This window comes from Legionella spiritensis, assembly GCF_900186965.1.
GTDB lineage: Bacteria > Pseudomonadota > Gammaproteobacteria > Legionellales > Legionellaceae > Legionella_C > Legionella_C spiritensis.
In genome coordinates this window covers 3,290,735-3,348,070 of record NZ_LT906457.1, presented here as the reverse complement: position 1 = coordinate 3,348,070, position 57,336 = coordinate 3,290,735, and the positions used below count along the sequence as shown (strand labels likewise).

Sequence of the window (57,336 nt, the reverse complement as noted above, 5' to 3'; positions counted from 1 at the left end):
AAAAACTCCCCTATCCTACAATACAAAGGCTGACATCGAGAAAAAGCAATATATTTATATGTGCCACCATTATAGTGCCACCATCACTTGAATCGAGCAAGTTAAAACCAGCTAAAGAACAACTTTAATGGACCTGGAGCAGATTCAGAACAAACAGGATATCCAAAACACCAAATGATCAAACATAAACCCGCTGATATTTTAATTCCGTTTTAGTTATATATACCCCGACTTTCAACGTTTTGCACCCGGATATCTAAACCTGGTGTTTTGCGCTTGTTGCATGGGAGTACTGGTAGTTACATCTATCGCAGGCGATATTTGTTACTGGTTCACTTCAGATAAATCCAGGAAAACAAAACCCGCAGCATAAACGCAATTATACGCACCAAATTACAAAAAAACAGAGTTATTCACAGTATCTGTCAAAAAATAAAAACGTGTAGGTTGCCAATTGGGTAACCCATCCTGAAAAAAATGAACCAGTCGCTCACCGTTGCAGCCCAAAAATCTCATGACGTCACGACCTGGGGAACAAGACGGGGATAACCGTATAATTTACACGTGGATAACAGGAAGATAAATAACAACCATTTTGTCAAACACACTTTATCAAGAAGATATACCCTAAAAAAAACAGCAGTTATCAACAAGTTAAAAATCGATATAACACTTTGATTTATTAAACGAAATAAAACTTACAAACACAAATGCGACGACTAATAAAAAAAACAAGGTATATTTAAATAATACTTTTTTATAATAACGTTCCCACAAAAAATAAAGAAAAAACAAATTTCTGACAAACAGGAATTCCCGGGGGAAATATGGCAATATACATCCAGGTTTCATGATCCAATACGGTATGAGGAAAGCAGGTGAGCATCCGGGGGAACGTTTTCCCGCATTACGTCTTCGCCTTCATAACGGGCTACTGCTACCAATTTTTGGATAAGATACGTGCGCGAAAACAGGGAATTGCAGACAGATAGGAGTTTTCATGAGCTACTTGACATCAACAGCAGAGTGGCGAGCTTTGGAGAACCATACCCGAACGCTAAATGGTGTTCGCATTGAGCAGCTCTTACAGTCTCATACACAGAGAAAGAAACATTACAGACACGCTATCGGTGCTGTTACCGTTGATATGTCTAAAAATTACTTTACTCCGGAAACCATGCGTTTGCTTTATCAATTAGCGGAACAAAGCCAGATTCAGCAAACTGTAAAAAGCTTGTTTTGCGGAGAGAAACTGAACTTTACGGAAGATCGTGCCGTTTTACATCCCGCTTTGAGAAGTCCTGCCATGTTTTCTGCCGAACCACACGGCAAAACGATTGCCGAGGATGTTTATAAAACCCTGTCCCGTATGGAACAAATGACTTTGTCCCTGCAAAACGGTCGTTTTAACGACATATCGGTAAAACATATTGTTAATATTGGCATAGGCGGATCTGATCTTGGTCCTCGCATGGTATTGGCGGCGTTAGCCCCCTACCGCAATCAAGCCATAACAGTCGATTTTATTTCCAATCTGGATGCCTGGGATACGAACGTTACCTTGTCCAGACTTGATCCTGAGCATACGTTATTTATTATTTCATCGAAATCCTTCAAGACTTATGAAACGTTGCTGAATGCGGAACAGGCCATGAAGTGGCTTGGAAGCAAAGAACGAGGCAAACAACAGTGCATTGCCGTTACCGCAAATCATGAAGCGGCACGCAACTTCGGTATTGCAGAACAAAACATTCTGCCGATATGGGAATGGGTAGGTGGGCGTTATTCCGTTTGGTCAGCTATTGGATTACCTATTGCCTTAGGCACCGGATTCGATACGTTTCAGCAGTTTTTATATGGCGCGTCTCTGGTGGATGAGCATATGCTTCATGCCGATCCGGACAAAAACCTGCCTCTTTGTCTGGCGTTGCTGGATTGCTGGACTATAAATTTTCTCGGTGCCGACACTCGTGCCATTATTCCTTATTCCGAACGTTTCCATTATTTTATCCCCTATATTCAACAGCTGGTTATGGAAAGTAATGGCAAATCAACGGATATTGACGGCAATAAAATAAATTACAGTACGGGGCCTATTATCTGGGGAGGTATCGGGTGTAACAGTCAGCATGCTTTCCACCAATTGCTGATGCAGGGAACACAACTGGTTCATGTCGATTTTATAGGGGTAAAAAAAGCGTTGGATGACGAGCAGCAACATCAACAAAACCTGCTGAATAATCAATTGATTGCCCAATCCGAGGCTTTACTTAAAGGAAATATGGACAGACAATCCTGTAACCACCGCGGCATTCCCGGCAATATCCCCCACAATCTGATTATGCTTGAACAATTAACCCCGGCAGCTTTGGGTACCTTGCTGGCCATTTATGAGTATCGCACCATTCTGACGGCTTTACTTTGGCGAATTAACCCGTTCGATCAATTTGGCGTGGAACTGGGTAAGGAAATAGCCGTTGCCCGGTCCGGTTCCGCAATCATGGATGATAGCGGCTCTCTTAAAAACGAAGCAATGGTTTGACAGACTATGTAAAGTTTTCTATCATTGCCAGCCTCAAAATTTAATTTTTTAACAGGTTCCTCATGAAACGCACATTTCAACCCAGTAATTTAAAACGTAAACGCGATCATGGTTTTCGTCAACGTATGTCAACCCGGGGTGGCCGTCTGGTTTTAAAGCGTCGCCGTGCGAAAGGACGTAAGCGTTTATCCGCCTAAGTGTATCGTTTTGGCAAGAATCGTCGGCTCTTGAATAAAAAAGAGTTCGACGCTGTTTTTAATCAACCTGGCAAAACAGTAACCCCGGAGCTTGTTGTTTTACACAAAGCTAATAACCTGGGGTATGCCCGGTTGGGAATGGCCTTGTCAAAAAAGATGATTCCCAAAGCTTGTGAACGAAACCGGTTGAAACGCCTCATACGTGAGAGTTTTCGCACCGGTAAACTGCCGGCCGTAGATATTATTGTTTTAGCTCGATACGGCGTGGCTGAAGCGGGTAACCGAAAAATCACATCCAGACTAGGTTTAACATGGGACAAATTAATCGCATTATACGCCGGATAATTACCCTGCCGATTATTATTTATCAACTGTTTGTTCGTCCGGTTATGAGACCTTGTTGTCGGTTTTACCCAAGTTGTTCACAGTACGCTTTAATTGCTATCAAACATTACGGTGTACTCAAAGGTTTCAGATTAGCCTGTTGCCGCCTTTTGCGCTGTCATCCCTGGTCTGATGGTGGTTATGATCCGGTATTACCTAACGAAGAGAAACATTAATGGAAATACGACGAGTAATTTTATACGCAGCTCTGGCGCTGGTTGTTTATTCACTTTGGATGAACTGGCAAAAAGACTATCCGCCGACTCCCATGCCTGTCAGTGATCAGACGGTTTCTCCGGATCCCAAAGAGAGCAACCTGCTTCCTGATGTGAGACCCGGTTCCGGTCAGGACAAAACACCGGCTTCCAAAGATATTGCCTCAGCAACGAAAACCCGGACAAACGATTTTATAACGGTCAAAACCGATGTGTTGAACGTGCGTATTAACATGCAGCAAGGTGATCTGGTTCATGCTTCGCTACGGGATTATCCGGTCAGCGTGGAAGAAAAGGACAAACCCTTTGTTTTGTTAAACGACGACAGCCAGCAGCGCTATGTTGCTAACAGCAGTTTGGTTGTCAGTACGGACAACAGGGCCAGGAATCTGGATTTGAATTTTTCCAGTAGCCAGCAAAGCTATCAGATGGAAAATGACCGGAAAACCCTGACGGTTGTTTTGAGTGGTCAAAGCAGTTCCGGTCTTGAGGTCAAGAAAATATTTGAATTTACGAAGGGCAGTTACCTGATTAATGTCCGGTATGAGATTCTTAATACCGGTGAAGAACCATGGCAAGGATATATGAATACCCAATTGCTGCGTGGTTCGCCTGATGAAGATAAATCCAGTCTCTTTCACATAGGGACCTATGTCGGTGCGTCTTACTCAAGTCCCGGCCAGCATAAATACCAGAAAGTCACGTTTAAGGATATGGCCAAGGCTAACCTGAATGTCAATGCCAAAGGTGGCTGGGTTGCCATGCAGCAACATTATTTTTTAAGCGCCTGGGTGCCTCAATCGGATGAAACCAATGTTATTTACAGCCGCGCTGCGAATAATAATTATACGATTGGGGTGGTTAGCTCGCCGATAACCGTTGAGCCGGGGAAAAGCCGGGAAATTGGCAGCCGTCTGTATGTCGGTCCTGAGATAACCAGTGTTTTGAAAGACATCGCTCCCGGGCTGGATTTAACCGTGGATTACGGCTGGTTATGGTTTTTATCCTCGCTGTTGTTCTCGCTGATGAAAGCGATAAACAGCGTTGTTGGTAACTGGGGATGGTCTATTGTGCTGGTTACGGTACTTATCAAACTGGCATTCTATCGCCTGTCAGCGAGCAGTTACCGCTCCATGGCCGGTATGCGTAAATTACAACCCAAACTACAAGCCCTGCGCGAACGTTATGGCGACGATAAAGCGGCCATGAGCAAGGCGACCATGGAGTTGTATCGCCAGGAAAAAGTAAATCCGCTGGGAGGCTGTTTACCTATCCTGGTTCAGATCCCGGTATTTATCGCGCTTTACTGGGTACTTCTGGAAAGTGTCGAGCTGCGACAGGCGCCATTTATTTTCTGGATCAATGATCTGGCGGCTTCTGATCCCTATCATGTGTTACCCATCATCATGGGAATTACCATGTTGGTTCAGCAGCGCTTGAATCCTGCGCCGCCTGATCCCATGCAAGCCAAAATCATGATGTTTCTTCCGGTCCTGTTTACCGTCTTGTTCTGGAATTTCCCGTCCGGATTGGTGTTGTACTGGATTGTGAATAATACCCTATCCATTTTGCAGCAGTGGTATGTCACCCGTAAATACGGCGAAGACAAGCCTGTTCGCAAAAAACTGGCTGCTGCCAAATAAACCATGTCCGAAGAAACCATCGTTGCTATCGCTACTCCGCCAGGTCGAGGCGGAGTAGGAATTGTGCGTCTTTCAGGCTCCGAATCTTGCGCTATTGCCCTTAAACTCACCAAAAAAACACAGTTAAGACCCAGGGAAGCTGCCTATACGTTGTTCTTCACTGAGGAGGGAGAAACAATAGATCAAGGTCTTCTCTTGTATTTTAAAGCGCCCCATTCCTTTACCGGTGAAGATGTGGTGGAGTTGCAGGTCCATGGATCTCCCATTGTTTTGGACAGGCTGGTTAGTCTGGCGGTTGATTTCGGAGCGCGATTGGCAAGACCCGGTGAGTTTTCTGAACGAGCGTTTCTGAATGACAAAATGGATTTGACTCAGGCAGAAGCCATCGCTGATTTAATTCATGCCAGTTCCATGACGGCCGCTCGACTGGCTGTTCGATCCCTGCAAGGTGATTTTTCCCGAAAAATTAACGAGCTTAACGAAAAACTTGTTTATTTGCGGATGTATGTGGAGGCCGCCATCGATTTTCCGGAAGAGGAAATCGATTTTCTTGCCGACGGTAAAATCGCCAGGATGCTTACGGAAATCCTTGCTGATTTACATGCTGTTCGTAGCCAGGCTACTCAAGGCGCCATGATGAGGGAAGGGTTGCATATTGTTATTGCCGGTCGGCCGAATGCCGGAAAATCAACCTTGATTAACGCGCTTGCCAAACGGGAAGTGGCTATTGTGACCGACATCGCGGGAACAACACGTGATGTGATGCGTGAATATATTTTACTCGATGATTTACCGGTACATATCGTGGATACGGCCGGATTGCGTGCCAGTGAAGACAAGGTAGAAATGGAAGGCATTAAACGAGCCTGGCAGGAAGTCAGCAGAGCGGATTGTGTGTTAATGGTCATTGATCTTCATCAACAACATGACGCGACCCAACTCAGTCAGGCTATTGTGGATAAATTGCCGCCAGGGGTACCTGTCATCAAGGTATTTAATAAAATTGACGCGCTCGGCATGTCGCCAGATCAGGATGATCAGGCTGTTTATCTGTCTGCAAAATCCGGTGAAGGGATAGATTTGTTGAAAAAACAGATCAAAGACGCTGTCGGGTTTCAATCCTCGGAAGGACAATTTTTAGCCAGGCGCCGTCATCTTGCCGCTCTGGATCAGGCAAAGGAATTGTTACTCAATGGCCAGCATCAGTTAAATACGGCTCGAGCCGGAGAATTACTGGCGGAAGACTTACGGCTTGCTCATCAATCCCTTTGTGAAATTACCGGCGAATTCACCTCGGATGATTTGCTAGGCAAGATATTTTCGAGTTTTTGTATAGGCAAATAACGGCCGACAGAGCATGTTTTCAATACACTGTAATCAGGAGTTCCTGTCATGTTAGCGAGTGAGACCCTGCTACAACCCTTTTTTCTGGGAGATATTCGTTTAAAAAATCGAATTGTGATGGCGCCCATGACTCGAAATATGGCTAATGATGATCTGAGCCCCACGGAGCAAATGGCGGAGTACTATGCCCGCAGAGCCGACGCCGGATTAATTATTACCGAAGGTACCATCATTGCTCCGGATGGCCGGGGTTATAGTAACGTTCCCGGCATTTTCACCGATGCGCACATTGATAAATGGCATCAGGTAACGGATGCGGTGCATCGCAGGGATGGCCGGATATTTTTACAAATATGGCATGTCGGTCGGGTTTCTCACCCGCATTTTTTAGACGGGGAATTGCCTGTATCGGCATCAGTGACGACTATGACCGGAAAAGTGAGCCGCGCTAACCATCTTACCTATGGTCAATCACGGGAAGCTTCTCGTTCGGATATCAAACGTTTGGTAGCCGATTACGCCAACGCTTGCAAAAATGCGATAAAGGCCGGTTTTGACGGCGTGGAAATCCATGGTGCCAATGGTTATTTAATTGACCAGTTTTTGCATTACGACACGAATCATCGTCATGATGAATACGGCGCCTCTTCGCAAAATATGGCGCGCTTTGCGCTTGAAGTTGTAGCAGCCTGCTGCGAGGAAATAGGCAGTAACCGGGTTGGGATCCGATTGTCTCCCGGTGCTTACCTGAATCAAATAACAGGTGACAGACGTGACGCGGACGTCTTTCAATTTTTGTTAACGCAACTAAATGAAACCGGACTCGCCTATGTGCATACCGGTAATTTTAATGATGCGCTGACTTTTAAAGAGTTGGCGGATAAAACCATGACGGCCTTTATACGGGAATATTACCGTGGGGTAGTCATAGCCAGCGGCAGTTATGACCTGAAACAGGCCGGTCAGGGTATAAAAAACCACCAGTTTGATTTAATTGCCATGGGAAGGCCGTTTATTGCTAATCCTGATTTGATTACGCGCATTAAAAATCAGTCTGAATTAATCCCTTATCAGCCCGGTATGCTTGAAACGCTGTATTAAATACGAATTATCAACCAGCAAAAGCGCCGCTCCATATAGTAATAATTGCCTCCGAAAAGACAATGGATAATCTATTTTTTAAATTTTCTTGCGCGCTGGGAAAAATAAACACATAATGGATTTTTTAAGGGCTTCCTGTAATGAGATAGACAATTATAAACGTTGCTGAGTTAAATCATGACCTATTCCACGCAATACCGTACTTTTCTTGATAACAAAAACAGTTTTTTCCAAAACGCGAATGAATTTTACAAAGGTGAATCTGTAACCAAATCTGTGCGGCACAATGCGTTTAATCAGTCTTATAATTTTATTGCTGATCATAAAAAGCTAATTGAAGACGAATTTAATCATTTATTTGCTTCACTTACGAGCGGTAAGGAGACGTATGGCGAGGAATTCTGGTTGTATTGTTATTACCTCAGCATTCTTTTACAGACCTATCATATCGGGCATGGATCAGCTAGATTTAATGAGGAAGAAAAACGGTACGGAAAGTTACGCCGGCAGATATGGAACCATTATCACCAGATAGAGTCCTCATCGGAGCCTCCCCCCAGAAAAAAAACGTTCATAAAAGCGCTCGGTGAGGAACTGGGTGACGATATCTCTGAAATCGCTTCCACACCTAAAAGGCTATCCAAAATACGGCAGAAGGTCGGATTGTATAATGTCTGGCGTTTGTATTGGGCATTCAGCCGCATGATGCTGACCAATACCCTGCTCGAGCTTAAAGATGGTCCAGTGCTGGCTAAACTGGAGCGATTTCTTGGTAAACATATCGATGTGGATGCCATCGTCGCGGCTTTTGAAGCACCCGGCGAGATCATGCGAACTTTAAGCGTCGCTTTCTTCGGTTCCCGCTTCCTTATGAATTTGTCCATGGTATACAAACACACGTTTATGCCCTCGGAACTGGAAAAAACACGGTTAAGAAGCAAGCGTTTGTCCGATGAACTCTGGGAGCGCCATCCCGGATTTATTAACGATTTTGTGTGGACGGTGATTAACGGTTTGACCAATTATAATGAAATCTTTCATATTTCGGCGCCCGCGGCCGGATGGATAGTTGCCGGATTTCTGTTTTTTGATGTCTGTGTCTTATTGTGGCGACGGCATTTGGAAGAACAAAAATACCTGGCAAAAAAAGCGCAATATCGCGAAGAGTTGAGTTTTTACCAGGAAAAATTAAAAGAACCTGATCTTGACGAGGATGAAAGAAAACGCTATCTGCAACACATTGCCTTATTGCATAGCCAGTTGACGGAACTGGAAATCGGTTGGCAGGCAACGGATTCTGCATTTTGGTTCAATGTTTCAGCGGCGCTATTGCTGATGGTCGGATTTTCTGCCGCCATGATGTTCAATGCCCCTGCCTTGATCATTGTCAGCTATGCGATTTGCGTATTGGCTATCGGTATGTATCTGTCGGATGGCGCCTATAAGCAATATAAGGAAAAAAGTCTGCGTCTGCGCCAGGCCGATATTGACAATATCAGTAATGTCCAGGCATTGCAGGAATACAAGGCGGCACGTAACGAGCTGATTTACACGATGATTAAAAATACGGTCATGCCGAGCTTAATCATTGCAACGTTCGCTGTCTGCTGGCCGGCGGCTATCGTTCTGACTGCGTTGTATCTTGGCTATGAACTGTGGAGCTCCTGCAGCAAGCGGCGTAACCCATCCCCTGATCCGAGCCTTCCAGAGATAGAAAGACGGGAAGTTGACCGATTGGAGCACGTGGAATACGAAGAGGTGGACGAGAGAAGGTTGCAGCTTGGTTATATCTAACCTGACAGCGCAGGTTGACCAAAAGCTTCGTGCACTTATCTTCTATCGGCTGCAAATTGCGATTAATTTGCGCAAAATGCTGTTTGAATTCGTCAACCAGATCCCGGTAGCCCGTCATGCGGGGTAACAACACTCGGGTACCCGCCTGTTCACCTGCCGGGATATTCGAGTATGCAACCCGCAATACGGCCGCAGGTCTCCTTACGGGTTACCGGTACCTTGTCTAGACTTCCGGATACATGGCGGCAATTGCGGCTATGTCCTTGTCACTTAAACGCTTCCTTTGTCCTATTTCGACCCCTTCTTGCAACGGAACGATGGTTTGCTTGCCGTTTTTGGAAAACGCGTAAGGGCTGTAATGCATGATGGATTGATAGTCGTATTCGCCATAATCCTTGCCGTCGGTCAGATGTTGATTAAAATTATGTTTATGATTTTCTTCAATATTTTCCCATACAATCTGAATATACTGACTTCTATCCGCGCGCGATTGCTCATGCCACAAGCCCAGGGCATGGCCAATCTCGTGAACGGTATTCATGGTATTGCAACGCGGAGCCAGATGAAGTTCCTGCCGTCCTCCCTGCCGCCCTACGAAAGAGGAACAGGTTGTGCCGGCGGCGGGAATGAAAGAAATATAATCGCGGTATTCATAGCGGTTTTTAGAGGTCAGCTCGACAAATTCCAGCGAGGAATGTTGTTGCCAGAGTGCTATTGCCTGTAGAACGGCGAGCTTGTTTATCAAGGGTAAATCTTCGGCCATTTCAAAAGGAACAATGCCATTTGGCCAGCGGCCGCCACCAACTTTAGGTAAAATGACGGCACCTTGATGCTGTAGGTTATCCAGCGAGGTCAGAAGAATATCGCCTTCCACCACGGCAAAATTGTTCTTTTTTTCATAGGTCAGGGTACGAATGCCTGAAGCAGGGTCTTGTACCACAATCTGTCCCAACTCGGCCGCAATGACACCGTTCGTTGCCAATATAAAAAACAAGCCACGCAAAAAATATGACATGATTAATTCCTTTTAAAAATATCGTTGTCAACAAATAATAGTTTCCTGTAGCCCATCATGAAAGCGAAGCCGAAATGCGGGACAACGCTCACCCGGGTAATGACCTGTTCTCCTTGTCCATCATTGGAACAGGAACCTGCAATACGGCCAGAGGTCTTCTTACGGGCTACTGCTCTGGTTCGGTGAAACCTGTTGTTCACAAAGTCTAATATACAGAATGTATCATTTTTTAAAAGGGTGACAATAGCCCATACATGATGGGCTATTGTATGCGGATCAAACAGTGAGTTGTCCCTTATCCGTTGCAAAAGTGGTTTCCCGAAAGGCGAGGGCGCGTTTATCCATAACCGCATGCCATAAGGGTGGAATGACAGCCAGAATGATCATGCCCAGGTAACCGGAAGGAAGCTGCGGACTTTCCTCGCAGTGACGTAAAATCTGGTAAGGCCTGGCGCCGTGGGCGTGGTGATCGGAATGACGCTGCAGGTGAAATAACAACATATTGCTTAACCAGTGGTTGGCGTTCCAGGAATGCATGGGGGATACTTTTTCATATCGCCCGTTGGCCAGTTTCTTTCGCTGAAGGCCGTAATGTTCGACGTAATTGATGGTTTCCAGCAGAAAAATGGCCAACGCCGATTGCAGCAGGAAAAAGGCAAGCGCTGCTGTCCCGCCGTACCAGAAGCACCCGGCGGCAATCAACAGAGGGGCGGTAAAAATCCACCAGAATTGATTATGAAAACTGGTCGTGGAATATCCTTTTTGTTGTAACCGCCGCTGCTCAAGATGCAGGGCTGACTTGAAGGAGCCTATGATGGTTTTGGGCAGATAACGATAGAGGCTGTCTCCCAGTTGCGCAGAAGCCGCGTCTTCGGGAGTGGCTACCCGAACGTGGTGGCCACGAACGTGTTCGATAATAAAATGGCCATAACACACCATCGATAGTAAGGCTTTGCTCAGAAACTGCTGCAAAGGAGTGTTCTTGTGCATCAATTCATGCGAGAGATTAATGCCTACCCCTCCGGTTACCAGGCCGACGGACAAAGTGAATCCTAACCATTCGTACCAAAGCAGATCATAATGAGTGATGATATAAACGGAAAAAATCAGCAATCCTGCCTGGATTGGAACATAGAACAGGGTAATGAGTTTGAAATAACGATCCTGCAACAGTTTTGCTTCTTCCGAAGGGGAAGGATTGCCGGTGTCTTTTATCCAGTAATCCATGAACGGAACTACGGAAAACAATACTATGTAGGATAGGAAATTATACATGCCTCCTGCTAAAAAACCCGCTATTGGTAAAAAAACCAGGGAATAGGCAATTAAAAAACTCAGTTTTTTCTTTGTAGTCATCTTAAACACCTTTTAAAATAATTGTTGCTATGCCTAAATATAGAACAATAAGGTGTTCGAAAGCATGGTTTAAAAGGTCATTGTATCGTTATTTTCGGACAATCCTGTTATTTACAGGACAAGATACCGGTACTGTTCCTGTTCCATGTCATTTTGCAAGGTGGTGTTGAACATTATGCTCTATTTTTGTGTCATCCCCGCGAAGGCGGGGATCCATTTTTATAATGGCTCGGCGCCACCAGATAGTTGGATTCCCGCCTTCGCGGGAATGACACCACCTTGCAAAATGACATGGAACAGTACTAGGTTCCGTGAACAAAATTTCTAACGCATCCATATCAGCGCTCCGGCAAAGTGAATAAACCCTAAGAATGCTGAAATGGTTTTATCGAAACGTGAAAAAACCCTGCGGAAATGCTTTATTTTTGAGAAAAAAGTTTCGATTAAGAACCGCTCTTTATAGACCTCGTTATCAATTTTTCTTGGACATTTTACATGCTTTCTCGATGGGATCACCGGACAACAATTATGACTCTTCAGGGAGCTAATGAATGGCTGTGAATCATATCCTTTATCAGCAAGTACTAATGTATTGCGCTGTTCTTTTAGCAATTCAGCCGCTTGAGTAATGTCGTTTCTGTGTCCGCCTGTTAGAGTAAATCGAATAGGGTTACCTAACCCATCAACCACAGCATGTATTTTGGTAGTAAAGCCCCCTTTACTACGGCCCAGTGCCTGAGCTTCGTTTCCTTGTTTGCTATAGCCTGATGCGCAAGCATGAGCACGCACAATCGTTGCATCGATCATAACGGCCTGATCATCAATATCACTGACTGAACACATTAATTCAGACCAAATGCCTCGATCAGACCAAGCTTTATATCGTCTGTGAACCTGGCGCCAATGCCCATAATAATCAGGAAGAAGACGCCATTGACATCCCGTCCGCAATATATACCAAATCCCTTCTATAAATCGGCGCAATCTCTTTTCTTCTTGTGTATGAAGACCTTTTATTCCTCGCAAAAAAGAATAGAGTCGGTTCCATACTTGCTCTGATATGTTATTATTCATTTTGGCAGTTTTTTAGTGATTTTTCGACGGCAAATCGTATTTCACTATAGAAACTGCCTTTTTTTCAACTAATTAGAAATTTTGTTCACGGAACCTAGGGCGTGTCCTGAATTTTCAATGCGAGTTTATAAAGCTCGTTTTTGTGTGTTTTTGTCAACGCGCTGGCCAATTTGACCGCTTGTTTCAGAGGGAGATCCTGCAATAATACAGTAAGCAGGTGAGAATCGTGTTCCATGGTAGCGGGTACGGAGTGAGGCGGTAGAATGACCACAAATTCCCCTTTACCATGATTTTTATCGGCAAGTAACCACGCCTTGATCTGTTGGGCGGTACCGCTAATAAAATTTTCAAAAGCCTTGGTTAATTCCTTGGCGAGTACCAGTTGAAAATCCGGGCCATAAACGCTGTCAATGTCATCCATGCAATCAAGAATACGGTGGGTGGATTCGTAAAAAATAATCGTTAATTCATTGTCATACAGGGCACGCAGTTTATTGATGCGGGCTTGTTGTTTTGCAGGAAGAAATCCGGCGAAAATAAATTGATCACAGGGTACACCGGCGGCGCTAAGGGCTGTGGTCAACGCACAGGGGCCGGGAACGGGTATTACGGGAATAGCCATTTGCCGGGCTTTGCGTACCAGTTCAAAACCAGGATCACTGATAAGAGGTGTGCCGGCATCGCTGATGAGCGCGAAGGATTGTCCTTTGAGTAGTGCGTCAATAATTGAGGCGGTGGTTTCGGCTTCATTATAGGCATGATGAGACAGCAAAGGCGTATCACAGCCCAGTGCCTGCAAAAGCCTGGCCGAATGTCTGGTGTCTTCCGCAAGGATGACATCAACCGACTTCAGGGTTTTCATGGCCCGAAGGCTGATATCGTCAAGATTGCCGATGGGTGTGGCGACGACATAAAGAGTACCGCCAGGGTGTGTAGACATATGTTTTTATGAAGTGAATATTGAGATGATTTGCTCAAATTCTAGCTTTTACAAAGAGAATAGCAAGCTTTTATTTAGTGAGTTCAACCTGAACAGGACACCAGTCAGCCGCATTCGCAGCCAGAAAAAATCAGGTACACACAACCTAAAGGTTGCCGAATAATTATCCATAGTTTATCCTATTGCGTTCCTGCGTTCTGGACATTTCTCCATGTTGCCAAATTCATTCATTACAAAATTTACTCTTATTATTGCAACCGTGATGGCCGTAAGTTGCACAAAAATGTCTGAACACCATACAACGGCCGTACGTAAAGCGGCGACACCCTATACCATGCCGACGGCGGCATATCTTGCCATGGCAAAAAATCAAATCGGAGAAGAACAGCAAAATATGCTGATTATGGCGGCCGGTCGAGCCTTGTATGATGGGCAATGGCGGGAAGCCTTATCTATTCTGGCACAAACTCGTGATTTATCGCCCGTACAAAAAAATGAAAAAAATATTCTTATGGCCAGGATAGACTTGCTGCGTGAACAGCCTCGCGCAGCTATTGCCAGATTATCAGCCGTTCGAAACAGGGAAAATTTACCGGAATTTTATCAGGTACTTTATCATGAACAATTGGCCAGTGCTTATGAAGCCTCCGGTAATGCGTCTTACGCCGTGGCAGAACGAATCAAACTGGAGCGCTTATTGCCCGATGAAGCGAGTCGTATCAATAACCGGCGTGTGCTGTGGCTTACCTTGACCCGATTGCCTGATGCGGAACTCAATACCATGGGGGTTGAGGCGAGTGATGGTTCCGAACTGCAGGGATGGATGAAGCTGGCTTTGGTTGCCAGACGCCAATCCGGCCAACCTGACGCCATGTTGACGCAAGTCGCTCAATGGCAAGAAGAATTCCCCGGCCATCCCGCTAACAAATTATTACCTTCGTCCCTGTCTGCGGTAAAACCGTATTTATACCCAAAACCCAGGCATATGGCACTGCTGTTGCCTGTAACCGGACCACTGGCGGGGCCAGGTGGTGCTGTCCGTGATGGTTTTATGGCGGCTTATAACGCCAGTAATCCCAATAGCCAGACCAGTGTTCGCATTTACAATACGGCCGCCGGCGATGTCACTCGGCTTTATCAACAGGCGCTGGAAGACGGTGCCGATTATGTTGTTGGACCCTTGGCCAAGAATGATGTGGCCATTGTTGCCAGTATGTCTCACCCGGTTCCAACGTTGCTATTGAATGATAACGAGGTGAGAACCGGTAGCAACGCGTATCGTTTTAGCTTGTCGCCTGCCAATGAAGCCAGACAGGTAGCGGCAAAAGCCGGTAAAAAAGGATTAAAGCACGTTTTGATTATTGCTCCGTCCGGCAGTTGGGGTGATGAAATTGTTGCCGCGTTTACGGATCAATGGCAGGCAGGTGGAGGCATGGTCATTGATCGCCTGGCCTTTGATGATCACACAGATCTCAATACGGCGGTTCGTGAACTGCTTCATGTTTCGGAAAGTGAAGCGAAGGAAAAGCAATTTAGAAGAGGCGCTGAACCGGATGGTGTCTTTGTACCGAAGCGCCGTCAGGATTTTGATATGATCTTTTTGCTGGCCTATCCGTCCAAGGCACGACAGATCATGCCTTTGCTGAAGTATTACTTCGCCGGCGATGTCCCGGTTTACGCTACGTCAGCGGTTTATGCCGGCAATACAAACACCATGCGTGACAGGGATTTGGATGGCATTATTTTTTGTGATATGCCCTGGGTGTTCAATCATCAGCTGGCGAACAAAAACTGGCCGGAACAATTGAACAGTTATAACCGGTTATACGCCCTGGGCATGGATAGTTACGCATTGACTACCCAGTTAAACCAGTTAATTCTTTTTCCGGCGATGGGTATTAATGATAAAAGCGGCGTTCTTTATCTGAATCGGGCTCAACAGGTAGCCCGGATACTCGCCTGGGGAAAATTCAAGGGTGGTGTCGCTGAATTAACCAGCGAGACAATCTAGGCTCCGATAAACCAGCAGCACAGGCCAAACAGGGATGGAATATAGTTGATGTCAAAGGGAATCGGCGATGAGGCTGAACGGGGAGCGTTCCGTTACCTCATAAAACAGGGTTTGAAGCCGGTAATCAATAATTACCGCTGCCGCTGGGGTGAAATAGATATTATTATGCGTGATGGAGAATACCTGGTGTTTATTGAAGTGCGAGCCCGGCAATCCATGGCTTTCGGCGGGGCACTGGCCAGTGTCACTAAAGCCAAGCGGCAAAAACTGATTCGCACGGCACAACATTATCAGTGGTCGCAGAATATATATGGAAAGAGTCCGGCGCGCTTTGATCTGGTTGTCCTGCAAGGATTTCCGGGAAAACCTGAATGGATAAAGAACGCCTTTGATTTGGATTATTGAACGTTTGAGGATATCGTATCATGTCACAAATGGAAGATAGAGTCAGGCAACTCTTCGGAGTCAGTATCGAGTCTAAAATTGCGGTTGCTGACCTATTGTCGCCGCTTATTGCCAAATCAGCCATGCGTCTGGTCAATTGCCTGCTCAACAACGGCAAAATACTTCTGTGCGGAAATGGTGGATCGGCAGCGAATTGCCTGCATTTTTCAGCGGCGATGATTAATCGCTTTGAAGTGGAAAGGCCGCCGTTGCCGGTTATCGCATTAACCAGTGACATGGCGTCCATGACGTCTATTGCGGGCGACAGTTATTATGAACAGGTGTTTGCCAGGCAAATCCAGGCTTTAGGACAGGAAGGCGATGTTCTGGTCGTGTTGTCCACATCCGGAAATAGCAACAGTATTCTGCACGCCGTGAATGCCGCCAATGATCGAGGGATGGATACCATCGCGCTGAACGGAAGAGATGGCGGGTTGCTTGCCAACCATCTCGGGCCGGAAGATATTGAATTACGAGTAATGGCCGATAATGAAGCAAGAATACAGGAAACCCATCTGTTCATTCTGCATTGCTTTTGTGATTTGATCGATCAATCTTTGTTTGGACAAATGTTGGGGTAGATTATGAAATATCGTTCACTGTTTATTCTTTTGAGCTGCATGTTACTGGCAAGCTGTGTTGCAGCGGTAGTTGCCGGCGCGGCAGCCGGACTGGTCGTCTATGACAATCGCAGTTTTACCATGCTGGAAAGTGACGCGCGTATTTTCCATAAAATCCACACGGCGATAGTGACCGATCCCCGTTTTCAGGAATCTCGTATAATAGTCAGTAGTTATAACCAGGTAGTGCTGCTGGTGGGACAGACTCCCACCGCATCGCTGCGGGTTCTCGCTGAAAAAATAGCGCAAAAAACGCCCAAAGTACGCCGGGTTTATGATGAGGTTACCATTGGTGATCCCATACCATTAAGCCAGCGATCCCAGGATTCCTGGATAACAAGCCAGGTACGAAGCCAAATGCTGACCAAATCCGGCCTGGAGTCCGGCTCTATTCGTATTGTGACGGAAAATGGCGTGGTTTATTTAATGGGTATCGTGACTTCCGAACAGGCCAGTTTAGCCGTTGATGTCGCCAGACAGGTTAACGGGGTACAGAAAGTGGTAAAAGTATTCCAGTATATTCATTAATATGAAAAAACAGGGATGTGTGATTTTTTTGCTGGTTGTGTTCACGGGTCTGCTGTCAGGGTGTATAAGCAGTGTCTGGACCGGTGCAACCATGATTTACGACAGACACGATGTCTATAAAAAGCTGGATAATTACAGTTTGGATGGCAATGCCCATCACGCCCTTTTTAAGGACAAGGTTTTTAAACAGCCGGGATGTTCACTTGATCTGGCTATTTTTAATAATGATATTTTAATCGCAGGCCATGTTCCAAGTGCGGCACTCCGTAGTTTGGCGGAATCCCGCCTGCGTCGATTAACGGGTTATCGACGGATTTATAATCAGGTCGCGGTAAAAAAGGAAGGGAGTCATACCATTCAGGACAGCTGGATAACCATGAAAATACGCAGTCAGATATTTGCGGATGCCGAGATTGACCCCAGCGAATTTAAAATCATAACGTCTGACCGGATAGTTTATGTTATGGGTGATATAACCCCTGATCAGGCTCGCCGTGTGCTGCATATTGCCCGTAATACCAGTGGTGTCCTCCGGGTTGTTAAATTAATCAACTATTACCACTTGAGCAAGAAGGAACATATTTAACCCTGAAATACAGAGGCCTGTGTTTCAATCACAGGCCAGCCTGTACCCGTTCCAATCCAGGAAGTGGTTAACCTGGAGGTTACCTGTAACTTTATCAATGGTAGCGACCTTTATCCAGTCGTTTCCGGATTTTTCTTAATCTTAATTCACGCATTAATCCGCTCGAGGCTTGAATATTTTCATTATCCATACCGTTTAGTGTTTTAGTGGGATGAGATCGATAGTGTTTTCGATAGGAAATGTGATTTTTATTGTGCTTATGATGAAGACCGTCACCGTAACGGGAAAGCATTTTTTCACGCGTTCCGGCAGCGGTACCTTGTTGCTTTTCAGACATAATTCATCCTTAACTGTGAGATAATATTGGAGTGAATTGTATAAACTCTCATCTAAAATATAGCCAATATGATCAATTTTTGCCATACAAATTCCTCGTAAAACGCACAAAATAGATTCACTGACGTTGCTTATCCAGATTGTTTACTTTATAATCCGCGCGGTAAAAGTAAGGTGAGTAGTGAAAGGCAAGCGTACGATGGGGATTATTAAATCGTTGCTGGTTATGCAGCTGGTTACGACCGCCGCTATCGCGCTGGTTCTTTTCCTATGCAACGGTAACCGCTCGGCTATCTCGGCTGTACTGGGCGGGATCGTGGCCATATTACCGTCGGCTCTGTTTGCCAGAAAGCTGTTTCAATATCAGGGAGCAAGAGCGGCACGGAAGATAGTCAGGAGTTTCTATTTCGGTGAAGCCTTGAAACTACTGCTGTCCATGGCTCTGTTTACGCTGGTTTTTGTATTTTATGAGGTTAAACCGTTAGCGTTTTTTGTAACGTATATAGTAGTGGTTATGAGCATTTGGTTCGCGCCGCTATTTTTTGCTAATAAACACAATAGGCCTAAAAGTGACTGAAATGGTATCAAGCACAAATTACATCAAGCATCATCTGACATACTTATCGTATGATCTTCAGTCCATGAGTCTGGGTGCCAAGGGTTTCTGGACGGTGAACCTCGATACTGTGTTTTTTTCGCTGGTCACCGGCGCCATTGTTTTGCTTTTCATGTATCTGGGAGCGAGAAGAGTCACGACCGGAGTGCCGGGAAAATTACAGAACTTTGCAGAAATGATGCTTGAGTTTGCCGATAATCAGGTCAAGGATTGTTTTCATGGCCGAAATCCGTTAATCGGCCCGTTGGCATTAACCATTTTCATGTGGGTTTTCCTGATGAATTTCATGGATATCCTGCCGGTTGATATTTTACCTATGGCAGCCAAGTCTCTTGGTATTCCATACCTGAAAATAGTCCCGACCAACGATTTAAATCTGACGTTTGCCTTGTCCGTGTCCGTATTTTTCCTCATTGTGTTCTACAGCATAAAAATCAAGGGTATCAAAGGCTTTGTCAAAGAGTTGACTTTAAAACCGTTTAATCATCCCGGCTTTATTCCTTTTAACCTTTTGCTTGAACTGGTGGGATTGATTGCCAAACCCATCTCGCTTTCTCTTCGTTTATTCGGAAACCTGTATGCCGGCGAACTGATTTTTATATTGATTGCACTGTTGACTTTAAACGCGACCTCCGCGTCCGTTATTGGTACGGCGACTTTAAGTGTCGGACAATTTTTGCTGGCTTTGGCCTGGTCGATTTTTCACATTCTGGTGATAACATTGCAAGCGTTTATCTTTATGGTTTTGACTATTGTGTATCTAAGTCTGGCCCATGAAGATCATTAACCTGCGTATTTAATATTTAATTTAAACTCTGTCCATTAAGGGGATTTTTATGCAAGCAGCAAATTTAATCGCACAAGTTCAAGGTATGACTGTTATCGCGGTAGCGTTACTGATTGGACTGGGTGCACTTGGAACCGCCATCGGATTCGGTCTGTTAGGCGGCAAGTTTCTGGAAGGTTCGGCACGTCAGCCTGAAATGGTGCCTATGTTACAGGTAAAAATGTTTATTGTTGCCGGCTTGCTTGATGCTGTAGCTATGATTGGTGTGGGTATCGCCCTGTTTTTCACCTTTGCCAACCCCTTCCTCAGCAACCTGGGTTCTTGATAACACCGAACTGGGGCGCGAAGGCGCCCTGAACTTGTTACAAGGGAGACGATTTTGGATATTAATTTGACACTTGTAGTGCAAGTGCTGGTATTTGCAGCATTTGTCTGGTTTACCATGAGATTTGTCTGGCCTCCTCTGTCCAAGGCACTGGAAGAGCGTCAGGATAAAATAGCGGATGGTTTGTCTGCAGCCGAGCGTGGCCGCAAGGAACTGGAGCTGGCGCAACATCGTGTAAAAGACGAGATGAAGCATGCCAAGGCACAGGCTACCGAAATTATTGAAAAAGCTAATCGTCGCGCGGCTCAATTAATTGAGGAAGCCAAGGAAGACGCGAAGCGCGAGGCGCAAAAGCAGGCAAAACTGGCGCATGAGCAGCTTTTGCACGAAGTCAATCGCGCCAAGGACACCTTGCGGCAACAGCTTGCCCAGCTTGCCATAGCGGGTGCTGAAAAAATTCTGATGCGCGAGATTGATGAAAAGGCAAACACCGCCTTGCTGGATAACCTGATTAAAGAGATTTGATATGTCTGAAACCATTACAGTGGCCAGGCCTTATGCGAAAGCCATCTTCGAGTATGCGCTGGACAAAGGTAAATTGAGTGAATGGTCTGAAATTCTGATGGGTCTGTCTCATTTTATTTTCGATCAGCAGGTGGTTCGTTTTATCAATAACCCCGTGACAACGGTGGCGCAGAAAATCGCGTTGATGACCGATCCCTTGAAAAAAATAGCTGGTACCGAACAGGAAGCATTGACCAATTTTATATCAGAGCTTGCTCACAACAAACGCCTGATGGCTTTGCCGGACATACAAATTCTGTTTGAAGCCATGAGAGCGGAACAGGAAAAGACCATCACCGTCCATGTAACCAGTTATTCAAAGCTCGACTCAACGCAGGAGCGGCAGTTCATTGATGCCTTGAGTCAGCGTTTAAAATGTCAGGTAACGCTGAAAACGGTTGTTGATCCCCATTTACTGGGTGGCGCGATCATCCAGGCCGGTGATTTGGTTATTGATGGATCGGTTCGCGGGAAATTAAACAAACTCGGCGCCGATTTGGCTGCGTAACAGAGAGGATAGAATTCATGTCAGAACATATTGCTTTAAAACCATCTGAAATTAGCGAATTAATCAGGCAAAAAATAGAACAGTTTAAAGTGGTTTCCGAAGCCAGAAATGAAGGTACCATTGTAAGTTTGAAAGATGGTATTGTGCGTATGCACGGTCTTGAAGATGTGATGCAAGGTGAAATGATTGAATTTCCCGGCGGTGTCTTCAGTCTGGCTTTGAATCTGGAGCGCGACTCTGTCGGTGCTGTGGTTCTGGGCGATTATGCCGGATTATCCGAAGGCGACAAGGGAAAATGTACCGGACGAATTCTTGAAGTGCCTGTCGGTGATGCGCTTCTTGGTCGAGTGGTCGACGCGCTGGGTAATCCTATTGACGGCAAAGGTCCGGTCAAGGCAACCAAAATGTCGCCGATTGAGAAAGTGGCTCCCGGCGTAATCGCACGCCAATCCGTTGATCAACCGGTACAAACCGGTTTAAAAGCCGTTGACGCGATGATTCCCGTAGGGCGCGGTCAGCGTGAATTAATTATCGGCGACAGACAGACCGGAAAAACAGCCATCGCTATTGACGCCATCATTAACCAGAAAGGTACCGGCGTTAAATGTATTTATGTTGCCGTTGGCCAAAAAGCGTCTTCGGTGGCCTCTATCGTTAGAAAACTGGAAGAGCATGGTGCCATGGAGCATACCATCGTGGTTGTCGCCGGTGCCTCCGATTCTGCCGCGTTGCAATTTATCGCACCCTATGCCGGATGTACCATGGGTGAATACTTCATGGAAAAAGGTGAAGACGCGCTTATCGTTTATGACGATTTAACCAAACAGGCCTGGGCTTATCGACAAATATCGCTGTTGCTGCGCCGTCCACCGGGTCGTGAAGCGTATCCTGGTGATGTATTCTATCTGCACTCCCGTCTGCTCGAACGCGCGTCGCGGATTAATGCGCAAGAAGTTGAAAAACTGACGGAAGGTAAAGTCAAAGGCAAGACCGGTTCGCTGACGGCGTTACCGATTATTGAAACGCAGGCCGGTGACGTATCGGCATTCGTACCAACCAACGTGATTTCAATTACCGACGGACAGATATTTCTTGATGTGGATTTGTTCAATTCCGGTGTGCGTCCGGCTATTAATTCAGGTTTGTCCGTATCTCGGGTTGGCGGTGCCGCGCAGACGAAAATCATGAAAAAACTTGGTGGCGGAACCCGCCTGGCCCTGGCTCAGTTTCGTGAGCTGGAAGCGTTTTCGCAATTCGCATCCGACCTTGATGATGCGACACGCAAGCAGCTGGAACGTGGTCAGCGCATTACCGAGTTGATGAAGCAGAAGCAATATGCGCCGATGTCGGTCGCGGAAATGGCTTTATCCCTGTTTATCGTGGAAAAAGGATATCTGGATGATATTCCTGTTGCTGAAGTCACAGCCTTTGAAAAAGCAATTCAGGAACATATGCGTGCGGCTTATGCCAGTTTGATGGACAAAATCAATGACTCCGGTGATTACAACAACGATATTGAAAATCAATTGAAAGCGGCTGTTGAAGATTTTAAAGGAACCGGAAGCTGGTAAGGATCCGCCGGTTTATGCCGGCGGCCAAATGATTAAGCGGGATGTCGGCAGCAGGCGTCCTGACGATGAAAGGCGAAGTAAAATATGGCTGGTGCAAAAGAGATCCGTAGTAAAATTGCGAGTATTAAAAATACGCAAAAAATAACACGGGCCATGGAAATGGTTGCCGCTAGTAAAATGCGTAAAACGCAGGATAGAATGAAGGCATCCAAACCATACGCCACGAAAATTTATGAAGTGGTGGAACACCTGGCTCGGGCAAATTCCGAATATCATCATCCCTTTATGACCACTCGCGAGATTAAGCGGATAGGACTTATTGTCGTGACAACCGACCGCGGCTTGTGTGGCGGATTAAACGCCAATTTGTTGCGTGAAAGCATCCGTACCGTGCATCAGTGGCAAGAGCAAGGCAAGGAAGTGGATTTATGTGTTCTTGGACGCAAGGGACAGGCTTTTTTCAAACGTTTCGGCGGCCGGGTTGTCGCTTCGGCCGATCAATTGGGAGACAAGCCCGGGATCAGTGATTTGATTGGTGTCGTCAAGGTGATGCTGGATGCTTTTTATCATGGTGAAATTGACGCGCTGCATATCGTATATAATGAGTTTGTTAATACCATGACACAGCGGCCGAACATAAAACAGTTATTGCCGCTTCCCGTCTCCGATAAGGACAGTAAAGAACTTGGCCATCATTGGGATTACATTTACGAACCGGATGCCAAGGAATTACTGGACGGTCTGCTTGAAAGGTATATTGAATTACAGGTGTACCAGGCCGTTGTGGAAAATATTGCCTGCGAGCAAGCGGCAAAAATGATTGCGATGAAAAGCGCAACGGATAACGCCGGTGATTTAATCAAGGAATTTCAATTGGCATATAACAAAGCCCGACAGGCTGCCATTACGCAGGAGTTGGCAGAAATTGTCGGTGGCGCATCCGCTTTATAAGAGGGTATATCATGAGTGTAGGTACAGTAGTTGAAGTAATTGGTGCGGTAGTTGATGTGGAGTTTCCGCGAGAAAATGTTCCAAAAATAAATGACGCGTTGAATCTTGTCGACGGCAATCTGGTCTTTGAAGTACAGCAGCAACTTGGTGACGGCGTGGTACGTACTATCGCCATGGGCAGTACGGACGGTCTGAAGCGAGGCGTGCAGGCCAAAAATACCGGCAAACCCATTCAGGTGCCGGTCGGCAAAAAAACACTGGGTCGTATCATGGATGTTTTGGGTCGCCCGGTTGATGAGAAAGGCGATATTGACGCCGAGGAGTTGTGGTCTATTCACCGTCAGGCTCCCAGTTATGAGGAACAAGCCGGCAGCCAGGAATTGCTGGAAACCGGAATCAAGGTCATTGACCTTCTCTGTCCGTTTGCCAAGGGCGGCAAGGTCGGTTTATTCGGCGGCGCCGGCGTTGGTAAAACCGTTAACATGATGGAGTTGATTCGTAACATCGCCATTGAGCACAGCGGTTATTCCGTATTTGCCGGTGTAGGTGAACGTACCCGTGAAGGTAACGACTTCTATCACGAGATGAAAGAATCCAACGTTCTCGATAAAGTATCGCTGGTTTATGGTCAGATGAACGAACCGCCGGGTAACCGTTTGCGCGTAGCCTTGACTGGACTGACTATGGCGGAGAAATTCCGCGATGAGGGACGTGATGTGTTATTGTTTATTGATAACATTTACCGTTATACCCTGGCAGGAGTCGAAGTGTCCGCATTGCTTGGCCGTATGCCTTCCGCAGTGGGATATCAGCCGACACTGGCCGAGGAAATGGGTATGTTGCAAGAGCGTATTACCTCAACAAAAACCGGTTCCATCACCTCCATCCAGGCGGTTTATGTTCCTGCGGATGACTTGACGGATCCGTCTCCCGCGACAACCTTTGCTCACCTTGATGCTACTGTGGTTCTGTCACGACAGATCGCCGAGCTTGGTATTTACCCGGCGGTAGATCCGCTTGACTCCACATCACGACAACTGGATCCTTTAATCGTCGGTCAGGAGCATTATGATACGGCACGCCGCGTTCAGCAAACCTTGCAGCGCTACAAGGAATTGAAAGACATCATTGCCATTCTTGGTATGGATGAGTTGTCGGAAGAAGACAAACGCATTGTTTCACGCGCAAGGAAAATTCAGCGATTCCTGTCGCAGCCGTTTTTCGTGGCCGAAGTATTTACCGGAGCACCCGGAAAATACGTTTCCCTGAAAGATACAATAAAGGGATTCCAGGGTATTCTGGCCGGCGAATACGACGACTTGCCCGAGCAGGCATTTTATATGGTTGGTAGCATTGAAGAAGCTGTTGCCAAGGCTAAAACCTTATGAGGCAAGATGGTAAGATGATTACTACGCATTTAGACATCGTCAGCGCAGAAAGGGAAATATTTTCAGGCACTGCGGAAATGGTTATAGCCACGGCGGAACTCGGTGAAGTCGGTATAGTGCCGGGACATGCCCCTATGTTGACTGTTCTCAAACCCGGTGAAATCCGGGTTATCCTGCCTGGCGGTGAACAGGAAGTGTACTATGTTTCAGGCGGCATGCTTGAGGTGCAGCCCCACTGCGTTACTGTGCTGGCTGATGCGGTGGAGCGTGCGGATAGTCTGGATGAAGCGGCGGCTCTCGCGGCCAAGGCCAGAGCGGAAGAAGCAATAGCCAACAAGGGCGCGGAGTTGGATTACTCCATGGCCGCCGCTGAACTGGCACGCGCGGTCGCCCAGATTCGAGCGATCCAGAAACTCAGAAAAATCAAGAAGTAGTACCATTCCCTTTTGCATTTTTTATTGGGTTGCCTATGGGCAACCCAGTCTGCAAATAAATTTCCATCCATTTTTCTAACTGATAAGTTATTAATAAAAGCCTTTTTGCTCTCTTCAAAAGCAAAAAAGAGTTAAAGTTTTATAGTTTGGTTAAAAAATTATCGTATAATATATAAATATGTACGATATTCAGAAGAATGTTATGTCCAATGATAAAAAACGACTTGCCGCTTTATTGAAAGCAAGACAACAGTGGCAAAAAGATGAACAGGCGCGACGTGAATATGAAGAAACGCAACATCGGGAATATGTACAACAGGGCCATTTTCTCCACGCTACGGAAAGTCTGGTAGAGGACTTTAAAAACTGGTGTGAAGAAAACGATGCCAAAGAGTTGGCTGGAAAACTTATGGATATTCAGCAAGAAGACAATAAATTTTTTGAAGAAAATGTGAGCAGCGGTAAACCCGCTATTCAAATCAGCCACAAATATTTCAACCGGTTGTCGCTGTTAAACCAGATTATTTCCAAAGAGGATTCTTTGGAGTTATTCAAAACATATTTGTCCGGGCATAATGTAGATTATGACAGCTTTCTCTCCGACACAAAGACGCTCAAGGATGTCTTGCTGGATGTCGCCCAAGCCTTTAATGACCAAAAGCATGAATCCAGTTTCTCCAATCAATAGCTCATGTCCTTTGCGGAGTCCTTGATCCCATGCAAGCCAAATTACTCAAGTGGTGTTGATTAATGAATAAATCCGGCGACAACCCTCTGCATGAACTCATTGCCATTGAAAAGGACGCCAGGGCGTTTGGCTTTGAGTGGCCCGATGCTTATATGATCATTGAGCAGGCCGTGAGTGAATGTGATGAAATAAAATCCGCTTTGCTGGATGAGGAACCACGATCCCGGGTTGAAGAAGAGATAGGCGATCTGCTGCATACTGCGGTTTCCATGTGCCTGTTCTCGGGTTTTGATCCGGAGGACACCCTGGCCAGAATTGTCAAAAAATTCAGCGCGAGAATGCAGGCTTTAAAGGCTGTCGCCGCCTGCAATGGTTATAACTCTCTAAAGGGACTGCCCATCGAACTCGTACTGGAACTATGGCGGGAAGCAAAGATGCGAGCATCTGAAAAACAGGGAAGGCCTGGCATTTTTTGAAAATCCTCCGTTGATTCTTTCCCTATTCGTTTTATTCAAGCTATGATGGTTGCAAACTAGTTTGCAAATTAGTAGCCATGTTTCTTTATGATGATCGTAATATATTGTTATTTAAAAAAATAATAGTGATTTTCTGGTGTTTATGGTGGTTCATCGCTTTGTGGACCGACGTGGTCGGAGCTCTGGCGCATGCGGGGTTTCTGGTAAAAAGCTGGGCGCCGGATACCAATTACCCTTTTCTGGTAGACTCTTTAAAAATGTATTCCGCGCCGGCCTGGGTTCCTGTGGTTTGCATAACCGGAATCATTCTGTGGTCCTTGTTCTCGGCACTGGCTTTTCTTTGGGCTTGCATGGGCATTAAACAATCGGCTCCAAACCGGATGAGACGGATTGACGCGGCGTTTATTATTTCACTCAGTTTCTGGCTGGCTTTTTTTCTTGCCGATCAATTGGTTGTGAAATTTGATTTGGAAGAAAATCATATGGTACAAGGTGGTTTTGAACTGCTGACCTATCTGGCCCTGTACATATTGCCCAATCACGACGGGGAGATAGGACGAGTCTCATGACTTTTCAGCATCGCGCTACAAAATATTGAAACATTACAAATGGTTAACAACGTTATCCCTGTATTCATACACAGAGTTATCCACAGGATGTTAAAGACATTGATTTAAAAAAATTATTTTTAAATCAATGAGATGCAGTTTTTTGCTGGCAAGGCAAACGGGTTGCGATAAAATTATTCACAATTAACCGGGCTTGCTTGTTCATAACAACCCCTGTTGTTTGTTAAAATACGTTATTGCATGTTAAAACGCATTATTAATGAGTGCCATGAACGATACCATAGAGCGGAAACCGATTACGGAATTTACTGAAAAGGCGTACCTTGATTATTCCATGTACGTCATCCTTGACCGCGCGCTGCCGCATCTGGCAGACGGATTGAAACCCGTACAGCGCCGGATTATTTACGCCATGTCCGAACTGGGGCTCAAGGCGACGGCAAAATATAAAAAATCCGCCAGAACGGTCGGGGACGTGCTGGGTAAATTTCATCCTCACGGAGACTCGGCGTGTTATGAGGCGATGGTGCTTATGGCACAGCCCTTTTCTTACCGCTATCCGTTTGTAGACGGTCAGGGAAACTGGGGATCCAGCGATGATCCCAAATCGTTCGCGGCCATGCGTTATACGGAAGCCAGGTTGTCTTCCTATGCCGAACTGCTGTTATCGGAACTGCAGCAAGGTACCGTGGACTGGGTGGATAATTTTGACGGTACGCTTCAGGAGCCTTCCCTGCTTCCCGCGCGTCTGCCTAATGTTCTGCTCAATGGCGCGACCGGAATAGCCGTTGGCATGTCTTCTGATATTCTGTCCCATAATTTGCGGGAAGTAGCTGATGCCTGTATCCATTTGCTGGAGCATCCCGATGCGGATTTGGATGCCGTATGTTCGCATATTCACGGCCCTGATTTCCCGACGGATGCGGAAATCATCACGCCTGCAAATCAGATCCGCGCACTTTATGAAAGCGGTACGGGATCGATCAGGCTGCGAGCCGTTTTTAACCAGGAAAAAAGCAACATTGTTATCACGGCACTGCCTTATCAGGTATCCGGCGCTAAAATCATGGAGCAAATCGCCGCTCAGATGCAGCAAAAGAAACTGCCCATGGTTGAGGATTTGCGAGACGAATCCGACCATGAACACCCTACCCGCCTGGTGATTGTTCCACGCTCCAACCGTGTTGATGCGCAAGGATTGATGTCGCATCTGTTTGCGACCACGGATCTTGAAAAAAGCTATCGGGTTAATTTCAATATGATAGGGCTGGATGGCAAGCCTCGGGTCAAAGGATTATTGACGTTACTTAATGAATGGCTGGTTTTTCGTTTAGCCACCGTAAAAAGGCGCCTGCAATTCCGTCTGGATAAGGTGCTGGAACGGCTTCATATTCTGGAAGGGCTTATCATCGCCTATTTGAATATTGACGAAGTGATTGCCATTATTCGCGAGCATGAGCATCCCAAACAGGCTTTAATAGAGCGCTTCCAGTTAAGCGAGACGCAGGCAGAGGCTATTCTGGAAATGAAACTTCGCCATCTTGCCAGACTGGAAGAAATCAAATTACGTACGGAACATGATGAACTTGGCAAGGAAAGAGACGCCTTGCAGGCCATTCTTGCCAGTGAGGCGCGGCTTAAAACGCTGGTTAAAAATGAAATCAAGGCCGATCGGGAGCGGTTTGGCGATGAGCGCCGCTCGCCATTAATTGAACGGGACGACGCCCAGGCTCTCAGGGAAGAGGATATCCTGCCTAATGAACCCATCACTGTGGTACTGTCCCAGAAAGGCTGGATAAGGGCAGCCAAGGGGCATGATGTCAACGGACGGGAGTTAAGTTATAAGGCCGGCGACGAATTCAAGGCACAGACAAACGCTCGCAGTAATCAGCAAGTGGTGTTTTTTGATGGCGAAGGCAAGGTTTATTCCCTGCCTGGCCACGTGCTGCCTTCGGCACGAGGGCAGGGTGAGCCGTTGACGGGCAAGTTAAATCCTGCTGACGGAGTGATGTTTGAAACAACCATAAGCGGCGATCCGGAGGAATGGGTTGTTCTGGCAACGGATGCCGGTTATGGATTTATAACAAGACTTAACGATCTGTATGTAAAAAACCGTAATGGGAAAGCCTGTGTCAAACTGTCGGAAGGAAGCCGGTTATTATCACCGCGAATACTGACAGACGTAGAATCGCAATGGATAGCCTGTGTCACGAATATTGGTCGCCTGCTCGTTTTCAATGCCCGGGATTTACCGGTTCTTGGCCGCGGAAAAGGCAACAGAATGATCAATATTCCTGCGTCCAAAATCCAGTCACGCGAAGAGTATGTGATGGATATACAGGTTCTTCACGCACAGGATGCGTTAACCGTTTATGCCGGCAAGCGCCATTACACCTTGAAACCCGCTGATTTAACTCATTACATGGGCGAGCGTGGCCGGCGAGGAAACCGGTTGCCGCGCGGTTTGCAGAATGTCACCTCAACGCAGGTCTCCGGGAGCTAAACGGTTTTTATGAAATTATCGGCAAGGCAATTGCGCTGGCTATTGAATGCCTGGCCGCCCTTCTGGGGAGCCGGCATTAAAGTGGAGCACATCAGTGCGGATTTTTCCCTGATTCGCGTGTCACTGGCCTTTCGCTGGTACAATAAAAATTACATGCGGGTGCAATATGGCGGCAGCTTGTATTCCATGACGGATCCGTTTTTTGTATTGATTTTAATAAAAAAACTGGGGCCGGACTATATCGCCTGGGATAAACACGCGGAAATCAAATATATAAAACCGGGCAAGAGCCGGGTGTATGCCGAGTTTACCATTACAGAACAACAAATTACGGATATTAAAAACGCTGCGGAGCACCATGAAAAAACCCTGCCGGTTTTTCACACCACGATTTATGATCAACATAAGGAGGCCGTTGCCAGTGTGAAAAAAACGGTTTATGTGAAACGGATCCGTTAACAGAATTCTCCGTGCCCCATTTTGTTATAAATGAACGGTAGCCCGTAAGGAGGCCTGCGGCCGTATTGCGGGTCAACAAGCTCCGGTGACATCATTTAATAATTGCGATAATTCCTGTTGCTGCTGTTCGCCTAGATCGGTCAGTGGCAGGGTGGCTAAACCTGCGGCGCGATAAAGCGCCTTTGTTGACGAGTTGGATATCGCTTGCAGGTGCAATGCAATGGTGGCCGCGTCGCCTCTGGCCAAGGGGCCTGTCAGTGCTTCCTTTACCTCATTGCTCCGAGTAATATTTTCAAGGCAGCCTTGCATCAGATTGCTGATCATACGTTTGGCCTGGCTCGGGTTTACGCCGCTTTTTTTCAATAACTCCGTTGCTTCTGCCGCCAATGTGATCAGGTAGTTGGATGCGATGGTCGCGGCGACATGGTAGCTTGCTTTATACGTTGAATCGATGGTCATGACATGGGCGCCAAGGGAATCAAAAAGCGGGATCAGACGTTGACATGCGACGGCATCGCCTTCCACAACGCAGTCGCATTGGTTAAAGCGGTTACCAAAATGAGGATTGCCGCTAAATGCCCGTAGAGGATGGACGCTTGCGGTATGGCATCCCTGATCAGCTAATGGGCGCAATACGTCGGCGTTTAACGCGCCGCTGCAATGCACGACCACACTGCCGGGGAGCAGTCGTTTTTCCCGGGCCAGCCTTTCCGCAATAATGACAATTTTATCATCCGGAACCGTTATAAACGTCAATGATGCCGGCGCAAGAGCGGCCGGTGTGGCAATCGCTTCACCGGCTCCGATCAATTCGACGACTCGTTGTGCCTTCTCAAGGTGCCGATTACAGATCTGTTGCAATGCCGCCAGATCTTGGCTGACCAGGGCACAGGCGATGCTTGTCCCGAGGCGGCCTGCGCCGATTACGCTGAATGTTAGTTTCATTAATGGCTACCTTATCGATCGGATAAAACAAATTCCGGAGATGATCGATCGTTTGGACGTTGTCGGATAATGTACCGTAATCGATGGTTAATTTGAACAAAAAATAATCGTTTGGCATGGTTTCTATCATAATGCAAAAATTGGCGTGGGTAATATCTTTATTATGAAGCAGGCAAATTTGTTTTAACTCAATGAATTACGCAAAAAAACAGCAATAAGCCGTGCTTTATTTCATCATTTTGATTGTTTTTTTGGATGAATTGTTGCACGATTGAGATCGGTCAAAAAATCAGGATGATACTATGAAAAAACGGATTGTTTCATTGTTGGTCATGTCTTTGGCGGCAGAATGGGGTTATGCGGCTTCACAAACGATGGTCTGGGGAGACAGCAAAACGTATTCCGCGCGTTTAAAAGGCGTTGCCGGTGCATCGGGCAAGACAGCGAGTGATTACCAGCTTCGCTTAAAGGGGAACCCGGGTGTTAATACATCAAATCATGGCCGTTATCAAATCATGTATAAAGGTGTTCCTGTCTGGGGTCATCAGCTGGTCTTTCACGGCAAATCCGGCAAGGCACCGGCTGTTACCGGGATTGATGTCAAAGGCATTGAGAACGACTTAAGCAGTATGGACGGCAAACTGACCGCCAAACAAGCCGAAGACAAGGTGCTGGCGACGGTGAAAGGCAAGATAAAATTCAAAACCACCGAGAAAGTGATCTACATAGACAACGAGCAAAAGGCGCATCTCAGTTATCACCTGGCTTTCTACACACATCAGGATAAAAAACCGATTTCAGCACCTAATTATCTCATCGATGCAAACAGCGGCGAGGTATTAAAACAGTGGAATGCGGCTCGTCAGGAGCGAATTGGTCAAGGTCTTGGCGGCAATTCATTCCCTCTGCCCTATCGTTCCGGCATGTTTCAGCATGGCGATGCTATTCCCGGGGTACCTTCGCTGGGCAAATTTGATGTGACGGTTAAAGACGGATTCTGTCATGTGGAAAATGATGCGGTGCGTGTGGTGAATCTGTTTAACCTGCCATTGGGTTACGAAGCGTTCCCCATCGGTGTGGAAGAAGAGAGCCAATACAAATTGGGCGCGTTTGTCTATCCTTGCGACGCACTGAGTTTTTACCTTAATTACACCGACGGTAGCGCAGGTCCGGTGAATTATTCGTTTTCGCCGGTGAACGATACCATGTATTTTGCCCAGCAAACGCTCGATATGTATGAACAGGTCTATGGCGTGAGCAAGCCGCTTGGTGATGATTTGCCGGTGCGTGCTTACACGCATTTGGGCGCGATGGACAACGCGTTTGCTATTCCTACCATTCGCTATAATGGGGAATTACTGGCTCATCAGCAAATTATTATCGGTAACGGCAACTATTTCCTGACAGCCCCCGCACAGGCGGTGATAGGCCATGAACTGTCGCATAATTTTACCGAACTTAATTCCGGACTGTTTTATGACGGTCAATCCGGCGGCATCAATGAATCCTTTTCAGATATGGCGGCAATTGCCTTGCAGGATTTTCTGCGTCGTGACTATCCCTGGTACTGGGATGGCGAGGACTGGACCATAGGCCGGGAAGCTGTTCTGGGCGGCGAACCGCTCCGTTATATGGATGATCCGACCAAAGACGGTATTTCCATCGCCCACGCGGATGATTATTCCGATGAACTCGATGTGCATGAGACCAGCGGCGTGTTTAATAAAGCGTTTTATCTTCTGGCGCACAAACCGGGTTGGTCCATTCAGCAAGCCTTTCAGGTCATGATCGACGCCAATCAAAATTACTGGTCACCCATTGCCTATTATGATTTTGCCGCCTGCGGGGTTATTCAGGCCGCGAAAGATCGGGATCTGGACGAAACGGCCGTCATTGAAGCGTTTGATGAAGTAGGCGTGCATTGCCCTGTGTAACGCAGGCCAACCGCACAATGGACCCGAAGTGCCTGACGGCGCGTCTTCTTCGGGTCATTATCCTTCTTGCTTCCTTCATTGTGGATTGGAATGTGTCCGAAGTTTTTTAGTCCGGATCGCATTTTGTATGGCCTTGATTTATTTGTAATAGTTGTTAAATTTTGCGCTTGCAGTTATAGCTCTGCGTTTCGTTCTCGCAGAGAAAACGTTGGGTGATTTGAGTATGCTTTATTTTATACAGGGAAGCGCAAGGGACGTATTTCAGGATTTTAAATGCGAATCTCTGATTGCGACATCAAAAGTATCGGAAACCCTGATTCAAAGAGATTTGCCAAGAACCTGTCTATTAGGCGGCAGGGAGGCCATGCGGCGCCATTTTGCGATATGGTCGAAGATATATCCTACTCCGAACTATTATTGTCAGGGGGATATGTCAGGAGGAAACCTGTTTAAAATCTATGGCGAATTCCCGTTTCAAAAGAAAGGCGAAAGTTATGAACACGCTTCCTTGAATCATGTCAATATAACGTTTGCTTACGTTGACGAACACCAGCGTTTATGTGGATTAAATATTTGTTACCGCCGGGATGACCCCTCAAAATGGATGGTGGGTCTCGTTAAAGATACCCATCTTCCTCCTGATGAACGTACGGTAGCGGTTTTAACCGGCGTCAGCCCGGACGCTTTTCTGGTGGAGAGGAAAAAGCGAACCGCAAGGATTGGCAAGATGCGTATGTCAGAGAGCATTCTGGCAAACACGTTGTTGCCTGCGGCCGACTCCCCCCTCATCGCGGCGATTATTAAGGAAATTATTACTCCAAAAGGAACCATCAATCATCATAGTGATGTATTGAATTTGTGTACGGAATCGGTTGGTGATCCGGAAAAAGACGGGTTTCCCGAGAATCAGACGTTATTGGCGCGCCTTGTAACCTCGCCGGGTTCGATCATTAACGATCCACTTTTGCAGAAAATCGCATTATCCCATACGAATCCGGCTCCGCATCAGATCCTCTCCTGCCTGGATAATACCGGCTCTTTATGCAACACCTTGCAAAGCGTTTACAAGCGCATGGAAGATTATGGTTTCCAGTCCCGGATTATAGACCTGGCTTTTTTTCTGGATAAAGAGAGGCAGTTTGATAAATTTGCCCTGTTTTCCGAGGATAACTGGTCTTTCCCTGAGGATAATTTTGCGCAAACCGTAGTTTGTCAATTGGTATTGAATCAACCGGAAATAACCATCGAGGAGTTGCAGTCTTTAATTTTATTACTCAAGGACTCTTTTCATTTAAAGCAATTTGTTAACCCGTATGAACTGGCTGATTATTTGTTGCGAAAAAAAGAAAATGATACGGTGGAGCCATTGGCAACACTGACCGTCCTCAGCGACTATTTTAAGGATTTGCTGCAGAAATTTAAGCGGATCGCACAGGTGCGCGGGAAACCATTACCGCCTGATATTCTGCAAGATGCGGGTATGCGTTATCTTACCGAACCCGATTCGGATATCCCGGCGTTGTTAACCCTTTGTGAAAACGTCGAGCAAACCAAAGCCGCTCTAGTTTTACTGGAGCAGGGCTATCGTGACACCAATCTGGCTTTAATCGTTGCCAATCCCTTTCTGGTTGCCGCTATTAACAAATTAGCTGATCTGAAGTTGTGCCTTTTGATTGATAGTTTGTTTGACGATCCTTTTAAGTTACCGGTTCTTGCCGGCCTTTATCAATGGCCGCAACCCTTGGATCAAACCGCTTGCCTGCTGCTTTGGATCCAGGGTCGATTGCAAGCGGATGAGTTTGAGCGGTTGCGCCATACGTTGCAGGAATATCCTTATTTATCCCGTCTTCTGGTTAATTTGCATAATAAAGGGTATTCCCCTGATTTCCTGGAAAAGGTGAGTCAAAACCCCGTTCTGCATCAAGGGTTGCGAGTGCTGGATTCCTGCGATATCGCGTTTATCGAGGAACACATTACAGCGGAGGCTGGCGTGTTGCTGGCTTTGATTGCCCAGGATATCAAAGGCAATGAGTTTCAATCACCCGTAAAAAAATATTTGGCCACCCTGCTGCCCCTGCTGATGGATTATTTTAACGGTGAGACGGAATTAAGCGAATTATCAGTTGGCGTCGAAACATTGGATCTCAACGATGAGAACGATACGGCTTTGTGCTGTGAAACCATAAAAACCACCGTTGTAAATTATCTGCGAATGATTGCCGAGGCCAAAAGCATAGGGTTTTTGGCGTTGGAAACGGTATTTGCCGCACCGGCAACCTGTCGATTCCTGGCCAAAGCCATCAGTAAGCTTGCGGAACACAATGATTCTTCGGCTCTCGATCATGACTTGAAGCTTGTAACTGACATCAAACGTCAACTATTTCACGAGTTTGCTTCCGGAGCCATTGATGCGGGCATACTGGATGACGTGGTGCTGGATAATGCGGTACGTGCGTTGCAAACGGCTTATCTTGATAACCGGGAGGCAGCAAAACACCAGACGCCTTATTTCAGGATTTTTGTGACGTCTCAGGCCTTGGCTTCGGCCGTCCTGCTGTTATCACAACATGGCCTGTCAACACGGGAATTGTTACAGCGAGACGCCGAATCGCAACGGCAAGGGTTGCAGGCTATCCAATATTTAAAGGACATGGCACAGGATAATGAGGACACGGTGCGATTAGCGCTGGCTATGGATGACAAGGGCCATGATTTTCGTCGAATGCTTTCATTTATTAAACGATTACCCAAGGCACATCAGGCCGATGCCGTTCATTGGGCTTGTAGTTTCATTGTGACAAGAAAGACGTGCGGTTTATTAAAAGTTATGAATTTCGATGACTCGACTGATCCGGTCATTGCAAGGGAGGTACTTACGAGAATATCGCTTGTCAATCGACTGAGGGTACTGGATCTGGATAATGCGAACGAAATGATTGATTTGTTACTAAGCAACACCGCACAAGGGCGGTTTGTACTTGATCTGATATTGAGGATAGAAAAAGAGTGTCAGGCGATGAGAAGGCGATTGCGGAAGGACGCTCCTCTGAAGTACGACGGCTTTGTGGAGCCGGAGCGACTGTATCGCCGCAATATTTATAATCTGGTACGCGAGACCCTGCAAGCCAAAACAAGGCCTTCCGGAGAGGAGCTGGCAAAACGAATCGATGATATTGCCAAACCGTTGCTTACCGTGGCGAGTCAGGACAGGCATCCCTGGATTAGAAAGTCCATGATGATTATCAGCAATGCCTTAAGTCTTTTACTGACCATAGGTATCGCGAACGCCGTCAGGAAATACAATACCGGTGATTTCTGGTTTTTTTCCAGAACCACCACCAGTGATGCCGTTCTTGCCCTTGACAGGAGCATTCAGACAAGCATGAGGTGGCAGGCCAGCATGTCCTGATCTGTTAACTGAAAATACAATCCATGTGTTGTCCATTCAGTCTTGATAGTAAAAATACTATTGAACTGAACCTTGATTTCTGCTTAATATGAATATTCTGTAGGAGACAGAATATTAAGGAAGAGCCATGCCTCTGCCCAAGAAGGCGTTACGTTTCGGCCAATTAACACATAAAACGGCGGGATCGGCGGTACCCAAATCGGGACATGACGTTGTAAAAGTTGTGTTTACCGATGGCGACGGCAAGGAAAGACTTGGGTTTTACAAACCATGCGATGAGACTTATCCACCCCTGCTCGCCAAGTATTCTGTGGCGGTGAGTATTGGCATGCGTACAACCTTTGGTAACGCCGCGGCAGAAGAGCGTCTTGTTTTCAATGACAAGGATGAAATTATTGGAACGGTATCCCTTGTTCTTCCCGGCTTTAAACCCTTGCTTTCCAACTCGGATTCCTTGCCGCTCGATGAGCAGGAAAAAAATCTGGTTTGTCCTGATGTAAGTAAATTATTAGCGTCGAATATGGCTCATCTCCTGATATTGTACTGGCGATGGAAAAACGACGATGTTCATCCGGGAAACATCGGCGCTTGCTCCGGTGAAAAAGTGGATTACGATATATTTTTCAGACCGGACTGGGAGGAATTTGTCGGATTTGCCTACAGCGTGTTTTTCGGATTTGATTATGATATGTGTCTCTACCCTATCACCTCTATCATAAAAGGGTCTCGCTGGATCCATGGGATTCTGGTGCCTGTTCCTGAAAAATCCATGACCTTAAAGGCAAAGAATCTGGATAATTTTCCCATTCTCAATGGGCGCACGCATTGGCCAACGCACGTTATCCCTGAAAATTTGAATCTTTACAAAACCCATAAAGCCCATGAAGCATTTCAAGCCCTGGCGGGTAATCCTTGCTTTGAAACGGCTAACGGTCGTGTGTATTTCCAGGAACAGATGTTCCAGTCTTTGTTGCACGAACTAATCACCTATGACCCTGATATGATACGGGCCCGAATGGAAGAGTATTTCGGGGATATCCCACTGGATTATCTATCCCTTCCACCTGAAAAAAGCGGACGGCTGGAGGAGGTGCATGGTGAGTTGTTCAATAAAATCAGCAATGGAAAACCGTTTGTTGATCATATGGAGTTGCTTAACCAGAATGAATACAATGAATTATATCGTGCGGTGGTGTTTTATGGTGGTTGCGAAAAGAATGAAAAAGATGTGACGGTCCCGAGCTTTGCGCAATTTTTGCAAAACAAGCCTTCGGGCCTGCCAAGAGTGGCAGAATGGGCTTCTGCGGAAAACAGTCGGATAGAAAAAGCCCGCGAGTATCAGGCACACAAGGAGGATGGGGACAGGAAAGCGGAGGATCTGCTGTCAGGCGGTATGGCCTCGCATAGCCATGAAAAAAAGACGGTTGAACAGGAGAGTCCCTGGTATTCCTATTGTATAGCGGAGAGGGGGCAATTCAGCGCAGAGAAAATCAGGCAGCGCTACCATAAGGTTTTTCGTGACGCTCACATCGACCTGTTGAAAGATATCCTTGGCGAAGGCAAGTCGCTGGTTAAACTGTTACAAAACGAATTAAGCAAAGAGCCGCTAGCATCCATTGATTTGACCAAACCGGAATCATCCGAAGCAGTAAAAACGCTTGATACGGAGAACAGTGCCATAACGGAAGCCTGGCAATTTATGGGGTCAACAAGCTGGGTCGATGAAACGATCAAAGTGGATTGTGATGAGACCAGCAGTTTGAGGGAAGGTTTGATTCGCATCCAGAAATTTTTCAAAGAACTTACTGTTCTCAGCCAAAAATACTATACCGAAGAGGAATTGACTCCGGGAATCAATAGAACGTTTGCTAATAACCTGAGTCAGTTAATTCTCGATTGTACAGAAGGTATACCCGAATTGCTTGGCGAACACACCAGTTGGGCAAAGGTATTTGTCAGGATAACGGGTCGGTTAGACAATTATCAGAATCGTATCCGATTAGAGCGACATTTAATTAAGGAAGATGCTCCTTTAACGTCTACAGAGCGTGCTGATATTGTAAGGCCTATTATCCGGGATCATATGGAACAGGATATTATTGACTCCTGTTTTAAAACCTTGTTTGATTGGGTCGATACGCTTGATCGTTCGGTGTTGAATTCGTATATTGCAGAAGCTGTTGATGTATACAAGCCCTATTGGGCAAACATAACGTCCTGGAAATACCGGCATACGGAGGTAAAAAGATACATCAAGGAAAGTACGGATGAAAATTCTGAAATTCTTGCCTGGATTTTGCGGTGGGGTGAAACAAAAAGCAATTCATTAAATACGATATTATTAAAGAGCTTAATCCCAAGGATGCTGGATTATTCCATGTCAGAAGTGGCTGTAAATTTGATTAGCGTGCGCTATGCGTTTGCGGAAAACAAGTTCAAAGCGGAGTCTTACGCTGAAAAGGCTAAAAGCTATATCATTGCTCATACTACAATTCCCTCAAATTTATTTTACAAAACGATGAAACGCTGGGTTTCCGCCCTGGATCGCGAGAAATTTATCGGACTGGTTTTTGAGGCCATTACGGACTACGAGAAAAAAATAAGCTTTTGGACAACCTCGCGTAGGGGCGAAGTGAAAGAATATCTGAAGCCGGAACATTCGAACGTCTGTGTTTTGGGTTATATTTTTTGCAAGGGTGGCATAGAGACCAATTCCCTGAACACGATACTCTATCATAAAATTATCCAGGCAATGCAAGCGGATATCAGTACCGATCCGGATAAAAAGGATGATGAAGAATACCAACTCATGAACAAATTGACCCTGGAGCATATACAACAATTTATGAGAGATTTACGTCAATTTGCAAAAGACAGTTCCTATGAGCAGGAAAAAGCGCTCGCCTTGATGTAATGCTGGGTCAGGTTCCGTGAACATCCTGTTTACAGGGCGAAAATGAGAATGACGTCGTCATCGCGGCTATGAAACAGGTTGTTCACGGAGCCTGGGTTGTAAAGGTGTATTGGTCTTCTTGTATGTCTTTGATAAAATAGTCAATGTCGTTAAAAAGCTCCTGTGCCTTAAGGATATTGTTGCTTTTCCTGTTGATCGCCGCCATTTTGAGCTCCAGTAAGTCATTCTGGAAATCCTGTAGGGATTGACCGAGATCCGTATCCTTGTTATCGGTCAGATGCCAGGCTTCAGCCAGCAAATCCTCAATGTTGCGTACCAGTTTATCAAATGTTTCGGGATCACCCTGTGGTTCATGCTCAGTCCTTGCGGCCGCCTGGGTCGTCCAGGCGTCGTATAGAAGCTTCAATATCAACAGGCCAAGCGGCAATAAAATCAGAATACCCAGAGTCATACCGGCGTTAAAATGGTTTGGTGCTGGCGTGAGAGTGATGTTACGGGCGTTGTCACTATTACCAATTTGCGGGTATTCACAACCCGTACTGCTGCTCCCCGACAACATGACGTCACAAGGCGAAGGAATGGATTTGAAAGGTGAGGGCGGAGGAGACCAGAAGGTAATCGGTGGAGATATACGGGCTGCGGACGATGTGCATAATTCAGGATGGAGCATCTCGGGTTTTTCCGGGTTGAATCCCCTCATCCCTGATTCAACCGGTATAGGCTTCTGAACATCTATTTTTTCACCGATATCTTCCTCCCGCGGTAAAAACACATCTGATTTCGCAGGAGGGGACAGACCCCGTAATAAATACTGATGTCCAACCCAGGCATCCATTGCGCTCATTAATTGTTGCACCGATGCTTGCAGAGAGGTTAGCATGGCCTGTTGCCCGGTTTGGCCGGTGTGCTGGCTTAAATGGGAATCCAGGTCGCTGATGGTCTGCAGCAGTTCATTACTCGCTTCCTGTAAATCGCCCGGTGACACCTGGTAACGAGCCAGATTATCCTGATTGCTGATGAATACGTCTATTTTTTCCGCTTTGTTTGATAGCCAGGGTTCCCACCACCTCAAATCCTGTTTCTCCTGAAGATATTGATGGTAGGCGCGGGTGTTGCCCTCCATGACTTCGACAATGCTTGCCTGCGAATAATGAACAAACTGTTCTATGCTTTGTAACAGCATTTGCATTTGTTCACGGAACTGAATGAACGTAAAAACCTCGCCGCCTTGATCAAATAAAAGCAATACCTGTTCAATAATACGTTGAAAACGCGAGATTTCCTGTAAGTTGACCAGACTTTCACTATACGCTTTCCTGAGATCTTTGGGCAGGTTATCTATAAATTTGAAATCTGCGCAGTCTTCTAATATGGTTTCATCCAGTTCGAGGATATCCGGTCGCATCGTCGACTCATGGGTGGTTAGCGTCTCGGCAAGCGCGTCGGTAAGGGGTTTGGCGCAACGTTTTGCCGCCAGAGTTGGAAATTCCTTATGAGGGTTGTCCCGCAATTCAGGTCGCGAATCAAAATGTTCCCAATAAGGATGAGGGTTGACGGAATTTGCTGTCAAAGCGAAATGCAGTCCGGTGTGTCTTAATTCCGCGAGACGGGTTAACTGCTGTTGCAAGCGTTCAAAATTGTCTTTCAACTGACGCGATTGCAGCTTGTTTTCAATTTCAGTCTGGACATCTGATTCTATGGTGCGGCGGCAATCTGCGAGAAAAAGGCGATCACTGCCAACATCCGCGGGAATATGAATTTCTACCGTTCTTATATATTTGCGGAGCAGCCGTAGCTGTTCGTTGACATAATGGCCATCGGAAATAACGGCCAGGCGGTTTAGAATATGAACGATATCCAGTAGAAAATAGTTCATTGGCTGATTGAGGTAGGCATCGCTTAGCAGGCTGTTTCGTTTTAGCAGGTAATCACCGAAGGTACGGGTCATGGTGTATAATTGAGTCCAGACTACCTTGCGTTTGGTCTGCAATCCAATGTGAAAATCATCGCGGCCAAGCTCAAAACGCGGTTTCAGTTCACTATTCCAGATCCATGAGCCTTCGTTGACGTTAATGAACGCGGTTTCGTCATCATCAAACCACCGGTTATCCGTTTGCAATAATTCTTGAGCCATGCCGCTTGCCGCGCGTGTTGAGAGGATCAGGCTACGAAGCGCCAGTTCTTTTACGGTATAACACGCTTCATTATGAAACAACCGGGAGGACAAGCCGAATCTTGCATGGTTCGGCATGGGGCGATATTTGACTCGATGATATCCTTCTCTCATACGGCCTCCTGCGTTGGAAATCCGTGCAACTGGACTGTATTACACTAAATTGTAGAATCAACTATTAATTAGCCATATATTTATCCAGTTGTAAATGTATTTATGGGCAGCTCATGACAATTCACTTTATTTCAAGGTATGATTCGCCATCACATAATTGAGCGCATTGTCATGGCTAATGATTTTTTAAAAACCTTACCGCAATTCATGATCCCAAAGCATGGGTTAACGTCCTTCGCGGGGGCCGTGGCCGATGTGAGAGTACCGGCTGTTAAAAATTTCATAATCAAACGCTTTATCGCAAAATACGGGGTGGATATGAGTGAGGCCCGGGAGGAAAATCCCGAGAATTATCCCACGTTCAATGATTTTTTTATCCGGCGGTTAAAGTCGGGGATCCGTCCAATAGCCGATGCGTCGGTTGTGTCTCCGGTTGATGGTATAGTCAGCGAGTTAGGGTCTGTAAAACAAGGCCAGTTATTACAGGCCAAGGGACGTTTTTATGATGTGGGGGAATTTCTGGGCTGTGAACCGGCGTTATTTCAGCCTTTTATCAACGGATGCTTTGCAACGCTTTATTTATCTCCGAAAGACTACCACCGTATTCACATGCCTGTTGACGCGAAGATACGTTCCATGACCTATATTCCGGGCCAGTTGTTCTCCGTTCAACCGTCCACCGTTCGAGTGATTCCCAGGCTTTTTGCACGTAACGAGCGGTTGGTCGTGTATTGCGATACGCCGCTGGGGTTAATGGCCATGGTTTTAGTGGGTGCCACCATCGTAGGCGCCATCGCGACCAGTTGGCATGGCGAGATTCCGCGCTGCAAGAGTATACAGCGCTTTGACTACTCAACCTCCCCGATTGCGCTGCAAAAAGGGGACGAAATGGGGTATTTCAAACTAGGCTCAACGGTTGTGCTGTTATTCGCCGACGGCGAACGGTTAAACTGGACTTCCTCGCTGCACGCCGGTAGTGGCATTCGATATGGGCAAGCGCTGGTTGATTAGGGCTTGCCGGGGTTTCATGACTTGCGAAAGCAAGCAGAACCCGGGATCCGGTTCTCCGGAGCCACGCCCGGACTACGGATGCTAATCTTTTTAAAATTAATAGAAGAAAATCCAATGAAAACAGTCTGTGTGTATCTAGGCGCTAATTTTGGCAATAATAATCACTTTAGTGAGGCGGCCATTTTATTAGGTAAAGAACTTGCTAAAATGGATTTAACTTTGGTTTATGGCGGTTCAAGTTTGGGTATGATGGGGTTGCTTGCCACCACTGTTAAAGAACACGGAGGTAAAATAATTGGCATAATAACCAAGCAACTTATCGAACGAGAAAAACCTTTAAACCTGCTAGATGAATTGCATATTGTTGATACAATGCAAGAAAGAAAAAAAATGATGCAGCAGATGGCTGATGTATTTATTGTTATGCCAGGCGGTTTGGGCACATTGGAAGAAGCATTTGAAACATGGAATGCAATAAAAATCGGAGGGCTAGAGAAAAGCATCGGCTTTCTAAATATAGATGGCTATTTTGATGGATTATTCTCATTTATCGGTACTTGTGAACAAAGTGGTCTTCTACTAAAAAAAGATAGGGATATACCGGTAATTCAGTCCCGTGTCGAATCGCTTTTAGCAAAGATGATTACACCGCAAAAAGGGGTGAATAAAACCAATAATATGTCTATGGGTGCGGTATAACCGCAGTTTATCTAAGGATTGAGCATGTCTGGAATTTATATAAAATTCCAGATGGTACCGAGAAGAGGACTCGAACCTCCACGGGGTTACCCCCACTAGCACCTGAAGCTAGCGTGTCTACCAATTCCACCACCTCGGCATAGGACGGTAAAATACTTAAGAAAGGTTGCTCTGTCAATCTTTATTCAAATAAATGTGGAAATAGTTGCATGTTTTTATCGTTTCCCAGGTCACGCCGGTCCGGGTGATGAAAACAGCCGATTGTTTTACGGGGGAATAAAAATATGTCTTTTATGGATTTTCTGCAGCAAGGCATTAACACGCTTTTTGCCTGTCTTCCCAGAAAACGGCCGACGGCGTCTCTGGCAAACCAGGTTAAACTGATTGCTCATCGCGGCGCTCATGATAAACAGAGGCACGTCATTGAAAACACCCGCCAGGCTTTTGAGCAGGCTCTTGTTCTGGGTTGCTGGGGGATTGAATTCGATGTCCACGCCACAGGCGATGATGTTCTGGTGGTTAACCATGATCCGACCTTGTCGCGGTTATGGGGGCATGACATGGCGATACGGGATATGACGTTTGCCGAGCTACGTGCGCTGGTACCTGATATGCCAAGCCTTGAGGAAATGGTAAGCCTCTATGGCCGTAAGATGCACTTGTTTATCGAGTTGAAAGCGCCCTTTGCGCACGAAAAAAAATTACATGATACCCTGCGTTCACTGACACCCTGTGAGGATTACCATTTGCTAAGTCTCGATGCGCCCTTGTTTGCCGGTCTGACCTTGTTCCCGAAAAGATCCTTGTTGCTGGTGCCGGAGCACAATAATGTGTCCGCGTTTTGCCGATTGGCGATACAGAGGCAATACGGCGGCGTGATGGGCCATTTTTTATTGCTTACCCATAAAAAAATTCGCTGGCTGCGAGAGGCGGGGCTCAAGGTTGGCGTGGGTTTTGTGGATTCCCGGCATAGCTTATATCGAGAGATTAACCGCGGGGTTTATTGGGTGTTTAGCAATAAATCAGCATTGGTGAGCCGAATTTTAAAGGATATTCAATGATTTTGTCCGCCAGCACCTTGACGCAGAGAGAGTCCCGCAAATTATTTGAAGGCTCCCTGGCGGTTGCGGCTCAATGCTCAGGGAACCGGATTTATGGTTAACGCGGTCCAATCATTTCCTCGGGTTTGACGTATTCCTTAAATTGCTCCGCCGTTAAAAAGCCAAGTTTCACCGCCGCATCAAGCAACGACGTATTCTCATGATGAGCCGTTTTGGCGATCTTCGCAGCCTTGTCGTAGCCTATGTGCTGATTTAACGCCGTAACCAGCATCAGGGAATGATGCAGGTATTGATCAATTTGTTCGCGGTTGGCGCTCAATCCCTCTATGCAGAATTCCCGAAAAGAATGACAGGAATCAGCCAATAGATTGAGGGAGTGCAAGACGTTGAAAATGATAACGGGCTTAAAGACATTCAGTTCAAAATTTCCCTGACTTGCCGCGACGGCCACAGTGGTATCATTACCGATGACTTGCGCGCAGACCATGGTCATGGCTTCGCATTGCGTGGGATTGACCTTGCCGGGCATGATGGATGAACCGGGTTCATTTTCAGGGAGAATCAATTCACCCAGCCCGCAACGGGGGCCTGAACCAAGCCAGCGTATGTCGTTGGCAATCTTCATCAGCGCGCACGCCAGGGCTTTTAAGGTGCTGTGCGCCATAACCAGGGATTCATGCGAGGCCAGAGCCGCGAATTTATTGGGTGCGGAAACAAAAGGCAGCCTGGTGATGGCGGCGATATGGGCTGCGACTTTAACGGCGAATTGAGGGTGTGTGTTTAATCCGGTTCCGACTGCCGTACCGCCCAGGGCCAGTTCATAAAGCTCTGGCATGACTTGTTCCATGCGTAGGATACAAGCGTCCAGTTGCGCGACATAGCCTGAAAATTCCTGTCCCAGGGTCAACGGAACGGCGTCTTGTAAATGGGTCCGTCCTATTTTGACGATGTCCTTGAATTCCTCCATCTTGGCGGCCAGTGCTTCCCGAAGTTTACGAACGCCCGGTAACAGCTTTTGCTGAAAAGCCAGTGCGGCCGCTATGTGCATGGCGGTAGGAAACGTGTCATTTGATGATTGCGACATATTGACGTGATCATTGGGATGAACGGGCGTTTTGCTGCCCAGTTGTCCTCCCGCTATTTCAATGGCGCGGTTGGCAATCACTTCATTGGCGTTCATATTGGACTGCGTGCCACTGCCTGTTTGCCAGACATGCAGCGGAAAATGATCATCCAGCTTTCCTGAATGGACTTCTTCTGCCGCTTTAATGATTAAATCGGCTTTGTCCTGACTGAGCTTTCCAAGATCAAGGTTAGTCATGGCGGCTGCTTGTTTAACGATGCCGAAGGCGTGGGTGACTTCACGGGGAATGATATCCTGGCCTATGTTAAAGTGGTGCAGTGAACGAGCCGTCTGCGCTCCCCAATAACGATCGCCGGGGACGGTAATTTCCCCCATGCTGTCGGTTTCAATGCGTGTGGTGGCCATTGTATTCGATTCCTTGTTTAAGAAAATTGATGATTCCGCAGTGTGTGGACATATGCTTATGAAGTGAAAGTTAAGCTGATTTAGTCCAAATTTTAGCTTTAATGAGGAGAATAGCAAGCGCTATTTGAGAGTTTAAAGGTGAGGTTTGAACAGGTTGACTTGATTTCGGACTATGGAAGGCAGGAGGCCACACGCCCTTTGGCTCACCGCCTGCCGTGCTTGCCATAAAAATGGAACGAAGGATTGCTCGTCGACCTTAGGCTCTGTGAACCAAAAATGATTGCAAGGCCAGGATAAATTTTTTATATTGCGCAAAGCCTTGTTTTTATCAAGGCCAAACATTTTATTATTTGCGCAGGGAATCACGACTTATGAATCATTCAACCCGGTTTGCCACGTTCGTTCTTATGTCATTATCTATACTTGCTCCCCAGATATCGTATGCCAGGTATGAGCACCGATTGACCATAGTCAACCATTTTGATAAGCCCATGCACTGGATGATCACTATCAACCCCCAGGTTCTTCCGGGCTTGCCCGCAGAATTCAGCCTTATGGTGAATGAACAGGTGAGCACCGAGGTTCTGGCGACGGGGAAAGAAGCGTATCTCGCCGGGCGCGATGATGAACAGGGCAACGTCTTTTGGGGCGTGGAAGTGGCCCATGATCAACTGGTATTTCATGGGTATATCAGTAAAGCTATTGCATATAGCTGGTCAAACGACACGATTACCTTTTGCACGCCTGAAGAATACAAAAAGAGCGGCGGCCATTGCTAGAACCAAAATACCTGCGGCAAGAGAGGCAGGAATCCTATTGTAGGGGAATGGCGTAACGCAAAGCCGTTTCACTTTGTTGCAGGAAAATCTGTTTATGTTAAAGCGTGATATTTCAACCACGAATATTCTCATTGCCTCAGCGGGAGGAATGATAGGATCCGGATGGTTGTTCAGCCCCTTTATCAGCGCGCAAATGGCGGGAAGCAATGCCTTGGTCAGCTGGGTTATCGCCGCGGTTTTCATGCTGTTTATTGCCTTGCCCTTATGCGAGCTTGGCGCCATGTTTCCTGTTTCGGGCGGCATGTCCAACTACCCGACGTTCACACATGGCCCGGAGGTCGGTTTTTTGTTTGCCTGGACATCCTGGCTCTCCTACGTCGTTATGACGCCTATTGAAATACAGGCTATTTTGCAATATTCCAGTTATTTTTTCCCTGGTTTAATGGCCGGCGGTTCCTCGGCACTTACCTTGTCCGGTTATGGTTATGTGGTTGCGGTGTGCATCATGTTGTTTGTGGTGATACTCAATTCCTACGGCATCAAAATGCTGGCCGAATGCAACAAGTATGCAAGTATTATAAAATTTCTGTTGCCGGGCATTGCAATTATGGCGCTGCTTGGCCATTCACCAACATGGAGTAACGTGTCCATTCATCTGGCGGACAAGGAAAGCTGGGTACAGATATTTTCCGCATTATCTGCCGGAGGTGTGGCGTTTGCGTTTACCGGCTTTCAAAACGGGTTAATGCTCGGGGGTGAAGTGAAAAATCCCCAGCGCAATATTCCAATCGCCATATTAGGCGCGGTGCTGATTGGGTTTGTTTTGTATTTTATGCTGCAATTCAGTTTCATTGCCGCGATGCCGTCACAGTTTCTGGCGCATGGCTGGCAAGGCTTGAGTTATCCCGGAGACAGCGCGCCTTTGGTAGGTTTGACTTTGCTTCTGGGATTGAGTGTGGTTGGCACGCTGCTCCTGATAGATGCGGCATTCTCGCCTTTTGGTACGACCCTGGTCTACACGGCGGCGACGTCGCGTATTCTTTATGGTATGGCGCTGAATAACCACTTGCCGAAGCTTTTTTTGAAAGTCAACCGACACAACATCCCATACATCACCCTGTACGCCAATTTTGCGGTAGGCGTTTTTTCTTTTTTACCTTTTCCAGGATGGCAAAAACTGGTGGCGTTTCTTTCCTCCGCCAGTATTCTTTCCTACGGTATTGGCCCTGTCTGTCTTTTAGCCATGCGCAAGCTGCAACCGGATACAACAAGACCTTTCCGCTTGCCGTTCAGCCGGATTTTATCTCATATCGCGTTTTATATCTGTAATTTGATGCTGTACTGGTGTGGTTTTTCCATTTTATGGAAACTGTATGTTGCCTTGCTTCTGGGGCTTGGCCTGTCTTTGGTTTATCACCGCAAGCGACTGGGTGATTGCGGCGCCAGTTTGTACTGGTTTTTATCCTGCATGACATTGCTGTTGCTCATCTCCGGACTGGGTACTTTTGGTGGTGCGGGTATTTTGGCGTTTCCCTGGGATATGCTTTGTCTTTTTCCCTTTAGCGTGTTTATGCTGTATTGGTCGCAAACTGTGCTTGATATTCATAACCATGACGCCATTGATTATGAAAGAATGGATGGCGCCGGGCGTGAGGTGTTATCTTAAATGAAAATCAATAAATTCGATATTACCGGAGCATAGGGTGAGAGACGTTCGTATCTATCAGCCTGGAGATTTTCAGGTGGGGGAATCGGTGGCGTTGTCGGAGGAAGCCGGGCGGCACGTCGGCGTGGTGTTGCGTATGCAGCCTGGCGAGAAGCTGATTCTGTTTCCGGGTGATAATCGTGAATTTGTGGCCGAAATCGTGGCGGTACACAAAAAAAAGGTATCCGTCTTGTTGCAGGGGGAGCAAACGGTTAATCGCGAACCCCCCATTGCCGTTCATCTGGCTCAAGCCATCTCCAAAGGGGATCGTATGGAGTGGGTTGTGCAAAAAGCGGTGGAATTGGGTGTGGCGCAAATCACTCCGGTTATTACCGAGCGCTGTATGGTGAAGCCGGATGCCGCGCGGTTGGCTAAAAAACGGTTGCAATGGCAGGCTATCGCAGTTTCCGCATGCGAGCAATGCGGACGAAACCGGATCCCGACCGTGCATGATCCCGTGGCCTTTTCTGATTTTCTGCACCAGCCTCATGCCGGCACCCGTTTTGTTTTGCATCCTGAAACGGGAAAAAACTGGCGTGATTATTCGCAGGGTTTCGAAGAAGCGGTATTGTTTATCGGTCCTGAAGGGGGGCTGACCGCACAGGAGTTGGAACAGAGTGCGGCGGCGGGTTTTGCGCCGCTGACATTGGGAGCCCGAGTGTTGCGTACGGAAACAGCCGCTGTTGTCGGGTTAAGTGTCTTGCAAGCGGTGTGGGGTGATCTATAATGGTTGTCAATCCATATTTTTTTAAAAGGTGAATTATGAGTGATTATATTAAAACGGTAACCGATGCCAGTTTTGAAGCGGATGTCCTTAACTCGGGCAAGCCCGTGCTGGTTGATTTCTGGGCGGAATGGTGTGGCCCCTGCCGTGCCCTGACGCCTATACTGGAAGAAGTCGCCTCGGCTCATAGCGACAGCATGACGTTTGCAAAAATTAATATTGATGAAAATCAGCAAATGCCGGCCAAATATGGTGTCATGAGCATTCCAACCTTGATTCTGTTTAAAAACGGACAGGTTGAGGCCGTGAAAATGGGATTGTTATCCAAATCCCAGTTAAGTGCTTTTGTAGAAAGCAATGTGTGATATTTCCAGGGCTTGTTCACAAAACCGGATGATGCTCTCCAGGGTTTTTAACCTTTGGAGAGCAAAAAAGCTGGATAAAGTTAAAAGCTCGTGGTAAGCTCATAATGCAATGAGTGGCTATTTTTCTTTGGGTCGCTAATCTCCAGTTATTCTGATTTTGAATTCTATTAATAGATGCCAATTGCTATCGACAGTTGGCCCAAGTGGATACTGGGTTTGGTTATCCAAGAAAACAAGTGCCTCATCCTGTAAATCACAGGATCATTAGGCCAGGCGATATTTCTTCCTGCCAAGGCGCGGAGAAAGCGAATATCGGCGGCTATATTCAACTGATGAGTAACACGGGCAGGGACAAATAGCGACAGAATCATGGTCTTGTGATTTACAGGATGAGGTACTAATAGTTAGGCAGCGGCTTCCCAGGCTGCCCTTCCCATAAAATTTTCCCGGAAATTCCATTTCGTTTAACCAATACATCAAGTGAGAAGTATGAATCTTAGAGAACTTAAGCAATTACCTATTGCCGACCTAGTCAATATCGCTCAGGAAATGGGGGTAGAAAATACCTCCCGTATGCGTAAACAAGATATGTTGTTTGCTATTCTTAAAACCCATGCCAGTAAAGGAGAGGATATTCACGGAGGAGGTGTTCTGGAAGTATTGCCCGATGGATTTGGATTTTTACGTTCAGAAGATGATTCCTACCTGGCCGGGCCTGACGACACTTATGTTTCTCCGAGCCAGATTCGACGTTTTGCCTTGCGCACCGGCGATACCGTGTACGGCAAAATTCGTCCGCCAAAGGATAGTGAGCGTTATTTTGCCCTGTTGAAAGTGGATCAGATCAATTTTGATTCACCAGACAGTGCCAAACGTAAAATATTATTCGAGAATTTAACACCGCTTTTTGCCTCTAAGCGTCTGGTTATGGAGCAAGGCAATGGCAGTACGGAAGATTTAACCGCACGGGTGGTCGATTTATGTGCCCCCTTTGGTCGAGGTCAGCGCGGCCTTATTGTCTCGCCTCCCAAAGCCGGTAAAACATTGATGCTTCAGAATCTTGCCCACTCCATCGAAAAAAATTATCCGGACTGTTATCTGATTGTGTTGTTGATTGATGAGCGGCCGGAAGAAGTCACGGAAATGCAACGTTCCGTCAAGGGCGAAGTGGTTGCCAGTACGTTTGACGAGCCGGCTAATCGCCATGTCCAGGTTGCGGAGATGGTGATTGAAAAGGCGAAGCGTCTGGTTGAACATAAACGGGATGTGGTGATTCTGCTCGATTCCATTACTCGTCTGGCGCGTGCGTACAATACGGTGGTACCTTCCTCCGGAAAAGTGTTGACAGGGGGTGTGGATGCCAACGCCTTGCAGCGTCCGAAAAGACTTTACGGGGCTGCGAGAAATATTGAGGAAGGCGGCAGTTTGACGATTATCGCTACCGCTCTGGTCGATACGGGTTCCAAAATGGATGAGGTTATTTATGAGGAATTTAAAGGAACCGGTAACATGGAGATTCATTTAAGCCGCAGTATTTCCGAGCGTCGCGTCTTTCCCGCCATTAATATTAATCGTTCCGGTACTCGTCGCGAAGATCTGCTCCTAAGCCCGGAAGATCTCCATCGCACCTGGATTTTACGTAAAATTCTCCAATCCATGGATGAGTGCGACGCGATTGAATTTCTGCTTGAGCGCATGAAAAATCACAAAACAAACGCTGAATTTTTTGAGGCCATGAAGCGTCAGGAATGATCTGTCAACAAGCCTGGGATCTGCGCCCTTTTTCGCTTCCAAACCTGTAGGTTGGGCCCCCTGGCCCAACACTCACGGGAAATAAGTTTGAGCGTTATGCTGGCAAACCTTTAGGTGCCTGTCAGCTGATCCAGTCGTTTAGCACTATGCCGATGCCCGCACTGGTCGTGCGGTGGTTGTATTCAATGAGGCTTTGTCCATAACCGCTAAAAAACTGACCGTAAATGGACAAGGTGTCCAGTATGGGAAAAGAAAGGGTGGCTTGAACAAAACCGCGCTTCAAACCGCTTTCGATATTTTGTATTTCAACACTTAGTTTGGATTGAAACGGCAGTTCATGAGCAAACAGCAGGTTTTCATAGCCAAGATAATGTGCAATATCGGGATTGTGTAATTTGCTCGAATCCGCCGTACCGATTAATGCCCAACCGCGTAAGCCCACAAGCCAGCGGTTGCCGGACAAATTTAATTGCACAACAAGACGGTTCCAGCTGCGTTCCAGTTCGCCCCCGCGGCCGTTGGATTGATGATCAACGCCAAACCGGGTTTGAAGGCGGGAATTTATGTCATGTTCGAGATAGAGCTCCGGCTCATAATTGGTTTCCCGAAAATACTGTGATTTGGCGTAGAATTGCCAGTACATGAGCTGGGTATAGGCAAAATTCAAAGACAGGGGTTTCTTTTTGATCAGGTTACGAAGGATTGGGATTTTTAAACTGAGCTGCGCCTTGAATTCCTCCTTGTTGATCAATTGATTATTGGGTGTCGAATTCAGATAAATGGCTTGATAAGGGCTTGCAGTATAGTAATAGGGCAGCACGTAGTTTGGTCGATGCAAGCTGATGATGTTCGGGCTGCTTGCGGCCTTTTTCTCTTGCCGGATTTGTTTTTCGAGTATGGTTTTTTCCTGAGTATCGGGCGATTGCGGTTGGGATGAGCCGGCCGTGTCTGATTTGGAAAAAGCGGGGCAGGTCCATAACAGACTAACAGGAAGTAGGAACAATAGGCACATAGAATGTATTTTCACGTTGGTAATCCTGCATTGCCTGGTAAACGGAGCTTTATGAGTGACTGCCCGGGATTTACACTGGGCCATTAGCTGTGTAAAATATGCTCTTTAATAAAAGTTTTTGCGCTAACAGCAATAATCCTGGTGATCATGTCCAAATATAAAACCTGTTTTTTCTCGCCAAACCAAAGCTCTGAAACTATTCATGGCGTAAAATTCATCGGCATGATGAATTCTTCTTGCGATATCCCCGAACTGTATAGGGGATTTGGTGATATCTCAACTACTATGTTTGCCTTGCCAACCATATGTCTGGGGCTTTTTGGCCACAGGTTGCCAGAACGGGTGACGATGGAAGACATCCGCTTGCATAAAACGACCAATATTACCGATGATGCCCACATGGTATCCCTGACAACGAATAAACAAGTCGCGAAAGATTGGGGTAATAAAAACTATATTACTCTGGATCCTGTCCTGTTTCGTCAGTACGTGATTGATGTGCATAAAACCTATACGTATCATCACTATAATCTTCCGGGCAGAATGGAACGCGAAGCAGAGCATGTCGCGCTGGCTGTTTTGTTCTGTAGCGTCAAAAGTATTACCATCGGTGACACCGACATAAAAAATCCATTTTATGTCGCTATCGACGAACATAATGAGGAAGCCATACAAGCGTTTGAAAATCTGTATCTTGATTATCTGACCTTGCTGAGAACATTGCGTGAGCAACCCGGGCAAGCGGAGGAAGCCAGCGGTCTGCTCGTAGAGTTTGTCGAGACGTACCTCTCTTTTTATGATAAATTCGCCGGTCCTGATAACCCGTTTGATAAAACAGCAGACGAATTGCTAATTCATTATCCGGAATTTGTGACGCGTTTTTTGCAACAGGCAGGCCATGTTGATTGTCAGACGGTAACGTTCAAGGAACTGGCTCGAACAAGCAACAAGAATTTGATTGAAAATCATGCGTATGGCAGGACTTTGACGCAGGCCACGCCATTTAATCCCTCCCAGATAGTGACCTGCTATGACGATCCCTGGTCTTATTCCACTTATGAGTAGGCAACACACCCAAATCCGTGTGTTACAATCGAACTCTACAACCTGGGATTGACCGGAAAGGAGATAAGCGGTTTAGGTATCCCTGTCCGGCGGGTTATGCCATAATTCTCCCACATCAATATCGGCATGGGTAAGCATGAAATATGCGGATTTGCGTGATTTTATGACGCAGCTGGAATCACAAGGCTTGTTACAACGTATTGACTACCCCGTCTCACCTTGTCTCGAGATGACGGTGGTGAGCGACAGGGTTTTACGTGCCGGAGGGCCGGCCTTGCTGTTTACCCACCCCAAAGATGCGTCCATGCCGGTATTGACCAATTTATTCGGCACTGTGGAGCGGGTTGCCATGGGCATGGGAGAAGACAGCGTTACCGCTCTGCGGGAAGTGGGTAAATTACTGGCCGCCTTGAAAGAGCCGGAACCGCCCAGGGGATTTAAAGACGCGTTTAATAAGCTGCCCTTATTGAAACAGGCGTTAAATATGGCGCCCAGATACGTCGGTAACGCCCCCTGCCAGACTATTGTCAGGGAATATGATGAAGTGGATCTGGGTTGCCTGCCCATCCAGACCTGCTGGCCAGGGGATGCGGCACCGCTGATTACCTGGGGGTTGGTCACGACCCGGGGGCCGGAACAGGCCCGTGAAAATATGGGTATTTATCGTCAGCAGGTGATTGGTAAAAACAAATTGATCATGCGCTGGTTGTCTCACCGTGGCGGTGCTTTGGATTTCCAGGCCTGGCAACAGGCTTTTCCCGGTGAGCGCTTTCCGGTGGCGGTGACTTTGGGCGCTGATCCGGCAACCATTCTGGCGGCGGTTACACCCGTTCCCGACAGTTTATCCGAATACGCGTTCGCTGGTCTTTTACGCGGCCAGCGTACGCAATTAACTCAATGTCTGGGCAGTGATCTTCATGTGCCGGCCAGCGCCGAAATTATTCTGGAAGGTTATCTGGAGCCCGGCGTGGAAGCGCCCGAAGGCCCTTTTGGTGATCATACGGGCTATTACAATGAAGTGCAGTCTTTTCCCGTATTGACCGTAGAGCGTCTGACCCACCGGCCTAATCCTGTTTATCACAGCACCTATACCGGCCGTCCACCTGATGAGCCTGCTATTTTAGGTGTCGCGCTCAATGAAGTGTTTATCCCCCTGTTACAAAAGCAATTTCCAGAGATTGTGGATTTTTATCTGCCGCCGGAGGGTTGTTCCTACCGTTTGGCGGTTGTTACCATCAAAAAGCAATACCCGGGTCATGCAAAACGTGTGATGATGGCGGTATGGTCTTTCCTTCGCCAGTTTATGTATACCAAATTTGTAATTGTCTGCGATGATGATGTGGATGCGCGTAACTGGCAGGATGTTGTCTGGGCAATGACTACCCGCATGGATCCTGCAAGGGATACGGTTATGGTGGAAAACACGCCCATCGATTATCTCGATTTTGCTTCCCCGGTTTCGGGTCTTGGGTCTAAAATGGGCATGGATGCGACCGGTAAATGGCCAGGCGAAACACAACGGGAGTGGGGAAAACCGATTGAAATGGATGAAAACGTGCTGCGAACAGTAGCGGATTATTGGGATAAACTGGGGTTGTCGAAATGAGTGTGGTGCGGACAAAGGCTCAAGTAGAGCATATTATGCCATTGACCGATAGTATTATTGAACTGATTCTTGCTCCGCAAACTTATGTGGATTATCAGGCAGGTCAGTATCTGAAGATTCACTCCGGTGAGGAACATTTCAGCTATTCCATCGCCAATGCCCCGTTGGGTTCCCATAAATACGAATTGCATATTCGTCATGATCCGGTTAATCCCTATAATCAACCTCTTTTCGACGAGATCAAACGACAAGGGGAAGTATTGCTGTCCCTACCCTACGGTGATTGCCATATTAATCAGCTAGATAGAAACAAACCCATTCTTTTTATTGCCGGCGGTACCGGTTTTTCACCTGTCAAGGCCATAATAGAACAATTACTTGCAACCGGAGATACCAGGTATTTTGCCCTTTACTGGGGAGCCCGGTCGCAAAGTGATTTGTATATGGATGAAAAAGTAATGCAATGGCAGGCTCATGTGAGCCGCTTCAGGTATGTTTCATTATTGCCGCGCCATAATAAAGAGACTCTGGCCGCATTGGTTATCGCGGATTACCAGGAACGTTTGCTTGATTATCAGGTGGTACTTGGCGGTCCTTTTGATATGGTTTACGCAACTCGTGACGCTCTAATACGTTATGGCGTGCCTCGGAGCTCCCTGTTTTCCGACGCGTTCAGTTTTGAATAAACCTGATTTAACTGGAGAATAAACAATGGAAACGCTTTATCAGATCCTTGGGCTTATAGGAGCGGGATTGATTGTCTGGTATATGTATCGTGTCGTGAAAGGCCGTCCGGAATTATTTACCCGGGCTAATCTGAACAAGAGCTTCTTCAGTATGGGCATTCTGGCCTTGATATTGATTGCTTTCGTCGCTTTTTTGATTATTATGGTTCGCTACACCTGATCATCTCACGACGTTTATTAATGGCATTTGCTGTTCCTATGAAAATTCCCTTGTTTTTCAATCAGATACTGAGAAACATTGGGGTTTTCAATGTTGTGCGTATCCATGTCCCTGGCCAAATGACATTCCTCTACATAAGAAATATGACTGCTTTTGTCGACTAACAGCCGGTACCAGGGGTTGCGAGAAGCAAAAGGACGCTTGCATGCCTGGGGATTATAATGTCCGGAAGCCTGAAAAACAGGATCAACATCAATAATGATGGCGCGATAACCATGCTGTTGATGTATGACGAATTCACCGACGTTGAATTTTGCTGTTTTTATCATCATATTCCCCAATAATTATGCAAGGCTTGCCTTTTATAACTCGTATCGGTTAGCCTCAATAAATCTTGAATTATCATCATAATTTCCTGTGAATAAAGAATTATTGCGCTATAAGATTCGCTTCATCAGTATCGTTTTACTGGTGGGCTACGCCTACATGCATGTCAAACTCACCGGCGTTTATACCGATTCCACTCTGCAGGAGTTGATGAATTTCAGGGTACGCATGCCTTATGGACAGCGCGTGCTGGTGCCTGCCATCGCCCATTTTTTACATGGATATTTGCCATTGACCGTCGATGAAACCTTTTTCGTGCTGGAGCTATTGTTTACCACCTTGTTTTTTCTGGCTTTGCGTGCCCTTCTCCTGAAATCGTTTTCTGAAAAACAGGCGTTATTACTGAGTTGGCTGTTTTTGTTACTCCTGCCTTTGGCAACGGTGGTGAATTATCGTTTTACCACGGGCGGACAGGCGACATTTTTTTATCCTTACGACACGGCCGCCTTATTTTTTATCGCAGCAGGGTGGTTACTTTGCCTTGAAGCACGCTGGTTTCTCTTTGTTCCGCTGGTTTTTCTGGCCACCCTGAATCGTGAAAGCAGTATTCTTCTGGTCATACTGGTTCCCGCCCTCTACTGGCGGCAGTGGATTAAGGTGTTAATGCCGACGCTGTCGGCGGCCACGGCTTATGTCGCTGCGCGACTGATTATTTTGTACTGGCTGCAAAATGCACCCGGTTCCATTGTTGAGTGGTACTATCGTGGCGGCAGCCATACCTATTTTGAAGCGAATCTCGTATGGCTTCTGGAGGATCAAAACCTCCTGCTGTTTATGTTTTGTTTTGCCGGTTTGCCTTTGTTCTGGTTTGTGTTCCGTGATTATATCCCCGGGCAGTACCGCCCCATTCGCTTTATTGCGTTTTTTTATTTTCTCGGCTTATTCCTGATCGGCAACTTCAATGAGGTACGGATATTTAATGAAATCATTTTGCTCCTCTATCCGCCGGTTTGTCTGGCGCTGGATCGCTGGCTACAGGGGCTGGAGCCCTACCCGATTAAAACCCGGGGATTAGCTTGTTACTGTGAAAGATATTTCATTCTCACGGCGCTAGCCTTGATGGTACTGCTGTGGTGTTGGTTGAATGACGTTGTTATCTGGCTATCCCACCATATCTAGGGCGTGTTTTTACAAAAAAGCGGTAGCCCGCAAGGAGGCCTGCGGCCGTATTGCGGGTTTAATGTTCAATATTGCTCCAGGAGAACAGGCGAGTACCCCGGTGAACGGTTATCCCGCATTTCGGCTTCGCCTTCATGACGGGCTACAGAAAACGAAATTATCCACATTTTCGCTTTGCGAAAAAATTGGTTCACAGAG

53 protein-coding genes and 1 tRNA gene are annotated in these 57,336 nt (G+C 46.7%); 43 read left to right on the top strand and 11 right to left on the bottom strand.

Going from position 1 to position 57,336, the window contains the following annotated elements; genetic code table 11:
* Positions 1–1,000: 1,000 nt before the first annotated feature.
* The 8 genes from pgi to CKW05_RS15215 all read left to right on the top strand — a co-directional run bounded on the left by pgi (position 1,001) and on the right by CKW05_RS15215 (position 9,220).
* On the top strand, positions 1,001–2,542 hold the full coding sequence (pgi, locus tag CKW05_RS15250) for a glucose-6-phosphate isomerase (protein ID WP_082642702.1): 1,542 nt from the start codon (positions 1,001–1,003) through the stop codon (positions 2,540–2,542).
* 62 nt (positions 2,543–2,604) lie between these two features.
* On the top strand, positions 2,605–2,739 hold the full coding sequence (gene rpmH, locus CKW05_RS15245; protein ID WP_028372496.1) for a 50S ribosomal protein L34: 135 nt from the start codon (positions 2,605–2,607) through the stop codon (positions 2,737–2,739).
* 30 nt (positions 2,740–2,769) lie between these two features.
* Positions 2,770–3,084, top strand: coding sequence for a ribonuclease P protein component (rnpA, locus tag CKW05_RS15240; RefSeq protein WP_231950636.1), 315 nt, complete (start codon positions 2,770–2,772; stop codon positions 3,082–3,084).
* Positions 3,051–3,299 carry a membrane protein insertion efficiency factor YidD gene (gene yidD, locus CKW05_RS15235; RefSeq protein WP_082642701.1) on the top strand — a complete coding sequence of 83 codons (249 nt, stop codon included), beginning with the start codon at positions 3,051–3,053 and terminating at the stop codon, positions 3,297–3,299. Before rnpA ends, yidD begins: the two co-directional genes overlap by 34 nt.
* The gene (gene yidC, locus CKW05_RS15230; protein ID WP_058482222.1) at positions 3,299–4,981 is read left to right on the top strand and encodes a membrane protein insertase YidC; all 1,683 of its coding nucleotides are present in this window, start codon (positions 3,299–3,301) and stop codon (positions 4,979–4,981) included. The genes yidD and yidC overlap by 1 nt, the downstream gene beginning before the upstream one ends.
* Positions 4,982–4,984: 3 nt before the next feature.
* Positions 4,985–6,325 (top strand): tRNA uridine-5-carboxymethylaminomethyl(34) synthesis GTPase MnmE, encoded by a 1,341-nt coding sequence (gene mnmE / locus CKW05_RS15225; protein ID WP_058482221.1) that lies wholly within the window; start codon positions 4,985–4,987, stop codon positions 6,323–6,325.
* A 48-nt stretch (positions 6,326–6,373) separates the two neighbouring features.
* Entirely contained in the window at positions 6,374–7,426 is a 1,053-nt protein-coding gene (locus tag CKW05_RS15220; RefSeq protein WP_058482220.1) for an alkene reductase, read from the top strand.
* 177 nt (positions 7,427–7,603) lie between these two features.
* Entirely contained in the window at positions 7,604–9,220 is a 1,617-nt protein-coding gene (locus CKW05_RS15215; protein ID WP_058482219.1) for a hypothetical protein, read from the top strand.
* A 223-nt stretch (positions 9,221–9,443) separates the two neighbouring features.
* Here the strand turns inward: CKW05_RS15215 and legP are convergent, their stop codons facing one another.
* The 4 genes from legP to rsmI form a co-directional block, all read right to left on the bottom strand.
* Positions 9,444–10,235, bottom strand: coding sequence for a Dot/Icm T4SS effector Zinc-dependent metalloprotease LegP (legP, locus tag CKW05_RS15210; RefSeq protein ID WP_058482218.1), 792 nt, complete (start codon positions 10,233–10,235; stop codon positions 9,444–9,446).
* A gap of 276 nt (positions 10,236–10,511) precedes the next feature.
* Complete coding sequence (locus CKW05_RS15205) at positions 10,512–11,591, bottom strand: alkane 1-monooxygenase (protein WP_058482217.1); 1,080 nt, start codon at positions 11,589–11,591, stop codon at positions 10,512–10,514.
* A 324-nt stretch (positions 11,592–11,915) separates the two neighbouring features.
* The gene (locus CKW05_RS15195; RefSeq protein WP_058483223.1) at positions 11,916–12,665 is read right to left on the bottom strand and encodes an IS5 family transposase; all 750 of its coding nucleotides are present in this window, start codon (positions 12,663–12,665) and stop codon (positions 11,916–11,918) included.
* Between the two features lie 94 nt (positions 12,666–12,759).
* Positions 12,760–13,605 (bottom strand): 16S rRNA (cytidine(1402)-2'-O)-methyltransferase, encoded by an 846-nt coding sequence (rsmI, locus tag CKW05_RS15190; protein WP_058482067.1) that lies wholly within the window; start codon positions 13,603–13,605, stop codon positions 12,760–12,762.
* Between the two features lie 283 nt (positions 13,606–13,888).
* Here rsmI and CKW05_RS15185 point away from each other — a divergent pair, with 283 nt between their 5' ends.
* Genes CKW05_RS15185 through CKW05_RS15165 form a run of 5 tightly spaced genes read left to right on the top strand, consistent with a single transcriptional unit; the run spans position 13,889 to position 17,794 of the window.
* Complete coding sequence (locus CKW05_RS15185; protein ID WP_231950634.1) at positions 13,889–15,616, top strand: penicillin-binding protein activator; 1,728 nt, start codon at positions 13,889–13,891, stop codon at positions 15,614–15,616.
* A 48-nt stretch (positions 15,617–15,664) separates the two neighbouring features.
* Complete coding sequence (locus tag CKW05_RS15180) at positions 15,665–16,021, top strand: YraN family protein (RefSeq protein ID WP_058482065.1); 357 nt, start codon at positions 15,665–15,667, stop codon at positions 16,019–16,021.
* A 20-nt stretch (positions 16,022–16,041) separates the two neighbouring features.
* The gene (locus CKW05_RS15175; RefSeq protein WP_082642690.1) at positions 16,042–16,641 is read left to right on the top strand and encodes a D-sedoheptulose-7-phosphate isomerase; all 600 of its coding nucleotides are present in this window, start codon (positions 16,042–16,044) and stop codon (positions 16,639–16,641) included.
* 3 nt (positions 16,642–16,644) lie between these two features.
* Positions 16,645–17,208: a BON domain-containing protein gene (locus tag CKW05_RS15170; RefSeq protein WP_058482064.1), complete on the top strand. Its 564-nt coding sequence runs from the start codon at positions 16,645–16,647 to the stop codon at positions 17,206–17,208.
* Between the two features lies 1 nt (position 17,209).
* Entirely contained in the window at positions 17,210–17,794 is a 585-nt protein-coding gene (locus CKW05_RS15165; RefSeq protein WP_058482063.1) for a BON domain-containing protein, read from the top strand.
* Positions 17,795–17,888: 94 nt separating this feature from the next.
* Here the strand turns inward: CKW05_RS15165 and CKW05_RS15160 are convergent, their stop codons facing one another.
* Positions 17,889–18,131: a hypothetical protein gene (locus CKW05_RS15160; RefSeq protein ID WP_058482062.1), complete on the bottom strand. Its 243-nt coding sequence runs from the start codon at positions 18,129–18,131 to the stop codon at positions 17,889–17,891.
* A 198-nt stretch (positions 18,132–18,329) separates the two neighbouring features.
* On the opposite strand from CKW05_RS15160, the gene CKW05_RS15155 reads away from it, so the two are divergent.
* From CKW05_RS15155 to CKW05_RS15090, 14 genes are all read left to right on the top strand, one after another.
* Complete coding sequence (locus CKW05_RS15155; protein WP_058482061.1) at positions 18,330–18,707, top strand: ATP synthase subunit I; 378 nt, start codon at positions 18,330–18,332, stop codon at positions 18,705–18,707.
* Position 18,708: 1 nt separating this feature from the next.
* Positions 18,709–19,533, top strand: a complete 825-nt coding sequence (gene atpB / locus CKW05_RS15150; RefSeq protein ID WP_082642689.1) for a F0F1 ATP synthase subunit A — start codon at positions 18,709–18,711, stop codon at positions 19,531–19,533.
* Between the two features lie 49 nt (positions 19,534–19,582).
* Positions 19,583–19,858, top strand: a complete 276-nt coding sequence (gene atpE, locus CKW05_RS15145; RefSeq protein ID WP_058482060.1) for a F0F1 ATP synthase subunit C — start codon at positions 19,583–19,585, stop codon at positions 19,856–19,858.
* Between the two features lie 54 nt (positions 19,859–19,912).
* Positions 19,913–20,383, top strand: coding sequence for a F0F1 ATP synthase subunit B (locus CKW05_RS15140; RefSeq protein WP_058482059.1), 471 nt, complete (start codon positions 19,913–19,915; stop codon positions 20,381–20,383).
* A gap of 1 nt (position 20,384) precedes the next feature.
* Positions 20,385–20,930 carry a F0F1 ATP synthase subunit delta gene (locus CKW05_RS15135; protein WP_058482058.1) on the top strand — a complete coding sequence of 182 codons (546 nt, stop codon included), beginning with the start codon at positions 20,385–20,387 and terminating at the stop codon, positions 20,928–20,930.
* A 17-nt stretch (positions 20,931–20,947) separates the two neighbouring features.
* Complete coding sequence (gene atpA, locus CKW05_RS15130; protein ID WP_058482057.1) at positions 20,948–22,501, top strand: F0F1 ATP synthase subunit alpha; 1,554 nt, start codon at positions 20,948–20,950, stop codon at positions 22,499–22,501.
* Between the two features lie 84 nt (positions 22,502–22,585).
* A complete protein-coding gene (gene atpG / locus CKW05_RS15125) occupies positions 22,586–23,452 on the top strand; it encodes a F0F1 ATP synthase subunit gamma (protein WP_058482056.1) in 867 nt (288 codons plus the stop codon).
* An 11-nt stretch (positions 23,453–23,463) separates the two neighbouring features.
* Positions 23,464–24,840, top strand: a complete 1,377-nt coding sequence (atpD, locus tag CKW05_RS15120) for a F0F1 ATP synthase subunit beta (RefSeq protein ID WP_058482055.1) — start codon at positions 23,464–23,466, stop codon at positions 24,838–24,840.
* A gap of 14 nt (positions 24,841–24,854) precedes the next feature.
* Positions 24,855–25,274, top strand: a complete 420-nt coding sequence (locus CKW05_RS15115; protein WP_058482079.1) for a F0F1 ATP synthase subunit epsilon — start codon at positions 24,855–24,857, stop codon at positions 25,272–25,274.
* Positions 25,275–25,476: 202 nt separating this feature from the next.
* Positions 25,477–25,962 carry a hypothetical protein gene (locus CKW05_RS15110; protein ID WP_058482054.1) on the top strand — a complete coding sequence of 162 codons (486 nt, stop codon included), beginning with the start codon at positions 25,477–25,479 and terminating at the stop codon, positions 25,960–25,962.
* Between the two features lie 62 nt (positions 25,963–26,024).
* The gene (locus CKW05_RS15105) at positions 26,025–26,438 is read left to right on the top strand and encodes a MazG nucleotide pyrophosphohydrolase domain-containing protein (protein WP_197697348.1); all 414 of its coding nucleotides are present in this window, start codon (positions 26,025–26,027) and stop codon (positions 26,436–26,438) included.
* A 77-nt stretch (positions 26,439–26,515) separates the two neighbouring features.
* Positions 26,516–27,007 carry a hypothetical protein gene (locus CKW05_RS15100; RefSeq protein WP_058482053.1) on the top strand — a complete coding sequence of 164 codons (492 nt, stop codon included), beginning with the start codon at positions 26,516–26,518 and terminating at the stop codon, positions 27,005–27,007.
* Between the two features lie 268 nt (positions 27,008–27,275).
* A complete protein-coding gene (gene parC / locus CKW05_RS15095) occupies positions 27,276–29,510 on the top strand; it encodes a DNA topoisomerase IV subunit A (protein WP_058482052.1) in 2,235 nt (744 codons plus the stop codon).
* A gap of 9 nt (positions 29,511–29,519) precedes the next feature.
* A complete protein-coding gene (locus CKW05_RS15090) occupies positions 29,520–29,969 on the top strand; it encodes a DUF4442 domain-containing protein (RefSeq protein ID WP_058482051.1) in 450 nt (149 codons plus the stop codon).
* 72 nt (positions 29,970–30,041) lie between these two features.
* Here CKW05_RS15090 and CKW05_RS15085 read toward each other — a convergent pair whose 3' ends face one another.
* On the bottom strand, positions 30,042–30,914 hold the full coding sequence (locus tag CKW05_RS15085) for a Rossmann-like and DUF2520 domain-containing protein (RefSeq protein ID WP_058482050.1): 873 nt from the start codon (positions 30,912–30,914) through the stop codon (positions 30,042–30,044).
* Positions 30,915–31,216: 302 nt separating this feature from the next.
* Here CKW05_RS15085 and CKW05_RS15080 point away from each other — a divergent pair, with 302 nt between their 5' ends.
* The 3 genes from CKW05_RS15080 (at position 31,217) to CKW05_RS15070 (ending at position 39,171) form a co-directional block, all read left to right on the top strand.
* A complete protein-coding gene (locus tag CKW05_RS15080) occupies positions 31,217–32,848 on the top strand; it encodes a M4 family metallopeptidase (RefSeq protein WP_058482049.1) in 1,632 nt (543 codons plus the stop codon).
* 223 nt (positions 32,849–33,071) lie between these two features.
* Positions 33,072–36,257, top strand: a complete 3,186-nt coding sequence (locus tag CKW05_RS15075) for a hypothetical protein (protein WP_133141147.1) — start codon at positions 33,072–33,074, stop codon at positions 36,255–36,257.
* A 127-nt stretch (positions 36,258–36,384) separates the two neighbouring features.
* Entirely contained in the window at positions 36,385–39,171 is a 2,787-nt protein-coding gene (locus CKW05_RS15070) for a hypothetical protein (RefSeq protein ID WP_058482047.1), read from the top strand.
* Positions 39,172–39,253: 82 nt separating this feature from the next.
* Here CKW05_RS15070 and CKW05_RS15065 read toward each other — a convergent pair whose 3' ends face one another.
* Entirely contained in the window at positions 39,254–41,458 is a 2,205-nt protein-coding gene (locus CKW05_RS15065; protein WP_058482046.1) for a hypothetical protein, read from the bottom strand.
* 171 nt (positions 41,459–41,629) lie between these two features.
* Between CKW05_RS15065 and asd the strand changes: the two genes are divergently transcribed.
* Together asd and CKW05_RS15055 are read left to right on the top strand one after the other, a co-directional pair.
* A complete protein-coding gene (asd, locus tag CKW05_RS15060; RefSeq protein ID WP_058482077.1) occupies positions 41,630–42,469 on the top strand; it encodes an archaetidylserine decarboxylase in 840 nt (279 codons plus the stop codon).
* Between the two features lie 78 nt (positions 42,470–42,547).
* Positions 42,548–43,168 (top strand): LOG family protein, encoded by a 621-nt coding sequence (locus CKW05_RS15055; RefSeq protein ID WP_231950632.1) that lies wholly within the window; start codon positions 42,548–42,550, stop codon positions 43,166–43,168.
* Positions 43,169–43,220: 52 nt separating this feature from the next.
* On the opposite strand, the gene CKW05_RS15050 is transcribed toward CKW05_RS15055, so the two are convergent.
* Positions 43,221–43,307, bottom strand: a tRNA-Leu gene (locus CKW05_RS15050).
* Between the two features lie 145 nt (positions 43,308–43,452).
* On the opposite strand from CKW05_RS15050, the gene CKW05_RS15045 reads away from it, so the two are divergent.
* Complete coding sequence (locus CKW05_RS15045) at positions 43,453–44,229, top strand: glycerophosphodiester phosphodiesterase (protein ID WP_065238348.1); 777 nt, start codon at positions 43,453–43,455, stop codon at positions 44,227–44,229.
* A gap of 97 nt (positions 44,230–44,326) precedes the next feature.
* Here CKW05_RS15045 and fumC read toward each other — a convergent pair whose 3' ends face one another.
* Complete coding sequence (fumC, locus tag CKW05_RS15040) at positions 44,327–45,718, bottom strand: class II fumarate hydratase (protein WP_058482045.1); 1,392 nt, start codon at positions 45,716–45,718, stop codon at positions 44,327–44,329.
* Positions 45,719–46,089: 371 nt separating this feature from the next.
* Here fumC and CKW05_RS15030 point away from each other — a divergent pair, with 371 nt between their 5' ends.
* The 5 genes from CKW05_RS15030 to rho all read left to right on the top strand — a co-directional run bounded on the left by CKW05_RS15030 (position 46,090) and on the right by rho (position 51,043).
* Positions 46,090–46,497 (top strand): hypothetical protein, encoded by a 408-nt coding sequence (locus tag CKW05_RS15030; protein WP_058482043.1) that lies wholly within the window; start codon positions 46,090–46,092, stop codon positions 46,495–46,497.
* Positions 46,498–46,591: 94 nt separating this feature from the next.
* Complete coding sequence (locus CKW05_RS15025) at positions 46,592–48,163, top strand: APC family permease (RefSeq protein WP_058482042.1); 1,572 nt, start codon at positions 46,592–46,594, stop codon at positions 48,161–48,163.
* 37 nt (positions 48,164–48,200) lie between these two features.
* Positions 48,201–48,929, top strand: coding sequence for a 16S rRNA (uracil(1498)-N(3))-methyltransferase (locus CKW05_RS15020; protein ID WP_058482041.1), 729 nt, complete (start codon positions 48,201–48,203; stop codon positions 48,927–48,929).
* A 35-nt stretch (positions 48,930–48,964) separates the two neighbouring features.
* Entirely contained in the window at positions 48,965–49,291 is a 327-nt protein-coding gene (gene trxA / locus CKW05_RS15015; RefSeq protein ID WP_058482040.1) for a thioredoxin, read from the top strand.
* A 489-nt stretch (positions 49,292–49,780) separates the two neighbouring features.
* Entirely contained in the window at positions 49,781–51,043 is a 1,263-nt protein-coding gene (rho, locus tag CKW05_RS15010) for a transcription termination factor Rho (protein WP_058482039.1), read from the top strand.
* Positions 51,044–51,164: 121 nt separating this feature from the next.
* On the opposite strand, the gene CKW05_RS15005 is transcribed toward rho, so the two are convergent.
* Positions 51,165–52,070 (bottom strand): phospholipase A, encoded by a 906-nt coding sequence (locus CKW05_RS15005; protein ID WP_157737730.1) that lies wholly within the window; start codon positions 52,068–52,070, stop codon positions 51,165–51,167.
* A gap of 132 nt (positions 52,071–52,202) precedes the next feature.
* On the opposite strand from CKW05_RS15005, the gene CKW05_RS15000 reads away from it, so the two are divergent.
* From CKW05_RS15000 to CKW05_RS14985, 4 genes are all read left to right on the top strand, one after another.
* A complete protein-coding gene (locus CKW05_RS15000; RefSeq protein WP_058482037.1) occupies positions 52,203–53,120 on the top strand; it encodes a hypothetical protein in 918 nt (305 codons plus the stop codon).
* A gap of 136 nt (positions 53,121–53,256) precedes the next feature.
* Positions 53,257–54,726, top strand: coding sequence for a 4-hydroxy-3-polyprenylbenzoate decarboxylase (gene ubiD / locus CKW05_RS14995; RefSeq protein WP_058482036.1), 1,470 nt, complete (start codon positions 53,257–53,259; stop codon positions 54,724–54,726).
* Positions 54,723–55,412: a ferredoxin reductase domain-containing protein gene (locus CKW05_RS14990; protein WP_058482035.1), complete on the top strand. Its 690-nt coding sequence runs from the start codon at positions 54,723–54,725 to the stop codon at positions 55,410–55,412. Before ubiD ends, CKW05_RS14990 begins: the two co-directional genes overlap by 4 nt.
* A 25-nt stretch (positions 55,413–55,437) precedes the next feature.
* Positions 55,438–55,632 (top strand): hypothetical protein, encoded by a 195-nt coding sequence (locus CKW05_RS14985; RefSeq protein ID WP_058482034.1) that lies wholly within the window; start codon positions 55,438–55,440, stop codon positions 55,630–55,632.
* A gap of 17 nt (positions 55,633–55,649) precedes the next feature.
* Here the strand turns inward: CKW05_RS14985 and hspQ are convergent, their stop codons facing one another.
* Positions 55,650–55,961: a heat shock protein HspQ gene (hspQ, locus tag CKW05_RS14980; RefSeq protein WP_058482074.1), complete on the bottom strand. Its 312-nt coding sequence runs from the start codon at positions 55,959–55,961 to the stop codon at positions 55,650–55,652.
* An 88-nt stretch (positions 55,962–56,049) separates the two neighbouring features.
* On the opposite strand from hspQ, the gene CKW05_RS14975 reads away from it, so the two are divergent.
* A complete protein-coding gene (locus CKW05_RS14975; protein ID WP_058482033.1) occupies positions 56,050–57,138 on the top strand; it encodes a hypothetical protein in 1,089 nt (362 codons plus the stop codon).
* Positions 57,139–57,336: the final 198 nt, after the last annotated feature.

Coding starts and splice junctions, on each gene's coding strand:
- pgi (WP_082642702.1), top strand. CDS start 1,001: ATGAGCTACTTGACATCAACAGCAGAGTGGCGAGCTTTGGAGAACCAT.
- rpmH (WP_028372496.1), top strand. CDS start 2,605: ATGAAACGCACATTTCAACCCAGTAATTTAAAACGTAAACGCGATCAT.
- yidD (WP_082642701.1), top strand. CDS start 3,051: ATGGGACAAATTAATCGCATTATACGCCGGATAATTACCCTGCCGATT.
- yidC (WP_058482222.1), top strand. CDS start 3,299: ATGGAAATACGACGAGTAATTTTATACGCAGCTCTGGCGCTGGTTGTT.
- mnmE (WP_058482221.1), top strand. CDS start 4,985: ATGTCCGAAGAAACCATCGTTGCTATCGCTACTCCGCCAGGTCGAGGC.
- CKW05_RS15220 (WP_058482220.1), top strand. CDS start 6,374: ATGTTAGCGAGTGAGACCCTGCTACAACCCTTTTTTCTGGGAGATATT.
- CKW05_RS15215 (WP_058482219.1), top strand. CDS start 7,604: ATGACCTATTCCACGCAATACCGTACTTTTCTTGATAACAAAAACAGT.
- legP (WP_058482218.1), bottom strand. CDS start 10,235: ATGTCATATTTTTTGCGTGGCTTGTTTTTTATATTGGCAACGAACGGT.
- CKW05_RS15205 (WP_058482217.1), bottom strand. CDS start 11,591: ATGACTACAAAGAAAAAACTGAGTTTTTTAATTGCCTATTCCCTGGTT.
- CKW05_RS15195 (WP_058483223.1), bottom strand. CDS start 12,665: ATGAATAATAACATATCAGAGCAAGTATGGAACCGACTCTATTCTTTT.
- rsmI (WP_058482067.1), bottom strand. CDS start 13,605: ATGTCTACACACCCTGGCGGTACTCTTTATGTCGTCGCCACACCCATC.
- CKW05_RS15185 (WP_231950634.1), top strand. CDS start 13,889: ATGTCTGAACACCATACAACGGCCGTACGTAAAGCGGCGACACCCTAT.
- CKW05_RS15180 (WP_058482065.1), top strand. CDS start 15,665: ATGTCAAAGGGAATCGGCGATGAGGCTGAACGGGGAGCGTTCCGTTAC.
- CKW05_RS15175 (WP_082642690.1), top strand. CDS start 16,042: ATGTCACAAATGGAAGATAGAGTCAGGCAACTCTTCGGAGTCAGTATC.
- CKW05_RS15170 (WP_058482064.1), top strand. CDS start 16,645: ATGAAATATCGTTCACTGTTTATTCTTTTGAGCTGCATGTTACTGGCA.
- CKW05_RS15165 (WP_058482063.1), top strand. CDS start 17,210: ATGAAAAAACAGGGATGTGTGATTTTTTTGCTGGTTGTGTTCACGGGT.
- CKW05_RS15160 (WP_058482062.1), bottom strand. CDS start 18,131: ATGTCTGAAAAGCAACAAGGTACCGCTGCCGGAACGCGTGAAAAAATG.
- CKW05_RS15155 (WP_058482061.1), top strand. CDS start 18,330: ATGGGGATTATTAAATCGTTGCTGGTTATGCAGCTGGTTACGACCGCC.
- atpB (WP_082642689.1), top strand. CDS start 18,709: ATGGTATCAAGCACAAATTACATCAAGCATCATCTGACATACTTATCG.
- atpE (WP_058482060.1), top strand. CDS start 19,583: ATGCAAGCAGCAAATTTAATCGCACAAGTTCAAGGTATGACTGTTATC.
- CKW05_RS15135 (WP_058482058.1), top strand. CDS start 20,385: ATGTCTGAAACCATTACAGTGGCCAGGCCTTATGCGAAAGCCATCTTC.
- atpA (WP_058482057.1), top strand. CDS start 20,948: ATGTCAGAACATATTGCTTTAAAACCATCTGAAATTAGCGAATTAATC.
- atpG (WP_058482056.1), top strand. CDS start 22,586: ATGGCTGGTGCAAAAGAGATCCGTAGTAAAATTGCGAGTATTAAAAAT.
- atpD (WP_058482055.1), top strand. CDS start 23,464: ATGAGTGTAGGTACAGTAGTTGAAGTAATTGGTGCGGTAGTTGATGTG.
- CKW05_RS15115 (WP_058482079.1), top strand. CDS start 24,855: ATGATTACTACGCATTTAGACATCGTCAGCGCAGAAAGGGAAATATTT.
- CKW05_RS15110 (WP_058482054.1), top strand. CDS start 25,477: ATGTCCAATGATAAAAAACGACTTGCCGCTTTATTGAAAGCAAGACAA.
- CKW05_RS15105 (WP_197697348.1), top strand. CDS start 26,025: ATGAATAAATCCGGCGACAACCCTCTGCATGAACTCATTGCCATTGAA.
- CKW05_RS15100 (WP_058482053.1), top strand. CDS start 26,516: ATGTTTCTTTATGATGATCGTAATATATTGTTATTTAAAAAAATAATA.
- parC (WP_058482052.1), top strand. CDS start 27,276: ATGAACGATACCATAGAGCGGAAACCGATTACGGAATTTACTGAAAAG.
- CKW05_RS15090 (WP_058482051.1), top strand. CDS start 29,520: ATGAAATTATCGGCAAGGCAATTGCGCTGGCTATTGAATGCCTGGCCG.
- CKW05_RS15085 (WP_058482050.1), bottom strand. CDS start 30,914: ATGAAACTAACATTCAGCGTAATCGGCGCAGGCCGCCTCGGGACAAGC.
- CKW05_RS15080 (WP_058482049.1), top strand. CDS start 31,217: ATGAAAAAACGGATTGTTTCATTGTTGGTCATGTCTTTGGCGGCAGAA.
- CKW05_RS15075 (WP_133141147.1), top strand. CDS start 33,072: ATGCTTTATTTTATACAGGGAAGCGCAAGGGACGTATTTCAGGATTTT.
- CKW05_RS15070 (WP_058482047.1), top strand. CDS start 36,385: ATGCCTCTGCCCAAGAAGGCGTTACGTTTCGGCCAATTAACACATAAA.
- CKW05_RS15065 (WP_058482046.1), bottom strand. CDS start 41,458: ATGAGAGAAGGATATCATCGAGTCAAATATCGCCCCATGCCGAACCAT.
- asd (WP_058482077.1), top strand. CDS start 41,630: ATGGCTAATGATTTTTTAAAAACCTTACCGCAATTCATGATCCCAAAG.
- CKW05_RS15055 (WP_231950632.1), top strand. CDS start 42,548: ATGCTAATCTTTTTAAAATTAATAGAAGAAAATCCAATGAAAACAGTC.
- CKW05_RS15045 (WP_065238348.1), top strand. CDS start 43,453: ATGTCTTTTATGGATTTTCTGCAGCAAGGCATTAACACGCTTTTTGCC.
- fumC (WP_058482045.1), bottom strand. CDS start 45,718: ATGGCCACCACACGCATTGAAACCGACAGCATGGGGGAAATTACCGTC.
- CKW05_RS15030 (WP_058482043.1), top strand. CDS start 46,090: ATGAATCATTCAACCCGGTTTGCCACGTTCGTTCTTATGTCATTATCT.
- CKW05_RS15025 (WP_058482042.1), top strand. CDS start 46,592: ATGTTAAAGCGTGATATTTCAACCACGAATATTCTCATTGCCTCAGCG.
- trxA (WP_058482040.1), top strand. CDS start 48,965: ATGAGTGATTATATTAAAACGGTAACCGATGCCAGTTTTGAAGCGGAT.
- rho (WP_058482039.1), top strand. CDS start 49,781: ATGAATCTTAGAGAACTTAAGCAATTACCTATTGCCGACCTAGTCAAT.
- CKW05_RS15000 (WP_058482037.1), top strand. CDS start 52,203: ATGTCCAAATATAAAACCTGTTTTTTCTCGCCAAACCAAAGCTCTGAA.
- ubiD (WP_058482036.1), top strand. CDS start 53,257: ATGAAATATGCGGATTTGCGTGATTTTATGACGCAGCTGGAATCACAA.
- CKW05_RS14990 (WP_058482035.1), top strand. CDS start 54,723: ATGAGTGTGGTGCGGACAAAGGCTCAAGTAGAGCATATTATGCCATTG.
- CKW05_RS14985 (WP_058482034.1), top strand. CDS start 55,438: ATGGAAACGCTTTATCAGATCCTTGGGCTTATAGGAGCGGGATTGATT.
- hspQ (WP_058482074.1), bottom strand. CDS start 55,961: ATGATAAAAACAGCAAAATTCAACGTCGGTGAATTCGTCATACATCAA.